The 43486-nt window shown below is 63.8% G+C and carries 36 protein-coding genes and 5 pseudogenes; 28 read left to right on the top strand and 13 right to left on the bottom strand.

The annotated features are described in order from the left end of the window. Positions 1-6: 6 nt before the first annotated feature. Positions 7-215 (top strand): annotated as a pseudogene (locus tag QN397_RS20685) (IS5/IS1182 family transposase); the annotation flags it as partial. A gap of 317 nt (positions 216-532) precedes the next feature. Here QN397_RS20685 and QN397_RS20680 read toward each other — a convergent pair. Both QN397_RS20680 and QN397_RS20675 read right to left on the bottom strand, forming a co-directional pair. Then, entirely contained in the window at positions 533-1732 is a 1200-nt protein-coding gene (locus tag QN397_RS20680) for an acyl-CoA dehydrogenase family protein (protein WP_323501799.1), read from the bottom strand. Between the two features lie 8 nt (positions 1733-1740). After that, on the bottom strand, positions 1741-2535 hold the full coding sequence (locus tag QN397_RS20675; RefSeq protein ID WP_323499097.1) for a VOC family protein: 795 nt from the start codon (positions 2533-2535) through the stop codon (positions 1741-1743). Between the two features lie 81 nt (positions 2536-2616). On the opposite strand from QN397_RS20675, the gene QN397_RS20670 reads away from it, so the two are divergent. From QN397_RS20670 to QN397_RS20645, 6 genes are all read left to right on the top strand, one after another. After that, positions 2617-3801 (top strand): CoA transferase, encoded by a 1185-nt coding sequence (locus tag QN397_RS20670; RefSeq protein WP_323501798.1) that lies wholly within the window; start codon positions 2617-2619, stop codon positions 3799-3801. A 26-nt stretch (positions 3802-3827) separates the two neighbouring features. Beyond that, complete coding sequence (locus QN397_RS20665) at positions 3828-4619, top strand: enoyl-CoA hydratase (RefSeq protein WP_323501797.1); 792 nt, start codon at positions 3828-3830, stop codon at positions 4617-4619. Positions 4620-4630: 11 nt separating this feature from the next. Further along, positions 4631-5398, top strand: coding sequence for an SDR family NAD(P)-dependent oxidoreductase (locus QN397_RS20660; RefSeq protein WP_323501796.1), 768 nt, complete (start codon positions 4631-4633; stop codon positions 5396-5398). Next, a complete protein-coding gene (locus QN397_RS20655; protein WP_323501795.1) occupies positions 5398-6216 on the top strand; it encodes an enoyl-CoA hydratase in 819 nt (272 codons plus the stop codon). The genes QN397_RS20660 and QN397_RS20655 overlap by 1 nt, the downstream gene beginning before the upstream one ends. Positions 6217-6286: 70 nt before the next feature. Further along, the gene (locus QN397_RS20650; protein ID WP_323501794.1) at positions 6287-6994 is read left to right on the top strand and encodes a GntR family transcriptional regulator; all 708 of its coding nucleotides are present in this window, start codon (positions 6287-6289) and stop codon (positions 6992-6994) included. Between the two features lie 181 nt (positions 6995-7175). Beyond that, positions 7176-8855 (top strand): AMP-binding protein, encoded by a 1680-nt coding sequence (locus QN397_RS20645; RefSeq protein WP_323501793.1) that lies wholly within the window; start codon positions 7176-7178, stop codon positions 8853-8855. Between the two features lie 26 nt (positions 8856-8881). Here QN397_RS20645 and QN397_RS20640 read toward each other — a convergent pair whose 3' ends face one another. Continuing rightward, positions 8882-10135: an acyl-CoA dehydrogenase family protein gene (locus QN397_RS20640; RefSeq protein WP_323501792.1), complete on the bottom strand. Its 1254-nt coding sequence runs from the start codon at positions 10133-10135 to the stop codon at positions 8882-8884. Between the two features lie 38 nt (positions 10136-10173). Further along, on the bottom strand, positions 10174-10764 hold the full coding sequence (locus tag QN397_RS20635) for a MaoC family dehydratase (RefSeq protein ID WP_323501791.1): 591 nt from the start codon (positions 10762-10764) through the stop codon (positions 10174-10176). Between the two features lie 29 nt (positions 10765-10793). On the opposite strand from QN397_RS20635, the pseudogene QN397_RS20630 reads away from it, so the two are divergent. Continuing rightward, positions 10794-12887 (top strand): annotated as a pseudogene (locus tag QN397_RS20630) (3-hydroxyacyl-CoA dehydrogenase NAD-binding domain-containing protein). On the opposite strand, the gene QN397_RS20625 reads toward QN397_RS20630, so the two are convergent. Together QN397_RS20625 and QN397_RS20620 are read right to left on the bottom strand one after the other, a co-directional pair. After that, the gene (locus QN397_RS20625; RefSeq protein WP_323501790.1) at positions 12884-13609 is read right to left on the bottom strand and encodes a hypothetical protein; all 726 of its coding nucleotides are present in this window, start codon (positions 13607-13609) and stop codon (positions 12884-12886) included. The pseudogene QN397_RS20630 and the gene QN397_RS20625 overlap by 4 nt on opposite strands. Positions 13610-13614: 5 nt before the next feature. Further along, positions 13615-14679, bottom strand: a complete 1065-nt coding sequence (locus QN397_RS20620) for a phosphotransferase (RefSeq protein WP_323501789.1) — start codon at positions 14677-14679, stop codon at positions 13615-13617. Between the two features lie 157 nt (positions 14680-14836). Between QN397_RS20620 and QN397_RS20615 the strand changes: the two genes are divergently transcribed. The 18 genes and pseudogenes from QN397_RS20615 to QN397_RS20530 form a co-directional block, all read left to right on the top strand. Continuing rightward, the gene (locus QN397_RS20615; RefSeq protein ID WP_323501788.1) at positions 14837-15739 is read left to right on the top strand and encodes a LysR family transcriptional regulator; all 903 of its coding nucleotides are present in this window, start codon (positions 14837-14839) and stop codon (positions 15737-15739) included. A 139-nt stretch (positions 15740-15878) separates the two neighbouring features. After that, positions 15879-17123: an ABC transporter substrate-binding protein gene (locus QN397_RS20610; protein ID WP_323501787.1), complete on the top strand. Its 1245-nt coding sequence runs from the start codon at positions 15879-15881 to the stop codon at positions 17121-17123. Between the two features lie 12 nt (positions 17124-17135). Beyond that, complete coding sequence (locus QN397_RS20605) at positions 17136-18389, top strand: ABC transporter substrate-binding protein (RefSeq protein WP_323501786.1); 1254 nt, start codon at positions 17136-17138, stop codon at positions 18387-18389. 2 nt (positions 18390-18391) lie between these two features. Then, positions 18392-20347 carry an ABC transporter permease gene (locus QN397_RS20600; RefSeq protein WP_323501785.1) on the top strand — a complete coding sequence of 652 codons (1956 nt, stop codon included), beginning with the start codon at positions 18392-18394 and terminating at the stop codon, positions 20345-20347. Beyond that, positions 20344-21123, top strand: coding sequence for an ABC transporter ATP-binding protein (locus QN397_RS20595; RefSeq protein ID WP_323499114.1), 780 nt, complete (start codon positions 20344-20346; stop codon positions 21121-21123). The genes QN397_RS20600 and QN397_RS20595 overlap by 4 nt, the downstream gene beginning before the upstream one ends. Further along, positions 21116-21820 carry an ABC transporter ATP-binding protein gene (locus tag QN397_RS20590; RefSeq protein ID WP_323499115.1) on the top strand — a complete coding sequence of 235 codons (705 nt, stop codon included), beginning with the start codon at positions 21116-21118 and terminating at the stop codon, positions 21818-21820. Before QN397_RS20595 ends, QN397_RS20590 begins: the two co-directional genes overlap by 8 nt. A gap of 42 nt (positions 21821-21862) precedes the next feature. Further along, complete coding sequence (locus tag QN397_RS20585) at positions 21863-22993, top strand: acyl-CoA dehydrogenase family protein (protein ID WP_323501784.1); 1131 nt, start codon at positions 21863-21865, stop codon at positions 22991-22993. Positions 22994-22999: 6 nt separating this feature from the next. Beyond that, a complete protein-coding gene (locus QN397_RS20580) occupies positions 23000-24199 on the top strand; it encodes an acyl-CoA dehydrogenase family protein (protein ID WP_323501783.1) in 1200 nt (399 codons plus the stop codon). Between the two features lie 3 nt (positions 24200-24202). Next, positions 24203-25813: an AMP-binding protein gene (locus tag QN397_RS20575; protein WP_323501782.1), complete on the top strand. Its 1611-nt coding sequence runs from the start codon at positions 24203-24205 to the stop codon at positions 25811-25813. A gap of 472 nt (positions 25814-26285) precedes the next feature. Next, positions 26286-27980, top strand: coding sequence for an AMP-binding protein (locus tag QN397_RS20570; protein ID WP_323501781.1), 1695 nt, complete (start codon positions 26286-26288; stop codon positions 27978-27980). 45 nt (positions 27981-28025) lie between these two features. Then, the gene (locus QN397_RS20565) at positions 28026-29255 is read left to right on the top strand and encodes a branched-chain amino acid ABC transporter substrate-binding protein (protein ID WP_323501780.1); all 1230 of its coding nucleotides are present in this window, start codon (positions 28026-28028) and stop codon (positions 29253-29255) included. A gap of 415 nt (positions 29256-29670) precedes the next feature. Continuing rightward, entirely contained in the window at positions 29671-30069 is a 399-nt protein-coding gene (gene tnpA, locus QN397_RS20560; protein ID WP_323501779.1) for an IS66-like element accessory protein TnpA, read from the top strand. Further along, entirely contained in the window at positions 30066-30404 is a 339-nt protein-coding gene (gene tnpB / locus QN397_RS20555) for an IS66 family insertion sequence element accessory protein TnpB (RefSeq protein ID WP_323501778.1), read from the top strand. Before tnpA ends, tnpB begins: the two co-directional genes overlap by 4 nt. A 79-nt stretch (positions 30405-30483) precedes the next feature. After that, positions 30484-32109 (top strand): IS66 family transposase, encoded by a 1626-nt coding sequence (gene tnpC / locus QN397_RS20550; RefSeq protein WP_323501777.1) that lies wholly within the window; start codon positions 30484-30486, stop codon positions 32107-32109. 165 nt (positions 32110-32274) lie between these two features. After that, a complete protein-coding gene (locus tag QN397_RS20545; RefSeq protein WP_323501776.1) occupies positions 32275-32472 on the top strand; it encodes a TetR/AcrR family transcriptional regulator in 198 nt (65 codons plus the stop codon). Positions 32473-32690: 218 nt separating this feature from the next. After that, positions 32691-33392: an IS6 family transposase gene (locus tag QN397_RS20540; protein ID WP_323501775.1), complete on the top strand. Its 702-nt coding sequence runs from the start codon at positions 32691-32693 to the stop codon at positions 33390-33392. Between the two features lie 26 nt (positions 33393-33418). Beyond that, positions 33419-33595, top strand: a complete 177-nt coding sequence (locus QN397_RS20535) for a hypothetical protein (RefSeq protein ID WP_416352347.1) — start codon at positions 33419-33421, stop codon at positions 33593-33595. Between the two features lie 12 nt (positions 33596-33607). Then, positions 33608-33799, top strand: a pseudogene (locus QN397_RS20530) (IS3 family transposase); the annotation flags it as partial. 243 nt (positions 33800-34042) lie between these two features. Here the strand turns inward: QN397_RS20530 and QN397_RS20525 are convergent. Continuing rightward, a pseudogene (locus tag QN397_RS20525) lies at positions 34043-34245 on the bottom strand (hypothetical protein); the annotation flags it as partial. Between the two features lie 380 nt (positions 34246-34625). On the opposite strand from QN397_RS20525, the gene QN397_RS20520 reads away from it, so the two are divergent. Continuing rightward, positions 34626-35750: a HAMP domain-containing sensor histidine kinase gene (locus QN397_RS20520; RefSeq protein WP_323501774.1), complete on the top strand. Its 1125-nt coding sequence runs from the start codon at positions 34626-34628 to the stop codon at positions 35748-35750. Between the two features lie 41 nt (positions 35751-35791). Here QN397_RS20520 and QN397_RS20515 read toward each other — a convergent pair. Continuing rightward, positions 35792-36346 (bottom strand): annotated as a pseudogene (locus QN397_RS20515) (IS3 family transposase); the annotation flags it as partial. 251 nt (positions 36347-36597) lie between these two features. Between QN397_RS20515 and QN397_RS20510 the strand changes: the two are divergent. Continuing rightward, positions 36598-37374, top strand: a complete 777-nt coding sequence (locus tag QN397_RS20510; protein ID WP_323501773.1) for a GNAT family N-acetyltransferase — start codon at positions 36598-36600, stop codon at positions 37372-37374. A gap of 204 nt (positions 37375-37578) precedes the next feature. Here the strand turns inward: QN397_RS20510 and QN397_RS20505 are convergent, their stop codons facing one another. The 5 genes from QN397_RS20505 to QN397_RS20485 all read right to left on the bottom strand — a co-directional run. Further along, entirely contained in the window at positions 37579-40215 is a 2637-nt protein-coding gene (locus tag QN397_RS20505; protein ID WP_323501772.1) for an HWE histidine kinase domain-containing protein, read from the bottom strand. 10 nt (positions 40216-40225) lie between these two features. Further along, the gene (locus QN397_RS20500; protein WP_323501771.1) at positions 40226-40978 is read right to left on the bottom strand and encodes a Crp/Fnr family transcriptional regulator; all 753 of its coding nucleotides are present in this window, start codon (positions 40976-40978) and stop codon (positions 40226-40228) included. Positions 40979-41011: 33 nt separating this feature from the next. Beyond that, positions 41012-41833, bottom strand: a complete 822-nt coding sequence (locus tag QN397_RS20495) for a response regulator (protein ID WP_323494650.1) — start codon at positions 41831-41833, stop codon at positions 41012-41014. Positions 41834-41835: 2 nt separating this feature from the next. Next, entirely contained in the window at positions 41836-42798 is a 963-nt protein-coding gene (locus tag QN397_RS20490; protein WP_323501770.1) for a HAMP domain-containing sensor histidine kinase, read from the bottom strand. A 518-nt stretch (positions 42799-43316) separates the two neighbouring features. Beyond that, on the bottom strand, positions 43317-43486 hold a 170-nt coding region (locus QN397_RS20485), incomplete at its 5' end, for a transposase (protein WP_416352348.1).

Raw genomic sequence — 43486 nt, 5'->3', positions numbered from 1 at the left:
CCCGACATGAACCAACGCAGCTTTGCCAGCGCCGAGTACGCATTGAAGAAGAAGCGAACGCGCCGCGAGAAGTTTCTGGCCGAGATGGAACGCGTCGTGCCCTGGGCCCGCCTGATCGCCGTGATCGAGCCGCTGTACCCCACCCGTGGGCATGTGGGCGTGTGGGCCGTCAGCCGATCGGAGTTGCCCGGATGCTGCGCATGTACTGCCTGCAGTAGTGGTATGGCCTGGCAGACGAGGCGCTGGGGGCAAAGAGCAGCTACGGCGGTACTTGCAGCCAAATGGCGCATTCAGCAGCTGTCCGTTTAGCCTAAAGGGTGGCATCGGCGAGTGCGATGCCTTCGTAGGGACCGATGCAATCGGTCGCACAACTGCGACATCACGATGTGACCTGGTAGTCCGTTCGTGTGAGCGGATTTGTTGGATTTATTTCTTACGGCTCCGCACACCCTAACAAAACGGGAGGCGCAGTTGAAGGGCAACTCGAAAACAATCGATGTTCAGATCGTCCGCGCCGGATCCAAGTTACTGCTCAAAGGCCAAGCACATGTTTGGCGATGATGTTTCGCTGGATCTCGTTGCTGCCGCCGTAGATCGACATCGCCCGGCGCCAAAAGTAATTGGCCGGCGCGCCGCGCACGCTGGCGTTAATACCTGTAAGGTCCCCGTCCCCCTGCATGAGCGCTGGGTCCAGCTGCTGACCCTCAGGCCCCGCCGCCTCGAGAAGCAGTTCTGTGATGCGTTGTCCGATTTCGGTTCCCCGTATCTTGAGCGACGACGCGATGCCCGCGCCCGGCGAGCTGCCGCCGCTGCCCATGCTGGACAGCGCTCGCAGCGTGTTCATCTCGAGCGCCTTGAGTTGCGCCTTGACTGTCGACACCTTCGCGCTGAACAGTGGGTCTTCGATGAGCGGCTTGCCGTGGCACATCACTTCAGACGCGATGCGGTGCAGCCTGCGCATCGCGAAGGTCGAGAAGCCGATGTTCGAGTTCTCGACCCGCTCGTGTTCGAGCAGGAACTTGGCGTAGTTCCAGCCGCGGCCTTCTTCGCCGACGAGGTTCGACTTGGGCACCTGCACGTCGGTCAGAAACACCGCGTTGAAGGAATGCGTTCCTTCCAGCATCGGGATTGGCTGCACCACGACGCCGGGCGACTTCATGTCGATGAGCAGAAAGGAAATGCCGCTTTGCGGGCGAGCTTCGCGGCCGGTGCGCACGAGGCAGAACATCCAGTCGGCGAAGTGCGCATACGAGGTCCAGATCTTCTGGCCGGTCACGACGTAGTGGTCGCCATGGTCCTCCGCACGCGTGGCGAGCGAGGCGAGATCGGAACCCGACTGCGGCTCCGAGTAGCCTTGGCACCACCATACGGTCGAGTCGCGGATGCCGGGCAGGTGCTGCGCTTTCTGGGCCTCGGTGCCGAAGTTGTAGATCACCGGGCCGACCATGCGCGGACCGAAGGGCTGGATGGTCGGGCAGTTCATCTCGCCGCTCACCACCTCGAAGATAAAGCGCTGCGTGGCGCTCCAGCCCGGGCCGCCTTGCGATACGGGCCAGGTGTAGGCGTGCCAGCCCTTCTGCGCCAGGATCTGCTGCCAGCGCATCGAGTCGTCGCGCTGCATGTGGAGGTCGTGTTCCACGCGTTCGGAGATGTCGCGCGGAAGGTTCTCTTCAATGAAGCTGCGCACCTCGTCGGCAAACGCGCGCTCCTCGGGGGAAAAAGCCAGTTCCATGGTGTGTGTCAGTTCGGTTGGGTGCGGGATGCGAGTTCGAAGCGCACGCCGCACACGGTCACGCTGTCGACGTCGGAAGGGAGGGCGCGCGCTTGCGCGGCACGGCGAATGGCATCGGCGTCGCGCACCTGCAACTTCACGGCGGTCAGGCCTTCGCCGCGCCCGTCGGTGGCCTTGACGAAGCGCAGCGTTGCGTTGTCGACGTCGAGCTCCCAGTCGGCCGCCTGTGCGACCGGACGCTGCAGGATGCGGCCCCATTGCCTCGCGAGGGCCGCAGGGTCGGCGCTCTGAAGCACGGCGCCGGCGATGCCTTCGGCGCGCTCGGTCGACACGTGGTCGCGCCAGTGCGGTCCGGCTGGCCAATACGTGCCTTGCTCAAGGTCGGCTCCACCGAGCGTGGTGTTGATCTCCAGCAACGCGCCGCCGGTGTCGCGCGGATGCAGCTGCATGCCTTCGTAGTCGCCGAGCGTGAGCGGCGCAGCGATGCGCACCCCGATCTCCGCGACGTGCGTGCGCCAGCGCGGCAGCTCCTCGCTGTCGAGGATGACCATGTAGCCGCCGTCGCCTTGCCGCCGCTCCAAGTAGCGGCCGGCGGTGGTGCCGTCCCGGGTCGGCGCGACCACTTCGATGAAGCTGGTGCCAAAGGGCATCAGGGCGTTATGCAGGCCGAACTGGCCCACCTCGGGATCGCGATGGCACACCTTGACGCCAAACACGGCGCACAGGTCATCGACCACCGGTTCCAGTTCACGGGCCACCAGACAGATCTGTCGCAGTCGCAGATAGCGTGAGGTTTCGGTCACCTTGTCTCCTTCGTTTTTCAGAGTCTCTATTTGGAATATGATATAACAAACTACACCAGCAAAGAGGTAAAGGCCGGAACAATGACATCGCTCGAGGGACTGCGCGTCCTGGACCTTTCGCGTTTCATCGCAGGACCGTACTGCGCCATGATGCTCGGCGACATGGGCGCCGAGGTGGTCAAGATCGAGCCGCCGGGCGAGGGCGAATACGCCCGTCGCGCGATGCCGGCCGTCGATGGGCAGAGCCTCTACACCTTCATCGTCAATCGCAACAAGAAGAGCCTGGCGATCGACCTGCGCAACCAGAGCGGTCTGGCTGTGTTGAAGGAACTCATTACGAAGGCCGACGTGCTGGTGGAAAACTTCCGCCCCGGCACCATGGAAAAGATGGGCCTCGGCTGGGACGCCATCCACAAGCTCAATCCGCGCTTGGTCATGGCGCGGATCTCGGGCTTCGGGCAGGACGGGCCACTCGCCGAAAAGCAGTGCTTCGACGGTGTCGCGCAAGCGATGAGCGGGCTCATGGACCTCACCGGCCAGATCGATGGCCCGCCGACCATGATCGGCTCGTTCATGTGCGACTACACGACCGGCATGTATGCGGCGCTGGGCATCCTCGCGGCGCTGCATGCGCGGCACGCGAGCGGCAAGGGCCAGATGGTCGACGTGTCGCTGCTCGAGAGCGCCGCCTCGATGCTGATGACTGCCATTCCGCAGCAAATGATGTTCGGCACGACCATGACGCGCGTCGGCAGCCGCGATCGCTTCGTTGCGCCATCCAATACCTTCGCGACCGGCGATGGCCGCCACGTACTCATCGTGGGCGGCGACGACAACATGTTCCCGCGCGTGCTGCGCGCCATGCAACGCCCGACGCTGATCGACGACCCGCGCTTCGCCACGATGGCGAGCCGGCTCGAGCACCGCGATGCGGTCGAAGGCATCGTGGCCGACTGGATGGCCGCCAATGAGGCTGACGACCTGGTCGCGAAGCTCGAGGCCGAGGGCGTGCCGTGCGCCAAGATCGCCCGCATCGACGAAGTGGTCGGGAACGAGCAACTTCACCACCGCAACGGCATCGTCGACATCCCGTTCGCCGGCACGTCTGTGCCGATGCAGGGCGTGACGATCCATCTTTCCGACACGCCGCTCACCATCCGCAAGCCGCTGCCGCGAGTAGGCGAGCACAACGCCGACGTGCTGACCGGCTGGCTCGGCTACGCCGCCGGCCAGGTCGAGACGCTCAAGGCCTGTGGCGCGATCTGATCGCAACAAACACCCAGGAGACACCATTGACAACTGAACTGATCGAACATCTCGAGTCCGGCGTGCTGACGCTGACGCTGAACCGGCCCGAGCGCCTGAACGCGCTCACGGTCCCGATGACGGACGCGCTGCTCGACGCATTGCGCCGCGCAGCCGTCGACACGAAGGTGCGCGCCGTGCTTCTGGCCGGTGCGGGACGCGGCTTCTGTGCGGGCGGTGACGTCAAGGCGATGGCCGACGACGAGGATGCGATCCGCACGCTCGAGTCGCGCACGCTGCAGCTGCGCGAGCACATGGAATGTTCGCGACTGCTGCGCGAGATGCCCAAGCCGACCATCGCGGTCGCGCGCGGTGCGGTGGCCGGCGCAGGCTTGTCGCTTGCGCTGGCGTGCGACCTTCTCATCGCGAGCGACACCGTCAAGCTCACATCGGCCTTCGTCAAGGTCGGCCTCTCGGGCGATTTCGGCAGCACATGGTTCCTGACCCAGCTCCTGGGGCCGCGGGCGCGCGCGTTCGCGTTGCTGTCGCCCGTCGTCAAGGCCGAAGAGGCGATGGCGATGGGACTGGTCACGCGGGTGGTGCCGGATGCGGAACTCGACGCCGAAGGCCTGGCGCTGGCGGTGCGACTCGCGGCGGGTCCCTCGATCACGCTCGGCCACATCAAGGCCAACCTCAACGTGGCCGAGCAGGGCGCCACGCTGGCCGAGGCACTCGACCACGAAGCCATCCGCCACATCCGTTGCGGCATGACCGAAGACCACCTTGAAGCGGCGCACGCCTTCGTCGAGAAGCGCGCACCGAAGTTCGTCAATCGCTGAAGGAATCACCAATGGACAGCCTCTCCCTCAAAGGTAGAACCGCCATCGTCACCGGCTCGTCGCGTGGCATCGGCCGCGCCATCGCCGTCGCCTACGCACGGGCCGGCGCAAACGTTGTCATCACCAGCCGCAAAGCCGACGCCTGCGCGGCCGTCGTCGAGCAGCTGCGCAGCGAGGGGCTCGAAGCGATGGCGGTCGCCTGCAACATCTCGCGCAAGGAAGAGATCGCGTCGCTGGTCGACCAGACCGAGAAGGCCTACGGCCCGGTCGACGTGCTGGTATGCAACGCGGCGGTCAACCCGTACTACGGCCCGCTCTCGGGCATCACCGACGAAGCCTTCAGCAAGGTGATGGACGTCAACATCCGCTCCAACCTCTGGCTGGTGAACCGAGTGGCGCCGGGCATGGTGGAAAAGGGCAAGGGCTCGATCGTCATCATCAGCTCGATCGCCGGCACGACCGGTTCGCGCACGCTTGGCGCCTATGGCATCTCCAAGGCGGCCGACATGTCGCTGGTGCGCAGCCTCGCGCTGGAATGGGGCAAGCAGGGCATTCGCGCCAACTGCATCGCGCCCGGCCTCATCAAGACGGACTTTGCGAAGGCGCTCTGGGACAACCCCGACACGCTGGCAGGCGCACTCAGGTCGAGTCCGCTGAACATGATCGGCGAGCCGGAAGACATTGCGGGCGCGGCGCTGCTGCTCGGCTCCGATGCCGGCCGCTTCATCACGGGCACGACGATCGTGATCGACGGCGGCGCCACCATCGGAGGCGAATGATGAGCTACCAGGACATCACCGTCGCAACGAACGAGCGTGTCTGTACGATCACGCTGAACCGCCCGGACCGGCTCAATGCGTGGACCGCGCGAATGGAAACGGAATTTCGCCAGGCCGTGGAGGCTGCCGAGGGCGACGACGCGGTGCGCGCCATCGTCGTGACGGGCGCCGGACGCGGCTTCTGCGCGGGTGCGGACATGGACATCCTCGAAGCCGGCGCGGCCTCGGGCGGCGAAGGCACGGCCGATGCGAGCGTGCTGAAGCCGACGGCGGAGGGCATCGAGCGCAACTATGCGTGGCGCTTCAGCTATCTGCTGCGCGTGCGCAAGCCCGTGTTCGCGGCCATCAACGGGCCGATCGCCGGCATCGGCCTGTGCATGGCCCTGTTTTGCGATTTCCGCTACATGGCCGAGGGGCAGAAGCTCACCACGGCCTTTGCCAAGCGCGGGCTCATCGCCGAACACGGCGCCTCGTGGATGCTGCCGCGCCTGGTGGGGCTCACGAACGCGCTCGACCTCCTGATGTCGGCGCGCACGCTTGTGACGGACGAGGCGGCGGCGCTCGGCCTCGTCAAGGCGCTGCCGGCCGATGGCTTCCTGGCAGCCGTGGAGCAGACGGCGCGCGAGCTGACCTTCCACGCATCGCCGCGCTCGATCGGCGTCATCAAGCGGCAGGTCTACGATAGCCTGTTCCAGAACCTCGACGAAGCATGGACGTGCGCCGACGAAGAAATGCAGGCGTCGTTCACGAGCGACGATTTTCGCGAAGGCGTGGCGCATTTCCTCGAAAAGCGCACACCGGCGTTCACTGGCCGTTGAGAAACCCTCACAACGCCATACGATATAAACAATAGCAAATCCGGGCTGTGCCACGCAGTCCATCCATGCCATGGACGACACTCCTCTCACCCGCGAAAGCCTGAACGGCCAGGCCTACAACCGCCTGTGCCGCGACCTCAAGGCCGGGCGTTTCGCGCCGGGCGAAAAGCTCAAGCTGCGCGACCTCGCGGCCGAGATGGGCATCAGCCCGACGCCGGTGCGCGAAGCGCTGGCGCGGCTGATCTCGGAGCAGGCGCTGGAGCAGGTGGGCCATCACTCGGTGCGTGTGCCGCTCATGAGCGAGGAGCGGTTCGCCGAAGTCCGTGCGCTGCGTCTGATGCTCGAAGGCCGCGCCGCCGCGCTGGCCGCCGAGCATGCCGAGCCAGCCGACATCCGCCGGCTCGAAGCGATTCATGAGCGCATGGCCGCGCGGCACGACGCGCGCGACACCGCCGGCGAGTTGCTGGAGGCAGAGCGCTTTCACATGGCGGTCTACGCGTTGGCGCGAATGCCCGTGTTGCAGCGCATGGTCGAAGGCCTCTGGCTGCAGTGCGGCCCGCTCATGAGGGCGCTGCAGACGCATCCGCTGGCCCAGCCGAGAAAGCAGCATCCTCACCACCTCGTGCTGCGCGGCCTGCGCAAGCATGACGGCGAGGTGGCACGTCGTGGCGTGGAAGAAGAGATCGAGCGCACCAGCGCGCCGATTCTGGCCTACCTGCGCGAACGCGGCGCAGCCGCGGCGAGCCCGGCGCGCAAGACGGCGCGGGTCGCGGCCTAGCGCCCGTTCCCAGCACGGCGCGGCACGCGCCCCATGCAGCAGGGCGATATACCTGCATGCCCAATATTCATCCGCCCCGGTTGCCGTTGACGGGGCTTGCCGTCATCATCGTGGACACAAGCGGGATGCCGACTGCCAAGGCAAACCCGCACCGGCACGACCGATACGGAGACAAGCCAGGATGATCGATTATCGCCACGGCCACAGGCCGCTGCACGACTACCTGCGCCATCACGCGCGCGAGACGCCCGACAAGACGGCTGTGGTCTGGTACGGCCGGCGCATCAGCTACGCCGAGCTCGACGACCTGAGCGACCGCTTCGCGCAAAGCCTGCGCGAGCGCGGCATCGGGCAGGGCGATGTGGTAGCCCTGTTTCTCGAGAACTGTCCGCACTACCTCATCGCGCATTTCGGCGCACAGAAGCTCGGCGCGATCGTCAGCCCGTGCAATCCGCATGCGCAGACCTATGAGCTCGAGCACCAGCTGGCCGATCTCGACGCGCGGGCGATCGTCGCAGGCGAGGAGCTGCTCAAGGTGGTACTCGCATCACGGGCGAGGGCCACCATCGACCATGTGTACGCGGTGCGCTCCGGCGACATGCTGCCCGGGGTGCTGGCGATCGACGTGCCGAGTTCGATGCGGCTGCCGCACGAGTCGGCGCCGCCATTGCCGGCGGGCGTCATCGACTTCACCGAGGCGCTGGCGCAAGCCGGCGACTTCCAGCCCCCTGAAACCATCGCCATGGACGACGTGGCCCTGATGGCCTATACCTCGGGCAGCACGGGCCTTCCCAAGGGCGCGATGATCAGCTACGACTGCGCGCTCTACAAGACCGCGATCAGTGCCGACGGCTTTCGCCTCGGAGCCGACGACGTCATGTTGGCCGACGTCGCCTTGTTCCATATCTCGGGGATGATGACCGGGCTCGCGCTGCCGATCTACTGCGGCGCGACCGTGGTGCTGCTGCAGCGTTTCGATGCCACAGCGGTTCTGCAGGCCATCGAGAGCTGCAAGGTGACATGGTGGTATTCGATGGCGCCCTCGCTGCCGTCGGCCATGGCTGCCGATGGTGCGGCCACCTACGATCTTTCATCCCTCAAGACGACGGTCGGCACCAGCTTCGGCGTCCGCCTGACCGAGAAGCTGGCCGGTCAGTGGAGCCGCTTCGCCAACGGCTGCCTGGTGTATGAAGCCGGCTACGGTCTCAGCGAAACGCACACCTGCGACACGCTCATGCCGGCCGACGCGATCAAGTGGGGCACCAATGGCAAGCCGGTGCCGGGGGTCGAGGTCCGCATCGTCGATCCGGCCACCGGAATCGACACACTCGCGGGCGTGCGCGGCGAGATCCTCCTGCGCAGCCCTGTCGCCTACAAGGGGTACTGGCTGCGGCCCGAGGCGACGCAAGCCCTCTTCGTCGATGGCTGGGTGCGCACCGGCGACGTCGGCGTTCTGGACGACGAGGGCTACCTCACGTTCCTCGGCCGCACAAAAGAAATGATCAAGGTGTGGAGCTACAGCGTCTTTCCGGAAGAGGTCGAGGCCATCCTCGCGACGCACCCGGACGTGCGCCAGGCCGCCGTGGTCGGTCTGCCCGACCCCGACCGGGGCGAGTCGCTGCAGGCCTACGTGGTGTTGAAGTCGGAGGCGGCGGCCCGACTGCACTTCGACCGCGCCGGTCAGGTGAGGGACCGCTCCGACCAGAAGATCATCGAGTGGTGCGTGAAGAACATGTCGCACTACAAGGTGCCGCGCACAGTGATCTTCCGCAGCGGCCTGCCGGCTTCAGAAAGCGGCAAGCTCCTGCGCCGCATGCTGCACGACCCGGTGGCTTCGCTGCCGTCGCTGTCGGCCTACTGATCGGCCGACCGAGTCGCGCTACGCGCTCAACGCGTGCTGGCTGCCACCGGTGCGCGGTAGTTCGCAAGCTCGTGCTTGGCGATCGCGTTGCGGTGCACCTCGTCCGGGCCGTCGGCCACGCGCAGATGTCGGGCATAGGCATAGAACGAGACGAGCAGGGTGTCCTGGCTCAGGCCCATGGCACCGAAGGCCTGCATCGCGTCGTCGATCACCTGCACACAGTTGTTCGGTGCCAGCACCTTGATCATCGCGATCTCCTTGGCCGCGACCTTGTTGCCGACCGTGTCCATGCGCCAGGCGGTGTGCAGCACCATCCATCGGGTCTGGTCGATGAGCATACGGGCCTTGGCGATGCGCTCGCGCCAGACGCCTTGTTCCGACAGCGGCTTATGGAAAGCGACGCGCGACACGACGCGCTGGCACATCAACTCAAGCGCAGCCTCGGTCATGCCGATCATGCGCATGCAGTGGTGGATGCGTCCGGGGCCGAGGCGGCCTTGCGCGATCTCGAAGCCGCGGCCTTCGCCCAGCAGGATGCTCGATGCCGGCACGCGCACGTTGTCGAAGCGCACTTCCGGGTGGCCGTACGGCGGGTCGTACACGCCCATGAGCGCCATGTCGCGCACCACCGTCACGCCGGGGGTGTCGCGCGGTATGACGATCATCGATTGCTGGCGATGGCGGTCGGCGTTGTCCGGGTCGGTCTTGCCCATCAGGATGAACACCTTGCAGCGCTCGTTCATCGCGCCGGTGATGTACCACTTGCGGCCGTTGATGACGTGGTCGTCGCCGTCACGCTGGATGGCGCACTCGATGTTGGTCGCGTCGGAAGAAGCCACGGCGGGTTCGGTCATCGCGAACGACGAGCGGATCTCGCCTGCGAGCAGTGGCTTGAGCCAGCGTTCCTGATGCTCCGGCGTGCCGTAACGCTCGAACACCTCCATGTTGCCGGTGTCGGGTGCGCTGCAGTTGAAGACCTCGGCGCTCCACAGGCGGCGTCCCATGATTTCGCAGAGCGGCGCGTATTCGAGGTTGGAAAGGCCGTCGGGCACATGCGTTGATTTCGGCAGGAACATGTTCCAGAGGCCCGCAGCGCGCGCCTTGTCCTTGAGGCCCTGCATCATCGGCAACGTGGTGTAGCTGCCGCCGCCTTCGGCATCGCGTGCCGACTTCTTCGCCTCGCGTTCGTGTTGCTCTTCGTTCGGGTAGATGTGCTCGTCCATGAAGGCGAGGAGACGCTTGCGCAGGTCGTGGACCTTGGGGGTGAATTCGAATTCCATGGGTGGTTTCGTGCTTTAGTCGAAGGGGTCGCGGACGATCAGTCCCAAGATAAGAGGCCGAGCGAGACGGCGACCAGCGCCGGCTTCTCCTGGCCCTCGATCTCGACGGAGTTTTCGGTTTTCACCAGCGTCCAGCCGTCGTCGCGCTGGTCGGCCGCAAGCAGCCTGATGTGGTTGCGCACGCGCGAGCCTGCGGGCACCGGCGACATGAAGCGCAGCTTGTCGAGGCCGTAATTGACCGACTTGGTGGCCTTGAGGCCGCCCAGCAGTTCGTAGGAACTGATCGGCAGCAGGGACAGGGTGAGGAAGCCGTGCGCGATGGGCGCGTGGAACGGACTTTCGCGCTTGGCGCGCTCGGCGTCGATGTGGATCCACTGGCGGTCTTCGGTGCACTCGGCGAAGGCATCGATGCGCGACTGCGGCACCTCGATCCACGACGACGTGCCGATCGGTTGGCCGACGGATTGCTGCAGGTTGTCTCGGGTCAGCATGGGCATGGCAATGAGGCGAAAAGTGACGATGCGGCAATGGTGCCTCGCCTCGTCGGCGTCCGACGCGCGTGGGCATGAAGCCTTTTCATCGGCCGCATGCGGGTTGTTGATGCGCTCGCACGGCGGCTGGCCGAACATGACCCGGCATTCACACTGAAAGGACACCCTTGACCGCGCGCTACGACGTACAGGACGGCATTGCCGTCGTCACCATGGACACCCCGCCCGTCAACAGCCTGGGCATTGCGAATCGGCGCTTCATCGCGGAATCGATCGTCCGCGCCAGCGACGACCCGGCGGTCAGGGCGATCGTGCTCACCGGCCACGGCCGAGCGTTTTGCGGCGGCGCCGACATCCGCGAATTCAACCTGCCGGAAGCCACCATGGCACCGGACCTGATCGACGTGATCAACATGGTCGAACGCTGCGACAAGCCCGTCGTCGCCGCGATCCATAGCATCGTGATGGGTGGCGGGCTCGAGCTCGCGATGGGGTGCCACTACCGCGCGGTTCAGCGCGGAACGATGGTGTCGTTGCCCGAAGTGCGCATCGGCATCCTGCCCGGTGCGAGCGGCACGCAGCGGCTGCCGCGGCTGCTGGGTCTGGAGATGGCGCTCAACATGATCGTCACCGGCGACACCGTGATGAGCGAAGTGCTCGCGGCGTTGCCCGGGCAGAAGCTGTTCGACAGGTTCGTGGAGCGCGACGTAGTCGCTTAGGCCGTGACCTTCGCGCGTGGCATCGCCGAACGCAGGCCACTGCCACGCGTGCGCGACCTTCGCGTCGAGCATCCGGACCCGGAGGCGTACTTGCAGTTCGCACGCAACATGGTGGCGGCGAGTTCGAAGAACTATCCGGCACCGCTGCGCTGCCTGGACTGCGTGGCGCAGTCGACGCGCATGGGCTTCGACGCTGCGCTCGCCTATGAACGCCAAGCCGTGACCGAACTGGTGTGGACGAAAGAGAGCGCGGCGCTGCGCCATGCATTCTTCGCGAAGCGCGCCGCCAGCAAGATCCCCGATGTCCCCGAAGACACCCCCAGGCGCGAGATCAAGCCGGTCGGTGTCATCGGTGCCGGCACCATGGGCGGCGGCATCTCGATGAACTTCTTGAACGCGGGCGTGCCGGTCAAGATCCTCGAAATGAAGCGGGACGCACTCGACCGCGGCATCGCCACCATCAAGAAGAACTACGAATCGCAGGTCAAGAAGGGCAAGCTCAAGCAAGACAAGTACGACCAGCGCATGGCGATGCTCAGCACCACCTTGAGCTACGACGACCTGAAAGACTGCGACCTCATCATCGAAGCCGTGTTCGAAGAACTCGGCGTGAAAGAGGCGGTGTTCAAGGAACTCGATCGCGTCGCCAAGCCTGGCGCCATTCTCGCGTCGAACACTTCCACGCTCGACGTCGACAAGATCGCAGCCTTCACCAAGCGCCCGCAGGACGTGGTCGGCATGCACTTCTTCAGCCCGGCCAACGTGATGAAGCTGCTCGAAGTCGTGCGCGGCAAGGACACTGCCAAAGACGTACTCGCTACGGTGATGGGCGTCGCCAAGAAGATCAAGAAGACCGCAGTGGTGTCCGGCGTCTGCGACGGCTTCATCGGCAACCGCATGATCGAGCAGTACAGCCGCCAGGCCGGCTTCCTGATCGACGAAGGCGCGACGCCGCAACAGGTCGACAAGGCGGTCGAGAAGTTCGGCTTTGCCATGGGCCCGTTCCGCATGGGCGATCTGGCCGGCAACGACATCGGCTGGGCGATCCGCAAGCGCCGCGCCACCGAGCGGGCCGACATGAAGTACAGCCGCACGGCCGACAAGCTGTGCGAGCTCGGCCGCTTCGGCCAGAAGACCGGGGCAGGGTGGTACGACTACCAGGCCGGCAAGCGCGATGCCATTCCGAGCAAGCTCGTGCTGGACATGATCGAGCAACACCGCAAGGACGAAGGCATCACACCTCGCAAGATCTCGGACGACGAGATCGTGCAGCGCCTGGTTTATGCGCTGGTGAATGAAGGTGCGCACATTCTCGAGGACGGCATCGCCAGCAAGTCCGGTGACATCGACATGGTCTACCTCACAGGCTATGGCTTCCCGATCTTCCGCGGTGGCCCGATGCACTACGCCGGCCAGGTCGGCCTGTTCAACGTGTCGGAATCGATGAAGCGTTTTGCCAAGAACCCGCTCGACGACGCGAGCTTCTGGCAGCCGGCGCCGTTGATCCAGAAGCTAGTGTCTGAAGGCAAGAGCTTCGACTAACGGGCGCTGGCCGGCGCGTTCGCCAGGCTGATCGTCAGCCCGGCGATCGCGATCGCGTCACCGTCGACAGTCGCGCCACTGGCGATCGCGCGGTCGCGCACGGCGCCCGCATCGTCCAGCGCGAGCGTGATGCGGCCGATTCCGCCCGCGCGCTCATCGGCGAAAACGAACTGCACGCTGAGGCGGTCGAGCACCAGACGCGGAACGCCGGTTGCGTGACGCTCGACGGACACCTGGAAGATCTGTGCCCAGTGCGCTGCCGCGCGTTCGGGCGCACGCGTGTGCAGGACGACGCCTGTGATGCCGGACGAAGAGGGCAGGTCGCCGCCGATGGGCGCCGCTTCGGCATCCCATTGCAATGCGCACGCGCCAGTTTCGGCAGCGACGACGCGGACCGGCGGCACGGGGTCCAGCTCCGACTCGTCCTGCGAATCGAATCCGAGCTGCGTAAGCAAGGTGCGCTGGCGTCGCAGGTCGCTGCATCGCCAGTGCAGCGTTGCCAGATGGTTCGACGACAGCGTGGGCAGGATCTCGGCGGATTGCCGCTCGAACGCGAGCCAGTGCGCGCCGAGGCGAAAGCGAGCGATGTCCTGCGTGTCCGCCGCTTCGGACGACGCGCGCTCCAGCCCCAGGACTTGACGGGCGAAACCGACGGCCGCAGCAAGATCCGGAACTGCCAGTCGAACCCCCTGGAAGGCAGACCTGTCGAGGGCTGGCCACATGCAATTCAGTCCTGCGCGACCTGTGCCCAACCGAGCTCGGCCAGTTCGCGCGCCTGCTGGCCGGCTTCGAGCGCATGGGCGTTGGACGCGTTGCCTGCGAGGGCGCGCCCCATGATTCCCTGCGCGATCGCTGCGGCGCGAAAGAGGTTGAATGCCATGTACGCGCGCCAGTGCACCGGGTCGACCGGCGGCAACCGGCGCCGTCGCGCATACGCTGCGACATACGCCTCTTCTGTCGGCAGGCCCAGCTCAGCCACCGCGCCGGCATCGAGATCGGCCAGGCCGCGAAACGGCGGCGCGAGGTGCCACGCCATGCAGTGGTACGCGAAGTCGGCCATCGGGTCGCCGAGCGTCGACAGTTCCCAGTCGAGCACGGCGACCACGCGCGGCGCATCGTGCGCGAACACGAGGTTGTCGAGCCGATAGTCACCGTGCACGATGGTCGTCGTCGCCTGGGGCGGCAGGTGCGCCGGCAGCCACTGGATCAGTCGCTCCATCGCGTCGATCGGCTCGGTCTCGCTGGCCCGGTACTGCTTGCTCCAGCGGTCGACCTGCCGACCCATGTAATTGCCGGGGCGCCCGTAATCGCTGAGACCCACTGCCTCCGGGTCGATATTGTGGAGTGCGGCGAGCACGCGGTTCATCTCGTCGCAGATCGCAGCGCGCTCATCGGCGCTCGCGCCGGGGAGGTGCGGGTCCCAGAGCACGCGGCCATCGACGAAGGCCATCACGTAGAAGGTTGTTCCGATGACCGAAGGGTCTTCGCACAGCGCGTGCACTTCGGGGACCGGTACATCGGTATCGCGCAGCGCCCTCATGACGCGGAACTCCCGCTCCACGGCATGCGCCGAAGGCAGCAGCACGCCGGCGGGTTTGCGCCTCACCACGTAGCGGGCCAGCGCCGTCTCTGCCAGGAAGGTCGGGTTGGATTGCCCGCCCTTGAATTGCGAGATGCGGAACGATCGCGCCGCGCTTTCATCGACCTGCTGTGTGAACCAGCGCCCGAGCGTCGCTTCGTCGAAGCGCTGGCGTTCCTGGACTTCGATGGTGCCGCTGAACCGCTCGCTCATGCGGAAACAGTCGGGTGGGATTCGGCCATGGCGGTTGTCTCCTCGGTGGATGCGCGTGCAGAAGTTATCGCGCATGATGTCGCGCCTTCGATGCACCAAGCCTAAGGGCGGCGCCCGGTGTGCCAATGAATGCTTGGAATGGATTTGGATACAGCACATGCATATCTCGCGAGTCGATCTGAACCTGCTGGTCGTGCTCGACACGATTTATACGGAAGGTGGCATCACCAAGGCCGCCGAGAAACTACATCTCACCCAGCCGGCTATCAGCCATGCGCTGGCGCGCCTTCGCGACCTCTTCAACGATCCGCTGTTTGAACGCCAGGGCCACAAGATGGTGCCGACGCCGCTCACCAAGCGGTTGATCGATCCGCTGCGCGGTTCGCTGCAGTCGATCGGCTCGTTGCTCAACGACACGCAGAGCTTCGAGCCGGCGACTGCCAAGAAGCGCTTCGTCATTGGTCTGCGCGACTTCATGGAATCGACCGTGATGCCACCGCTGATGCGCGCGCTCGCCACCGAATCGCCCGACATCGAAGTCTCCAGTGTGCGTGCCAACCGCGGCAGTCTGGAGAGCGAGCTCGCCGCCGGCACGCTTGACCTGGCGCTGGACGTGTTGCTGCCGCTCTCGGATGCGGTGAAGGTCAAGCGCATCAGCGTCGACGGGCTGGCCGTGGTCGCGCGCAAGGACCATCCGGCGATTCGCGGTGAAGTCGACCTCGAAACTTACCTGGCGCTGCGCCACGTGTTGGTGACATCGCGCCGGCAGGGGCCGGGCTTCGAGGACATCGAGCTCAGGCGGCTTGGCGTGCAACGGCAGATCGCGTTGCGTTGCCAGTTCTACTTCGCGGCCTGCCGCACGGTGTCGCAGACCGACCTGGTGCTGACGATGCCGGAGAGCTATGCGCACATGGCCAACAAGCAGTTTGGCAACCAGGTGCTGGCGATGCCGGCTCCGCTGTCGTCGCTGGACGCGTACCTCTATTGGCATGCCAGCACGGACAACGACCCGGCCAATCGCTGGCTGCGCTCGGTCATGTTGCGCTGCTGCGGGTACTGAGCCCGATCGCCCGCCGCGCTTTGGCCGTCGCGCATGCGGGTTTGTGCCAATGACAAGCGCAGCCTCGACTCCCAATATCGCAAATCTGTTATAACAAATACGGCCTTGCGAAAGCGATGCGCCCCAGGAGACGATGTCCATGAAAAGACGCACATTTCTTCGAGCCACCGCGGCGGCCGGCGTGATGGGCTTGCCTGGCGTGCGTTCCGCCTACGCGCAGACCGCGCCGATCCGTATCGGCGTCATGTTGCCGCTGAGCGGCATCGGCGCCGAAGCCGGCGCCGCCTGGCTGGCCGGTGCCAAGATCGGCGTTGCGCAGTGGAACGAGAAGGGCGGGGTGCTCAAGCGGCAAATCGAGCTCGTCGCGCGCGACGACAAGTTCAGCAGTGCCGGCGCCGTCGCTGCGGCGCGCGACCTGGCGGGCAGCGGAGTGAACCTGCTCATCGGTGGCTCGCAGTCGCCGATGGCGCTCGCCACCGCACCGCTCCTTCCCGAGCTCAAGGCCGTGATGGTCGCCCCGTGTCCGACGGTGATGACGCTTACGCACGAAAGCTTCCAACGCAACTTCTTCCGCCTCTCGTGGAACGCGTACATCGCATTCGCCGGCATCGGCAACATGCTAACGAGCCGGTTCAAGGATGTGGAGACCTGGTCTTGCATCGTGCCCGACAGCGAGAACGGGCGCGACATGGCGCGCTATTTCACGGTCGGCGTGCAGCGTGCCGCGGCCAAGGCCGGGCGCAAGGTCAAAGTGCTCGACCCGGTGTTCGCGAGCCTCAACAAGTCCGACTATAAGGTCGAGATCAACGGCCTGATGAATGCGCCGTCGCAAGGCCTCTTCGTCGGCCTGACCGCCGCCCCGTGCATCAGCCTCCTGCAGCAGGGCCGTGCAGTCGGCATGGACAAAAAGTTCAAGGTCATCGGCGATGCCGGCACCGAATTGATGATAGCCAAGGCAATGCAGAAATCGACGCCGGCCAATCTGTGGAGCATCAGCTACTGGGCGCCGGGCACGGAAGCCGGCAAGCGCAACGCGCTCAGCACGCCGCTCTACGACGCCTATGTGAAGCTCACCAACGACAAGAGCCCGCCGAGCATCGTGCAGTCGAGCCACCGCTGCGCGCTCGCGCTGTTCAACGCGATCCAGAAGGCGGGCGACACCGAGACCGATGCGGTCATCACCGCCCTCGAGGGGCTCGATTTCGACACGGCAGTCGGCAAGTACCACATCCGCAAGGAAGATCACCAGGGCCTCGGCACGGCCTACATCGCGAACGTGGGCGTGCGCGACGCGGACCCGGGCTACGGAATCATCGACGCGATTCCCTACAGCGAAGCGGAGGTCGCAGAACCCCCGTCCCCCGGCAAACCGATCGAACTCTAAGAGGACACGACCATGAACTTCAAACGACGCGATCTTCTGAAGGGTGCTGCGGGATCGGCCGCATTGGGTCTTGGCGCGACGCACATCGTGCGCGCACAGCCGGCCCCGATCAAAGTGGGCGTGATGCTGCCGATGAGCGGCATCGGTGCCGAGGTGGGGACCGCCTGGCTGTCCGGCATCAAGGCGGCACAGCTGCAATGGAACGAATCCGGCGGCGTACTCGGCCGGCAGATCGAGCTGGTGGTGCGTGACGACAAATTCACCAGCGCCGGTGCGGTGGCCGCAGCGCGAGAGCTGGCAGGCGAGGGCGTGACCGTGTCGATCGGTGCCGGGCAATCGCCGATGGGCCTGGCCATCGCGCCCATACTGGCGGAACTCAAGACGGTCGTGGTCGCGCCTGCGCCCACGGCGATGTCGCTTACGCACGAGAACTTCAGCAAGTATTTCTTTCGTGCGTCCTCGAACGCGCTGATCCTCTACGGCGGCATCGGCAACATCCTCGCCACACGCTTTTCGGACGTGAAGAGTTGGGCCGTGATCGCGCCCGACAGCGAGAACGGACGCGACGTCGTGCGCTACTTCAAGTTCGGCGTGGAGCGCGCGGCGGCCAAGACCGGCAAGCCGACCAAGGTGATCGAGCCGATCTATGCCTCGCTCAACAAGCCTGACTACAAAGTCGAGATCAACAACCTGATGAATTCGGGCGCCGAGGGCCTCTTCATCGGCCTCACCGCTGCACCATGCGTGAGCCTGTTGCAACAGGGTCGGGCGGTCGGGCTGGACAAGAAGTTCCAGGTGATCGGCGAGGCCGGAACCGAACTCCTGATCGCCAAGGCAATGCAGAAATCCACGCCCAGCAACCTCTGGGGTACCACCTTCTGGGCGCCGGAGCTCGAACCCTTCAAGAGCAAATATCCGGAGAGCGCCAAGCTCATGGAGAACATTGTGAAGGTGACGGGCGACAGGCACCCCGCCGGCATCGTGCAGGCCACGCATCGCTCCGCGCTCGCCATCTTCAATGCGTTGAAAACAGCGGGATCGCCGGACCCCGACGCGCTCATTGCGGCCCTCGAAGGCCTGCAGTTCGACACCGCCTCCGGCCCTTATCGCCTCCGCAAGGAAGATCACCAGGGCATCGGCACCGCGTACTTCGCCAAGATCGGCGCGCGCGATGCAGCGCCGGGCTACGGGCTGGAGGAGGTTGTGCTGATCAACGAATCCGAGATCGTCGAGCCGCCGACGCCGGGCAAGAAGTACGAGGGCTGAGTGTGGTCAATGAATTGATGTTCGCGGTGTTCAACGCCGCTGCATTCGGCATGGCGATCTTCGTGGTCGCCGCCGGCCTGACGCTGATCTTCGGGCTCATGCGCCTGCTCAACATGGCGCAGGGGGGCTTCTTCATGATCGGCGCCTACACGGCGTACTCGGTGATGGGACGCGACGTGCAGTCGCTGGGCATGTTTCTTTTCGCGTCGCTGGTGGGCGGCGTGGTGGTCGCGCTGCTCGGGCTCGTGACCGACCGGCTGGTGTTGAAGCGCCTGCGCAACGTCGATCCGCACTATGTGCTCATCGCGACCTTCGCGCTGATGATGGTGTGCACCGGCGTGACCAAGCTGATCTGGGGCGTCGACTTCTTCTCGGTGAATCCGCCGCCCGGCCTCGACCAGCCACTCAACCCTTTCGGTCTCTTCTTCTCGGCCTACCAGCTCTTCGTGATCGGCGCCGGCCTCGTGGTTTACCTCGTCCTCGAGGTGGCGATCCATCGCCTGTGGTTCGGCAAGCTGATGCAGGCACTTGCCGCCGACCCGTGGATGTCCGGCGTCCTGGGGCTTAACGTGTCGTTCGGCATTGCGTTGAGCGTGATGGCGAGCTTCTTCCTGGCCGGCCTCGCAGGCGGCATGCTGCTGCCCAACCAGAGCCTTTCTACCGGGCTGGGCGATTCCTATCTGATGTACGCCTTCTTCGCCGTCATCATCGGCGGCCTCGGCAACATCCGCGGTGCCTTCATCGGATCGCTGGTGCTCGGGCTCGTGCAGAGCCTGAACACGGTGCTCTTGCCGGCGGTGCCGGGCCTCGCGATCTACGTGGTGCTCGCGGGCTTCCTGCTCTGGAAGCCGAACGGGCTCTTCCCGGCGGTCGGGGTGCAAGCCGAATCGGGCGGGGAAGGCCATGGCTCGGGCGGTCTGCATCGCCCGCGCATTTCACGCCAGGCCTGGCAGTTGCTGGGCACGGCCACGGTCGTGCTGCTCGCCTCGCTGCCGCTGTGGGTCAACGCGGGTCCGCTCTACGTCGTCGGCACGGTGTTGATCCAGATCGTGTTCGCCCTGTCCTGGAACATCCTCTTCGGCTATACGGGCCTGGTGTCGTTCGGCCATGCCGGCTTCTTCGCGATCGGCGCCTATCTCACCGCGCTGGCGTTGCGCCACATTGCCGGCGTGCCGTTTCTCGGTGTGCTGGCCTGTGCCGCGCTCTTCGGTGCGCTGGCGGCCTGGGGCATAGGCGCGCTGGCGCTGCGCCGCATGACGGGCGTGTTCCTCGCGGTGCTCACGGTGGCGCTGGCCGAAGCGTTGCGGCTCGTGATCGGTTTCTCGACCTTCCTCGGGCGCGAAGACGGCATCACCGACATTCCGCGGCCCGCGCTCGACTTCGGTCTGTTTCGCATCGACCTCACGAGCTCCAACGCGTACTACTGGTTCCTGCTCGTGACGACGGTGCTGATCACCGGCTTCCTGTGGTGGCTGCTGCACAGTCGCTTCGGGCGCACCTTGCAGACGATCCGGCAGGACTCGGAGCGTGCCGCGTTCATGGGCACCAACGTCGCGCGCTACCGTTTGGCCGCCTTCGTCATCTCGGGCGCGGTGGCGGCGGTCGCCGGCGCGATGTATGCACCGTGGTCGCGCATCGTGACGGTGGAAGAGGTCAACTGGCTCGCCTCCGCACAGCCGATGCTCAACACCCTTCTGGGCGGCGTAAGTTCATTCTGGGGGCCGGTGGTCGGTGCCGGCCTGTTCGCCGCGATCACCTACGCCACGCGGACCATGATGGGCCTCTCGGAACTGATCGTCGGCACCGGCTTGCTGGCGATCATCCTGCTTGCGCCGAACGGGGCGGTCGGGGTCTGGCGCCACATCGAGGAGCGCATCTGGGGTCGACGTCCCCTGCCACCCGGCGCGAAACAGAGCGCGTCGCCGTTAGGCGGACTCGGGATCGGGGGGGCCCGATGAACGCCACCACCGACCTGCTGCGCGTCGACGCGGTCAAGAAAAGCTACGGCGCGATCCAGGTGCTACACGGCGTGAACATGTCGGTTGCACGCGGCGAGGTCTTCGCGATCATCGGGCCCAACGGCGCCGGCAAGACGACCATGTTCAAGGTCATGACCGGCGAGGTCGCCTCGAACGGCGGCAGCATCCATTTCGACGGCAGGGACGTGACCCGCATGCCAGCCTACGAGCGCGTGCGCCAGGGCTTCGGCCGCACCTTTCAGGTGGCGCGCGTGTTCCGCGACTTCACCGTACTGGACAACGTGATCGTCGCCGTGGAAGCACGCCGCCGTCACACCGGTGAGGCGGTGGGGTCGTGGCGGAACTGCGCCCCGTCGGCCGACATCCGCGACGAGGCGATGTCGCTGCTCGCAGACGTGAAGCTCGATGCGCTGGCAGACGGCGCCGCGCGCTTCCTGTCGCACGGCGACAAGAAGCGGCTCGAATTCGTCATCGCGCTGGCCGGCCGTCCAAGCATCCTGATGCTCGACGAGCCGACCGCAGGCATGTCGCCAAGCGACCGCTCGGACATTGCGAAGCTCGTGTCGCGTACCCGCAAGGAGCGCGGCATCACGGTCGTCATGACCGAACACGACATGGACGTGGTGTTCGGCTTGGCCGATCGCATCATGGTCATGAACTATGGCGAGGTCGTGTCGACGGGCACTGTCGACGAAGTGCGCAACGATCCGAAGGTGCGCGAGGTTTACCTCGGCAAGGAGATGGTCGGTGCTTGAAGTCCGCGAAGTCGACGCCTATTACGGCGACAGCCACATCCTGCTCGGCCTGCAGCTCTCGGTGAAGACCGGGCAACGCGTCGCGCTGCTGGGGCGCAACGGCGCCGGCAAGTCCACCTTGCTGAAAAGCGTGATGAACGCAGGCCCTCGGGTCCACGGGATCGTGCGCTTCAACGGCCAGGACCTGCGCGACCTGCCGACGCACAAACGCACGCGCCTGGGTCTTTCGCTGGTGCCGGAAGACCGGCGCATCTTTAGCCATATCACGGTGGCGGAGAACATCGCGATGGCGCGCTACGGTGCCGCGGCCGATCGGCCCGCAGTGCCGGTCGCAGACATCGTTGCACGGTTCCCGATGCTCGCGCCGCTGCAGGAGCGCTACGGTGGCCAGCTCAGCGGCGGTCAGCAACAGTTGCTCGCGGTTGCCCGCGCGATGGCGGCCAATCCGTCGCTCTTGCTGCTCGACGAACCGACCGAGGGGCTCGCGCCGATCATCGTGGAAGAGATGGCGCACGACGTGGTGCGCACCTGCTCCGACAAGAACGTCGCGCTGCTGCTGTGCGAGCAGAACATCTGGTTCGCCCGCCGCTGCACACACTACGTCTATGTGATCGACACCGGCCGCATCGTCTTCGAAGGCGACTGGGACGCCTTCGACCGCAACCCCCATGTCCAGCAGCGCTACCTCGCGCTCTGACACGTTTTCTCATTCTTTCAATTCAGTTTCAGGCCCCTCGCCATGGATTTGCAATACACCCCCGAACAGAACCAGTTGCGCGAAAGCGTGGAGCGCTTCGTGCGCGAGGAATACGACTTCAGCCGCCGCCGCAAGCTGGTGACCAGCGATGCCGGCCATGACGAAAGCTGCTGGCGGCAATATGCCGACTTCGGCTGGCTCGCGATTCCGTTCAGCGAAGCGGAAGGAGGCATCGGCGGCGACGCAACCGACACCGGCATCGTGATGGAAGGCGTCGGCCGCGGTCTCTTGCTGGAGCCTTATCTTGCCAACGTGGTGCTGGCCGGTGGCGTGCTGAGCGCGCTGGGCAACGCCGGCCAGAAAGCCGAATGGCTGCAGCCGATGATGCTTGGACAGCGCAAGCTCGCATTGGCCCACAGCGAGCCCGGCGCACGCTACGAGATCAGCACCTGCGCGACAACTGCGCGTCGCGAAGGCATGCGCTGGGTCATCGACGGGCGCAAGTCGCTGGTCTACGGCGGCAGCACGGCCGACACCTTCGTGGTGATCGCGCGCACCGCCGGCAGCGTCGATGACCGCGACGGTCTCTCCGCATTCGTCGTCGATGCCGCGACGCCCGGCGTGAGCGTGACGCCTTATGCGCTGCACGACGGCCAACGCGCCGCCGACGTGACGTTCAGCGGCGTCAAGGTGGACGCACAACGCCTCCTGGGCGCCGAAGGCCAGGCGCTCGCGCCGCTCGAACGGGTGATCGACCAGGCGATCGCGGCCGTCGCGTCGGAAGCCGTCGGCGCGATGGCGACGCTGGTCGACATGACGCTGGAATACCTCAAGACGCGCCAGCAGTTCGGCCGGCCCATCGGCACCAACCAGGCGTTGCAGCACCGCATGGTCGACATGTACATCGCGCTCGACGAAGCGCGCTCGATGGCGCTCTACGGCGCGCTGATGCTGGCCGAGCCCGACGCAGCCGCACGCCGCAAGGCGCTCTCCGCAACCAAGATCGAGATCGATCGCACGGCGTGCCTCGTCGGGCAGGAAGCCGTGCAGCTGCACGGCGCGATGGGCGTCACCGAGGAGCTCGCGGTCGGTCATTACTTCAAGCGCCTGTCGATGATCGGGGTGAGCTTCGGCGACCGCGACTGGCACCTGCGCCGCTACGCCGAGGCTTGAGCCCCCATGGAACTCACCCTTTCCCCTGAAGAGCAGCGCTTCGAAGGCGAGGTGCGCGCCTTCATCGCCGCCAACCTGCCGGACGACATCCGCGAGAAGGTGCGCCTGGACAGGCACCTGGGCCGCGAAGACTTCATGCGCTGGCAGCAGATCCTCGGCAAGCGGGGCTGGTTCACCGGCGCCTGGCCCCGGAAGTTTGGCGGTCAGGAGTGGTCGGCGATGCAGACCATCATCTTCAACCGCGTCGCTGGCGAGATGCGCTGCCCGGAGCTGCAGGTCTTCGGGCCTGCGATGGTCGGGCCGGTCCTCTACACCTTCGGCACGCCCGAGCAGCAGGCGCAGCATTTGCCGGCGATCCGCGATTCGTCGATCTGGTGGTGCCAGGGCTATTCGGAGCCCGGCGCCGGGTCCGACCTGGCGGCGTTGCAGACACAAGCGGAGAACGCCGGCGACCATTACCTGGTCAACGGCCAGAAGATCTGGACCTCCTTCGCGCACCATGCCGACTGGATGTTCGGCCTCGTGCGGACCAGCCGCGAAGGCCGGAAGCAAGAGGGCATTTCATTCCTGCTCATCGACATGAAGACCCCGGGCGTCGAGGTGCAGCCGATCCGCATGATGGACGGGCGGCACTACCTTAACGCGGTCTTCTTCAACAATGTGAAGGTGCCGCGTGCGAACCTGATCGGCGAAGAAGGCCGAGGCTGGACCTACGCCAAGTTCCTCCTGGAGCACGAGCGCGTGGAGAACGCCAATCTGCGCTTCATCACGCAGGAACTGCAGAAGCTGCGCAGTGTGGCGAGCGAGGTCATGAGCCATGGCCGACCGCTCATCGAAGACCCGGCCTTCGCGGCGGCGATGAGCGCGGTCGAGATCCAGTTCAAGACGCTGGAGATCGGCCTGCTGCGCACGCTGTCCGACATGCATGCCGGCGCCACCGTTGGCGCCGGCAAGTCGTCGTTCATCAAGATCCGCGGCACCGAGATTGCGCAGCGCATCACCGAGCTGCTGGTGCAGGCGAGCGGTGCCGATGCGCAGCGCTACCAGCCGGGTCCGCTGTTCGACCAGGGCCGGGCCGACGTCCTCGGCCCGGCGCATGCGCTCGGGCCGGTGGCGACCTATCTTTTCTGCCGCGCGATGACCATCTACGGCGGCAGCACCGAGGTTCAGAAAAACATCATGGCCAAGCATGCGCTCGGCCTCTAAGACATGACCGACGACGTCGACTACCTCCAGGGCGAAAAGCCACTCCACGAATACCTGCGCGAGCACGCGCGGCGCCATCCCGACAAGGCCGCCATCGTCTGGTACGGCCGCGAGATCAGCTACGGCGAGCTCGACCGCTTCAGCGACGCCTTCGCGCACGATCTCCATGCGCGCGGCGTACGCAAGGGCGACCGCGTCGCGCTCTTCATGCAGAACTGTCCGCAGTACCACGTGGCGCACTTCGGCATCCAGAAGCTCGGCGCGATCGTGAGCCCCTGCAGTCCGATGTTCAAGGCGCACGAATTTGCCTACCAGGTGGGCGACCTCGGCGCCAAGGCGCTGGTGGTGGCCGATCACTTGGTGCCCATCGTCCAATCGGTGCGGGACCGCGTCGATGTGCCGCACGTCTTCAGCGTGCGCTACGCCGACCTGCTGCCGCCGGAGCCGACGATCCGCGTGCCCGACGACGTCGCCGCGCGCCAACCCCTGCCCGAAGGCACGATCGATTTCCACGCCACCATTACCGCGCCCGATGCGCCCGCGCCGAAGATCGACCTCTCGATGGACGACGTCGCACTCATGACGTACACGTCCGGCACCACCGGCATGCCCAAGGGCGCGATGCTGAGTTACCGGAACGCGCTGTACAAGACGGCTGTCGGCGAAGAGATGTTCTGCATCCGCAACGAGGAAGTGATGCTCGCCGTGGCGCCGATCTATCACATCGCCGGCATGATCTGCGGCGTCACCATGCTCGCCTACACCGGCGCCACCGTGGTGCTGCTCAACCGCATGGACGCGCTCGCGGTGCTGCAGGCGATCGACCGCCACAAGGTCACCTGGTGGTACGCGATGGCGCCGATGCTCGTGGCCGCCATGAGCGAGCCCGACGCGAAGCGGTTCGACCTGTCGTCGCTCCAGACCACGATGGGCACGAGTTTTGGCATCAAGCTGACGGAAGAGCTGGCGGCCAATTGGAGCGAGTTCGCCAACGGTTGCCTGGTCTACGAAGCGGGCTACGGCCTCTCGGAGACGCACACAAACGACGTGCTGATGCCGCGCGACGGCGTGCGCTGGGGCACCAACGGAGTGCCGGGCAGGGGCGTGGACCTGAAGATCATCGACCTCGACGGGCAAGCGGTGCCGAACGGCCAGACCGGCGAAATTGTGGTTCGCAGCCGCGGCGTTTTCCATGGCTACTGGAACAAGCCCGAGGCCACCGCGGAGGTGCTGCGCGACGGCTGGGTGCACACCGGCGACATCGGCAAGATCGACGACGCGGGCTACCTGACCTTCATTGGGCGCATCAAGGAAATGATCAAGGTCTCCGGCTTCAGCGTGTTTCCGGAGGAGGTCGAGTCGATCCTGATCCTGCACCCTGATGTTGGACAAGTTGCGGTCATCGGCGTACCGGACGCGGACAAGGGCGAGGTGGTCAAGGCATTCGTCGTGCCGAGCCGCGACGCGGCCAAGCCGTTTGACTGCGCCACTTTGCTTGTGTGGGCACGCGCGAATATGTCGCACTACAAGGTGCCCCGGCAGTTGGAGCTTCGCGATTCGCTGCCTGCGACCGGTACTGGAAAGGTGCTGCGGAGGCTGTTGAAGGGAGCTTAAGCCGATCACGGACAGCAGACTCGACCTGAGAAAATCGGGGGACCGCAGCTCCCATCTGCACTGGCACAGGTGTTGAAGGATGCCCGCTGAATAACCCTGGGACGGATGCTGCAGTGACGGTCAAAAAAAGTTCTAGCCGCAGGCGCAAGTGTCCGATGGCGTTTTTTGCTTTCTTGGCTGATCCGGATGTCTCTGCAGTCAACGCACAAATGACGCGATCGCGCGGGCATCGTTGCGCCGGGCCAGATGCACGCGTGCCGCTTGGTCGCGAAGATCGTGGTTCCCCTAGAGAAAGTAGCCTGTCATCAGAGTACGTGAACGAAGAGGTATCGGGCGCGCTGACTGGTTGGGCAATGCGTCGATCGCTTACGGCCGGCGGCTGCGAGTCGCATGGTTGACTGCGCCGCGCGATGGCTAATGCTCCACTCCGCGTTGCCCAAGCCACCCTAGTGCAGAGACCAAGAGAAATTTGATGCTCAACAGCGACCATCCCTGGACCCATGTCTACGCACCCGGTGCCACCTGGAGCGCGCCGCTGCATGCGATGCCTGTGCCGCAACTGCTCACCAATACTGCCGCACGGTGGCCGGACCAGGCCGCGCTGCGCTTCGAGGGCCGCACCTTCAGCTATGCAGAGCTTGACGCGCTGACAGACCGCATGGCGCAGGGCCTGCGCCGCATCGGCGTGCACCAATGCACGCATGTCGGGCTCTATCTGCCCAATACGCCGCATTACTTCATAGCCTTCTTCGCCATCCTCAAGGCGGGCGCGGTGGTGGTGAACTACTCGCCGCTCGACGCGGCCGCGGTGCTGGCACACAAGATCGACGACAGCCGCACCGATGTGATCGTCACGCTCGATACGCCCGAGCTCTTCTCAAAGATAAACGGCTACCTCGACAGCATGCGACTGAAGACTCTGATCATCGGTTCGGCGGGCGAATTCGAGGTCGGCGCGAAATTGGCTGACCGCGGCATTTCCTGGGACCACCGGCGCGTGCGTTTCTCCGATGTGTCCGCGCAGCGCGACACGCCATTTCTGCCTGCCGCCACCGACCTGTCGGCCATTGCGGTGCTGCAATACACGGGCGGCACCACCGGCCACCCCAAGGGCGCGATGCTTACGCACTCGAACCTCAGCATGGCAGTGTCGCAAATCGAAGAGATGTTGATCGGCCCCGGAACGCTGCGGCGCGGGGCCGAGCGATTCCTGGTGGTGCTGCCGATGTTCCACGTCTACTCGATGGTGTTGAACATGATCTTCGGCTTTGCCATCGGCGCCGAGCTCGTGGTGCACCAGCGCTTCGACCTGGCGGCGGCGTTGCGGGAAATCGAAGAAAGCAAAATCACCGTCTTCCTTGGCGTGCCGACGATGTACGTCGGCTTCATCGGCCACCCCGACATCGAGCGCACCGACCTGTCGTCGCTCAAGTGGTGCAACTCCGGCGGCGCGCCAATCGCTGGCGAGGTCTTCAGTAATTTCGTACGCATGGCGCGCTGCCGACTGCTCGAAGGCTGGGGCATGACCGAGATCTGTGGGGTCGGTACCCTTACGACCGGCGCCGGCTCGCCTGCGCCCGGGACCTGCGGCGTGCCGGTGCCGGGTGCTGAGGTCAAGGTGATCGATCTCGCGACGCTCACCGATCTCCCGCTGGGCGAGTGCGGCGAAATCTGCATCCGCGGTCCGCAGGTCATGAAAGGCTACTGGAACAATCCTGTTGCCACCGCCGAGGTGATGACCGCCGACGGGTTCATGCGGACCGGCGATGTGGGCTACATGTCGGACGACGGCTTTGTCTACCTGGTCGACCGTACCAAGGACATGATCATCTGCAGCGGCTTCAATGTCTACCCACGCAACATCGAAGAAGCGATCTACCGCCATCCGTCGGTCGAGGAAGTGAGCGTGATCGGCGTGCCGGACGCCTACCGTGGCGAATCACCCAAGGCTTTCATCAAGTTCAGGCCGGGCATCGAGCCGCTCACGCTCGATGCACTGCGCAGCTTTCTGGAGGACTACCTCGGCAAGCACGAGATGCCGCAGGCGATAGGGCCGCGCGCCGAACTGCCGAAAAACCGCCGCTGCCAAGCTGTCAAAGAAAGAGCTATATGCGGAAGCCGCGGCCGAAATGGCGGGCAAGTCACCGAAGTGATCGTTACGCGTTGATAGTGCTCATCACACTCCCAGGCAATCAAAAAAGGAGACAACCGCATGAAGAAAACAGTTACGACTTTCGCGCTCGCTGCGCTGCTCGCAGGTCCTGCTTATGCCCAGAAGGATGAGACTGTTCGCATTGCATTCATCGACCCGCTCTCGGGCGCGTTTGCCAACGTCGGTGCCAACCAGCTCAAGAGCTGGCAGTACGTTGCCGAACAAATGAGCGGTGGCAAAAACCCGGCCGGCGTCAAGTTCGAGGTCGTCGGTTTCGACAATAAGGGGTCGCCGCAAGAAAGCGTGAACGCCCTGCGCGCAGCGATAGACCAGGGCTTTCGCTACGTGACGCAGGGCAACGGCTCGGGCGCAGCACTCGCTATTAGCGAGGCCGTGGCCAAGCACAACGAGCGCAACCCCGGCAAGGAGATCGTGTACCTCAGCTATTCGGCCAAGGACCCGTCGCTCACCAACGAGAAGTGCAATTACTGGCACTTCCGGCTAGACGCCGACACGACTGTGCGCATGGAAGCGGTCACCGCCTTCATGAAGGACCAGCCGAAGATCAAGAAGGTCTTTCTCATCAACCAGAACTACTCGCATGGCCAGCAAACCGTGCGCTTCTTTAAGGAAGGCATCGCGCGCCAGCGGCCCGACGTGCAGATCGTCGGCGAGGAGTTGATCCCGATCGGCACGGTGAAGGATTTCGCGCCTTACGTGGCGAAGATCAAGATGTCTGGCGCCGACACCATCGTCACCAGCAACTGGGGCAGCGACCTTACGCTGCTGGTCAAGGCTATGAACGATGCCGGTCTCAAGATCGGCATGTACACCAACGATGCCAACGTGTCGGGCACGCCCACCGCGCTGGCTGCGGGCGGCGACAGCGAGGTCTATATCGTCTCGCCGAACCACAACAACCATACCGGTGAACTCGGTGCTCTCTCGGCCGGCTTCAAGAAGAAGTACAACGACGATTACTACATGTACACGTCGTACAACGGCATCGTGCTGCTGAGCGATGCCATGGCCAAGACCCGATCGACCGACCCCGCGAAAGTGGCTGCGGCGATGGAAGGCATGACCATCAAGAGCTTCGCTGGCGAGGCGACGATGCGCAAGTCCGACCACCAGATGCAGCAGGCGATGTTTATCTCCAAGTGGCAGAAGGTCGACAAGACTAATCCTTACAGCGTGGAGAACACCGGCTACACCTTCGCGCCCGTCAAGCGACTCGAGCCCTACGTGGCGAGCACGCCGACCAGTTGCGTGATGAAGCGGCCGTCCTGATGCGGTAAAGCCTTGCAGGAACTGGCCTGGCGCCGGGCGGCTGGCGTTCGCACTGCAGCCGCAGCTGACCCACTCCCAAGTTTGAACGACTGACCTTTAGATTGTGGCTAACTTCTTGCGGTAGTCTGTCGCAGCGTTTGAGATTGTTGGCTCGGTAAGCACTGCGCCTTCGATCGGCTGGACTATCAGCCAATGGATGACTGGACGTTCTACGGAGAGGCCGAAAATCCTTGTCTCTAAGCCGGCGTTCATCGCACCGCCGCAGCCGTCAGCGGCTCAGCCCGCCTCTCAGTGCATGCAGCGCCCGAGTGTTTGATCGCATGCGAGGACGGGCGCACGGTAAGCGTCCAGTTTCCCCACCTTGATTGTAAAAAGGCGAAGAGCGATGGTGTCCACCTATTTTTAGTGGACACCTATGCACTCCAACACACTGCGACGGCGCCATAGCACCGAACTCAAGCAACAGGTACTGACTGCGTGCGCGCAACCGGATGCGTCGATCGCCGCGGTAGCTCGCGCGTTTGGCTTGAACGCCAATCTCGTGCACAAATGGCGCCGTGGACGCGAGGCAGGTCCAGTTGCGTCGGCCGCATCGACGGCGGTTGCCGAGTCGGCGCCGCAGTTCATCGCGTTGTCGTTGTCGTTGCCCTCGCCACCTCCGACCTCGGCCCCGGCACCTGCGCTGGAGGTTGCTGCTGTCGTGGCCGAGGCGATCCGTCTTGAGTTCAAGCGCGGCGCGCTCGGTATGAGCGTGACGTGGCCGGTCTCGGCAGCAGCCGACTGCGCAGCGTGGCTGCGTGAGGTGTTGCGATGATCCGCATCGACGCACTGTGGCTGTGCACGAAGCCAGTGGACATGCGCTCTGGCGCCGAGCGACTGCTCGCGCACGTGGTCCACGCCCTGGGCAGCGCCAACGCTCACCACGGCTACCTGTTCGCCAATGCGCGGGCCACGCGCATCAAGATGCTCGTGCATGACGGCTTCGGCGTGTGGTGCGCTGCGAGACGGTTGAACGTCGGGCGCTTCGTGTGGCCACGCGAGATCGATGCGACCCTGCCGATTGCGCTCACGCAAGCGCAGTTCGACGCGCTGGTGGTTGGGCTGCCCTGGCAGCGCTTGCCCGAGATGGGCGCGATCACGCGCCTCTAGAAGCCGAGCTCGCGAAGGCGGTGCGTTGACAGCGCATCCCCCAATGGTGGCGAGTCTGCGGGACCCGCATGATTCACCCATGCAAGACCTGCACGAGCTCAAGGATGATGACCTGCAAGGGCTGATGCCCGAGGCCGTCGCCGTGCTGGCGCAGCAGATGCTGCAGCGCATTCGTCAGCTGGATCGTGAGCTCGAGCGACGCGACAGCGAGATCAAGTTCAAGGATGCCAAGATCGAGAAGATCACCTTCCAGCTTGCGCGACTGAAGGCCTGGAAGTTCGGCGCGAAGACCGAAGCGATGAACGCCGAGCAGCGCCGGCTCTTCGAGGAGACGCTGGCCGAGGACGAGGCCAGTCTGCAGGCGCAACTGGAACAAGCCAGGGGCGAGACATCAACGCCGCGCGAAGACAGCGCCGCATCCAGTCGCGCGCCACGTCGTCGGCCCCTGCCCGACGATCTGCGTCGCGTGGAGCACCACCACGAACCCGAGAGCACGAACTGCCCGAACGCGGAGTGCGGCAAGCCGATGACGCGCGTGGGCGAAGACACCAGCGAGCGGCTGGACATCATTCCGGCAGAGTTCTTCGTGCACCGCCACATCTACGGCAAGTGGGCGTGCCGCTGCTGCCAGTGCCTGGTGCAGGAACCAGCTCTGCCGCAGATCATCAATGGCGGCATGCCTGCAGCCGGGCTGCTCGCGTACACATTGATCAGCCGCTTCGTCGATCACCTGCCGTATTACCGGCAGGAGGCGATCAACGCGCGCTCGAACGTGCACACGCCGCGCTCGACGCTGGCAAGCTGGTCCGGGCAAGCCGGCGCGGCGCTCGAGCCGCTGTACGACGCGCACAAACGCTTCGTGCTGTCTGCGCGCGTGCTGCACGCCGACGAGACACCGGTAGCTATGCTCGACCCGGGCGCGGGCAAGACCAGACGCGCCTACGTCTGGGCCTATGCCCGTGGCGCCTTCGATGCGGTGCCGGGTGTGATCTACGACTTCTGCGTCGGGCGAGGCGCGCGGTTCCCCATCGCGTTCCTCGGCCCGGCAAATGACGGGCGCGAGCGCCGAAGCTGGCGCGGCACGTTGGTGCGCGACGAATACAAGGCCTACGACAGCGTCATGAGCGCGGTGCCCGATCGCATGGCGGCCGGATGTCTGGCTCACGCGCGACGCAAGTTCGATGAGCTGTTGCGCGACGGCGGCCACAGCGCGGTCGCGACCGAGGCCTTGCAGCACATCGCCAGGATTTACAGGCTCGAGCGCGAGTTGGCCTCGATGACAGCCGAGGATCGGCTGGCTGGAAGGCTCAACGGCACGCGGCCGCTGTGGGAGCAACTGCATGCGTGGCTGCGGTTGGAGCGAAGCCGCGTGCCTGACGGCAGTGCGACGGCCAAGGCCTTGAACTACAGTTTGAATGCCTGGGAGGCGCTCACGCGCAACCTGCTCGATGGCGATGTCTCTATCGATAACAACCACTGCGAGAATCTGATCCGCCCCTGGGCCATGGGCAGGCGAGCATGGCTCTTCTGCGGCAGCGAGCTTGCAGGCCAACGTGCAGCGGTCGTCATGAGCCTCGTGCAATCGGCCAAGCTCAACGGGCACGATCCGTGGGCTTACCTCAAGGACGTTCTCACGCGCCTGCCAACGCAGTTGAACAGTCGCATCGACGAACTGCTTCCGCACAACTGGCAGCCCGCAGGCTGACCTGCCCGACAGGTCAGCGTCCCTTCGTCAAGGTGGGACGGCGAGCCGCTTACGGCGCACGGCCAACTGGCGAAGATAGCTATCGTGCAGACGACCGCGCCAGCATCGGCAGGTTGGACAGGGCGCGCAGCGCGAACGGTATGCAGGCGTGCAGCGCCGGATGCCGTGATCGAGTGCTTCTGGTCGCGGGGTTATGAAGCCAACTCGGTGCGGGATCCGGCCGACGCGATGGGCATCGCTGGCCCCAGTCTGTACAACACGTTCGGCGACAAGCGCACGCTCTACCGGCAAGCGCTCGAGCGCTATGTCGAACGAGGATTTTGCGATCGGATCAGGCGCTTCGAATCGCAACTGGCACCTTGAGCGGCCATCGGTGCCTTCTTCGACGAGGTCATCGAGCTGTCGCTGGCCGACAGGCAGCGCAAGGGATGCATGATCGTGAGCGCGGCCCTTGAGCTTGCGCCGCACGATGCAGAGATTCGGGCTGCGCTGAGCGGTGTCCAACGCGACATGGAGGCCTTCTTCCAGGTTCTGTCGCGGTAAGGCCGGCGCAGGTAAGCTGAGGTGAAACTGACGACTGGATGAAGGCGATGATCAAGGCGTTGCGCAAGGTAATCAAGCGGGCGCACTATCCGCTGGAAATCATGCTGACCTGTGTGCGCTGGTACGCGGCTTACCCGCTGAGCTTGCGCCACATTGAGGAGATCATGGCCGAACGCGGAGTCGTCGTTGATCACGCCACCGTGCACCGCTGGGCGATCAAAATCCTGCCCGTGCTGGCCGCCGTGTTCCGACGGCACAAACGCCCTGTTGGCACGAGCTGGCGGATGGATGAGACTTACATCAAGGTCGCCGGCCAATGGAAGTATCTGTACCGAGCTGTCGATCGCGATGGCAACACCATCGACTTCCTGCTTCGTGCCAACAGAAACCACGCAGCCGCACGAAGCTTCTTTGAGCAAGCCATCGGTCTGCACGGTGTGCCCGAGAAGATCACGATTGACAAGAGCGGCGCCAACACGGCTGCCATCCAAAGCATTCGAGCCGACTCCGGTGCGGACATCGAGATGCGCCAGTCGAAGTATCTCAACAACATCGTCGAACAAGACCATCGGGCCGTCAAACGCATCGTGCGGCCGATGCTCGGCTTCAAGTCTTTTCGCTGCGCACGAGCACTCATCGCCGGTATCGAGACCATGCACATGATCAAGAAGGGGCAGCTCGACGGCTCGCAGGGCCAAGCCTCGTCCGCAGCAGCGAAGTTCTACTCGCTGGCTTTCTGAGCGACACGCGCGCCGCACATTTGCTCGTGCAGGCGCTGTTATTGCGACAGAACCGCGATGCGCGCACCCTGAAATACGTCGCCAGACGCACCGCCGAGGGCCTATCGAAAAAGGAGATCCATCGCTGCCTCAAGCGCTACATCGTGCGCGAGTTGTACCCGCTGATTCTGGCTGACCTGGCCGACTCCGCACGTCCCGCTTGACATAGGAGCGTCAACGCGGCCATGGAGAGCTTCTTCAAGACGCTGAAAGTCGAGAGGATCTACCAGGTCCGCTATGACATCCGGGCACAGGCTCGGCTGGACATCGTGGACTGGATCGAGGGTTTCTACAACCGCGTGCGCATGCACACGGCTATCGGATACCTCGCACCGGTTACGAGGGAACGCAGCCTTCTGGCTGCGTGACTTGGTGTACGTGGAAACGAGGCAGGATCATTCTTGGCCTGAGGCGTGCCTGCGATCTCCCGCGTCCTATTAGCAATGGCCGCGGTCGGATCTGCCTTTCCCTCCATATCGACTTCACCACCGGCGCAGCCAAGGAAAGCCTTCAGCAGCCGGAGCGCCCGGCGCACGCGGGCAGCACGTGTCGTGGCTCCTTGCGCCGCCCATAGCTCGATAGCCGCTGCGTCGCTTGCTCGCGCGACTCTGGTAGCCCAGGTGGTGCGACATCTCCGCGCCCAGAGCGCGCTCGATGAGCGCCTTCTTGAACGCGGCCGTCGTCTCGTTGACGGCCTCGGCAGTTATGGTACCGGAAACGAACTGGTCAATCAGTCGTTCGGAATCGACGGCAGCGCCGTCACTTCGCGGCGATCGCCGCGTTCTTCAGCTTCGCTTTGCTCACCGGCATACATGCTGCTTGTAGTCATGCTGTGCGTCGAACACAAGATTTAGGACAGGCTCGTCTGCGCCAGACGCCACCTTGGCTCGATCGCGAGCAGTCTGGCCAAAACGTTGCTCGCCATTTATGTGCGGTATCGCACTGAACTTTGGTGGAAACTTTTCTACAGTGCGGGGCTGATTTCCAATTCGCGCGAGCGGAACGCAATTCACACGGGCCTGAAGCCAGCACACATCGGCTATGTTGCGTTGAGAAACTTGATCGATGAGCAATGCAAGCAGCAGCGCCAAAACACGCTCATTGCATTGTCATTCAGTGCGGGCGCTGAAAACTCTTAAGTAAGAGCAACTAAAGCGTGTTGAATCACGCTGCCGTTGCGCAAGAAAGTCTCCTATGTATCGTTTTCTTGCCAACAACCGTGATGAGTTAATTGCCCGGTGCAAACTCAAAGTGGCACAGCGTCCTTACCGCGCGGCGTCCGAAAAGCATCTGGTGCAAGGCGTGTCGATGTTCCTGGATCAGCTGATCCGAACACTTATCGCCGAGACACACAGCGACGGCGACGCAAGCGTCAAAATCTCCGGGTCGTCCGGCGGGGACTCTCTGGCCTTGTCGGAAATTGGTGTCAGCGCTACAGCACACGGCAAAGCACTGTTGAATCTGGGCTACACGGTAGATCAGGTGGTCCACGACTATGGCGATGTGTGTCAGGCAATCACCGATCTGGCTTTTGAGCGGGACGCGCCTTTTACCGTTGATCACTTCCGCACGCTGAATCGATGCTTGGATAACGCCATCGCTGATGCAGTCGCAGAATTTTGCTTTCAGCGTGACGCGCAGATTTCTGTGCATCAGATTGCCGGCGAGAAACAAAGGCTGGGCTTTTTGGTTCACGAGCTTCGCAATGCACTGGGAACAGCCAACCTTGCGTTTCGCGCGCTGGATGTGGGCAATATGACAGTCAAGGGCGCTACTGGTGCGGTTCTGTCGCGCAGCCTCGCGTCGTTGAATCTTCTGATCGGAGGTGCACTCGTCGAAGTGCGAGGCGAAAAGCCGCATGAACGTCAAACGTTTTCGTTGGCTTCGTTCATCGCGGATTCTGCGACTGCAGGACGATTCAGTGCCGATTCGCTAGGTCGGACTTTTGATGTGTGCGACGTAGACCCGTTGTTGGCGATATGTGCGAATCGAGAGCTTCTGCACGCTGCATTGGCGAACTTGCTGCAGAACGCTTTCAAGTTCACCCGCGCAAATACCGCCGTGACTTTGAATGCTCATGCCTTCGGAGAGTTTGTTCTGATCGACGTCGAAGACCATTGCGGCGGACTGCCGCCCAAGGGTGTCGAGAATATGTTCGTGCCCTTTAAGCACAGCGGTCACGAAAATGCTGGGTTGGGGCTGGGTCTGTCCATAGTCCGGCAGAGCATTGAAGCGGATCTTGGAACCTTGAGCGTGCGCGACGTGCCGGGAAGCGGCTGTGTCTTCACCATCAGTTTGCCGCGACACTCCCTTGCTTAGGGGCTCTGCGATCGACCGTCGAGAATCGCCCCGGAATTGAACTAACCCCCAGAAGTTGGATAGTTGAAAGCTAGCAACTCAACGCCTGAATACGGGTACTGAACCGGGCTCAGGCCATTCAGTTTGAGCTTCAGACGTTGATGGTTGTAGTAGTGGACGTAGCTGCGTAGGCCCGCCCGCAGCCCATCAATGTTAGCGAACTTGTTGAGATAGAAGAACTCCGACTTGAGCGTTCCGAAGAAGCTCTCCATCGCGGCGTTGTCCAGGCAATTGCCTTTGCCAGACATGCTCTGCGTCAGACCGCGGTCGCTGAGTTGCTTGCGATAGGCAGGTATCTCATAGTGCCATCGTTGATCGGAGTGCAGAAGTGGCACAGCGGCTCGTCCCTTTAGCTTGCATAGCGCCGTGCTGAGCATGTTCCCGACGAGAGAGTACAGAGGACGTGCTTGCATTTCGTAGGCCACGATTTCTCCGTTGCAAAGGTCCATGATCGGCGACAGGTAGAGCTTGTCGCCTCGGACGTTGAGCTCGGTCACATCAGTCACCCACTTCTCGTTCGGCCGCGCTGCATTGAATTGGCGATTGAGCACATTGGGCCAAACAATCGTGTAGCACCACCAAACGCATCGTCAAGAAGGAGGTCTGGATGGATAAAGACAACTTCAGCCTGAATGCCAAAGTGGAAGCTTGCTTTCGTACCCGTCTCACCGCTCTGACCTTGGCCGGATGCGGCGCCGTCGCAGCCGCCATGAGGAACCCTGCATGAGCCCAGACGTATGACTCTTGTTTCTGAGCCCGACCAGCTTGCCGAATCATGAGTCGGTGGGCTACACGGATTTGCAATCCGTTGCAGGGCCGCTTTGCTACGCGTGTCAACCTGCGGCGCAACAACAAAAACACGATGCTTAAAGAATGTGCAATCGGCTGGAAAGGCAAGCGGGCCGGGCGATGCGCATATTCAAAATTGCATCGTCCACAGCGTTGTCCACACAAACAAGGAACAAAAGTTTTCCAACGCTCGACCCTTGTAGAGTCGGCTCGCCGCTGGTCTCCCTTGGCCGGCGGCCGGATGTGTGACAACAATCGGTTCCGGCCGGGCGTTTTTTGTCAGCTTTCGCGCCAGCAGCCGACATTCGAGGTGCCGATGAAAGTCCAAGTCCAGCCCGCGGCCGAAGACGATGCAGCTGATGCTTGCAATGTCATTCGAAATTCAATCCTGGAATGTTGCGACGACGATCACCGCGGCGATGCCAAGGTGCTCGAAGCATGGTTGTGCAACAAAACTCCGAACTTCGTGCATGGACTTATCCGCGCACCCAACGCGTTTTCGGTGGTCGCCACAGTTGACGGTAAAACGGTCGGGTTCGGGTCTGCCTCGGCGACCGGTGAGATCACGCTCTGCTACGTCGCGCCCTCCGTCCGGTTCAGGGGGGTGGGCAAGGCGCTGCTTGCAGCTATTGAAGACCACGCGGCTCGGGCGGGCGTCGAGACACTGCGCCTAGAAAGTACCCGCACGGCTCGAACGTTCTACCTCCGCAACGGATTCGCATCTGAAGGACCCCCGGTTCTTTCATTCGGCATCGAGGGTCAGCCCATGCGAAAGCAGCTCTGGTCGAGAGGCTAAAACGCACCGGCCCCGGAAGGCAGAATGCGGGCCATGAGGCGCCCTTCCCGAACGACCGGTCTTGTGACTTCTAATCCAGATGGATCGCCACACTCCGCGTGGGTCGCTTCCAGCAGGTGGTGATGTTCTAGGCGTATGTGGAACTGGTCTTGCATCGCATCGACCGCGCGCAGCGTATTCAGCTGATTTCGGCGTACGGCAGCATCATTTCCCGGCGCGGCGTATGGCGATCGTCTCCCTGATCTTGTCTGCAACGTCACTGATTCGGAATGGCTTGCTGATGACGGCCGTACCCGAGAGATCCGCCGGCAGCACGGTCTTCATGTTGTAGCCCGTGCTGAAGACGAACGGCACACCGCGCTCGGCCAGCACACGCGCCACTTCCCACGACATTTCACCGTTGAGGTTCACGTCCAGCAGAGCGGCATCGAAGTCGCCCGTCCTGGCCAGATCCAGCGCATCGACGACGCGCGTGGCAGGGCCCACAAACAGCCACCCAAGGCCTTCAAAAATCTCTTCAAGCAACGTGACGACGAGAAACGAGTCTTCCACCACCAGGATTCGATAGGGACGCTCGCCGCTGCCAGCGTGAGGCGCTGGCTGGACCGCGAGCGTTGATGCGGACGTGATGATGTCGCGACTGAGCACCGACGAAGGCGGCAGGAACACGTCGCAGACGATGCCGGCGGGCTCGTATCGCAGCGTGGCGCTGCCGCCTGTTTCCATGGCCAGGGCACGCTCGATGAGGGTCGAGCCAAAACCGCGCCGCGACGGCGGTCGCACCCGCGGGCCACCGGCTTCGGTCCACGACAGGCTGATGCCGTTGTCATCGGCTAGTGTCCAACGCACGGCCACGGTGCCTCCAGGTGTGGAGAAGGCGCCGAATTTGGCGGCGTTCGTCACCAGCTCGTGGATTGCGAGCGACAGCGACAGCGCCGACTTGGGCGTCAACACCAAGTCATTGCCTTCAATCGTGACGACGTTTTGGCGCTGACCGAAAGGCTCGAGTTCTTCGCGCAAAAGGCGGGTGATCGACACACCCTCCCAGCGGGCTTCCGACAGCAGGCTATGCGCCTTGGCCATGGATTGGATGCGTCCGTCCAGGCCTTGAACAAAACCAGTAAGCGTTTCGGCGCTGCGGCTGGTCTGCACCACCAGTGCCTGGATGTTGGCGAGCGTGTTCTTGACGCGGTGGTCCAGTTCGGCCATCAGCAGGCGGTCACGATCCGCCGCTTTCTTGCGCTCCAGCGCGGCGGCGTTGATGCGGCGCAACACCACGTGCAGCAATGACAGTCGCAGATCAAAGGCCGCTTGGTTGTCGGCCGATGTCCAGGGCATGCTGCGGCCAACGATGGTTTCGCGCCAGACCTCGAAGGACTTGCGCGGAGTCAGCCGGTCGCCATGCGGGCCTGGCACTAGCTCCTTGCCTGGGGGACCCGCCCATTTGAAGCGTGCCACGATCTCGGGGCGGAACCAGATGATGTAGTCCGAGAGGTTGTCGGACACCGATATGACGAGCAGGCCGGCGGCCGAGGCGGCGAATTCCTTTGCCGGCGCCCAGACGTCACCCAGCCTGTCGGTGGCGTAGATCCCGGTGGTCTGCGGCATGTACCCGTCCAGCCAGCTCACCAGCTGCCTTATCTGCGCCTCGCCGGGCGTACTGCCCAAATAGGTAAGCTGACCTTTCACACAGACGGCGACCCCGCCCTTCTTTCCGGAGTCCATGCCACTGCCGCTGTAAATGTAGTCCAGCAGGTTGGGAGACTGCTGCGTCAGGCCGTCGGCGTAGTCGTCAGCGCCAGCCAGGTTGAGCATCAGGCTTTGCAGTACCGTGCGGCTGGCCAGCCGCAGCTCGAATTGATGCGCCTTTTCACGGACTTCCAGTTGCAAGGAAAACATCGAGCCGAACAGTTCGCACACCGCTCGCAGGTGTCGCGGAAGCCGCCGCGGGCTGTAATGGTGGCAGGCGATCAGGCCCCACAACTTGTCACCGTGAATGATGGAGATGGACATCGACGCGTCGATGCCCATGTTGCGCAGGTACTCGCGGTGAATGGGTGACACATCGCGCAGGATGGCTTGACTCATGTCGAGCGGCAGGCCGGTGCGAGGATTGAGCGACGGCGTCAGCGGCGCAGGGTCGTAGTTGACCTGGGTGATGAGCCGCAGCCAGTTCTTCAGGTACAACGCGCGAGCTTGCTGCGGGATGTCGGCCGCCGGGTAGTGCAAATCGAGAAAAGGCTCCAAATGCGGCTCGCGGCTTTCAGCAATCACCCAGCCCGAGCCGTCTTGCATGAATTGATAAACCAGAACGCGGTCATAGACGGCCACCTCACGCACGCGCTCGGCAGCCAGTTGGCACAGTGCCCGCAAAGAAGGCGCGGCGTCGAAGCCCTGGACCATGTCTTGCACGGCGGCCAACGGGTCAGAGGCAAAGGGGTCGCCGATGTTGGCGGCCTCGAACTCCAGCACCAATGTGTCGCCGCGGCGATGCAGGCTGGCGTCCAGCGGCATGTCGGCGTGCACACGCATCGCGGGGTCCAGCAGGTGACGCGGTGTGGTCAGCGCCTGCTCCGCGCTAAGGCGACGCAAGCGAGCGGTCTGCGCTGGGTTCAACACAGTGTCGGCACTTTTGCCCAGAAGATCGTGCAGCGATTTGCCCAGCAGGCCGGGCAGGTCGCCGGCGGCTTGAAGCACTTCCAGCGTGTCCCTGTCCAGCACCAGCAGCACGCCGTGCGGCAGGATCGCGCCGGGAATGTGAATGGGCTCGCGGTCGCAGTTGTTGATGTCGGAGGCTGTGATGGTGGTGGCGCCGGTGTTGGCGCTTGTGGCGATTGGCATGGCGTTGCTTTCAGACATGGTGGCCTTGCAAGTGTGCATTGCCAGCGACCGCCGGTGCGCGCTGTAGTAGACGCTGGATTTCCGCCCTCACCACGGCGTAGCACTCGCAGGCCCGTGCTTCCAGCCCTGCCGGGTCAAGAATGGAGATGTTGCCACGGCGGTAGCGGATGTAGCCGCCGTCCTGCAACTTGCTGGCAGCTTCGCTGATGCTTTCGCGGCGCACGCCCAGCAGGCCCGCCACCAGTTCCTGCGTCATCATCATCTCTCCTGGCGGCACACGGTCGGCGGTCGACAGCAGCCAACGGCTTAGCTGCTGCTCCACGGTATGGAAGCGGTAGCAAAACGCTGTCTGGCCGATTTGCGCGATCAACACCTGGGTGTAGCGAAGCAGTACGGGGCGCAGCGCCCCAGCGCTTGCAAAAGCTTGCGCCAGCGGCTCGCGAGCCATCCGGTAGCAGTAGCCGCCGTTTTGCACTACGGCCGAGTTCGGCATGGATTTGCCACCCAGAAACAGTGCAATACCGACTATCCCCTCGCGCCCCACGCCAGCACTTTCGGCCGTCTCCCCGCTTCTGCCCACGTAATGCAGCGAGACCACCGCCGTAGTGGGAAAGTACGCATGGCGCAAGACTTTGCCAGGCTCGAAAACCATTTCACCGGGCGGCATTGGTACGAGCTCGAGATTGGCTTCAATGGCGCGAAACTCCTCGGCGGGCAGGGCCGCCAGCAGAAGATTCTGGCGGGGGGTGTGGTCAAGTGACATGCATTGGATAAACGAGGCGCGGTGGAGCGCTTACTAGCTGCTCGGCATGAATTCAACGCCAGTGCCGCGGTAACCGACGAAGCGGCACCTGGAGTCGAACATCGGCCGGCCGCTCACGCGGAACTGCTGGCGCTGGCCACTGACCTGGGTACGGTGGACGACAAGGTCTACAAAGGGCAGGCGGGCGGTGACGCAGGTTTGCACCGCCGTGCGCTCGTTTTCGTCCCAACCGCCGGACCATCGCGCAGCATCGCCCCTGGCATCAGCCTGTGATTCAGCGCGCAGGCCCAGAATCTCCATCACCGGCCCCGAGACGCTCCTGAAGTTCCCGCGTTCGTCCTGCTCCCAATACCAGTCCGAAGCCATCTCGGTGAGGCTGCGATAGCGCGCTTCGCTCTCGCGCAGCTCTGTTGTCCGCTCCTGCACAGCCAGCTCCAGCTCAGCGTTGTAGCCTTCCAGCTTACGGTACAGAAGTCGCACTTCGAGCATGTTGTGAATGCGCGTCTTGACCTCCAAAAAGTCGAACGGCTTGCTGATGAAGTCTTTGGCTCCGGCCTGCAAAGCGCGCAGCTTGTGGCCAGGCTGGGCGGTAAGCACAATGACCGGCAGGTAGCTGTCCGGCACGTTGCGCTTCAGCTCCTGCATCACGCCAAAGCCGTCGAGACCGGGCATTTCGAGGTCCAACAGGATCAGGTCGTAGGAATGTCGGTGGTGCAGAGAGCAGACCTTCACCGGATCAAGCGTGGTGCTGACCTTTGTGTAGCCCGCGTCGCCCAATAAGAGGCGCAACACCTCCACATTGGCTGCCTGGTCATCCACGATGAGAATGCTGGCGGCGAGGATGTTTTGGTCCATTGTCATGGGGTGAGCCCTCCTGCGTTCAATTCGAGCCAGTAGGCGTTGACATTGCCGGTCGGGCTGGCAATGGTTTCAGTCGCGATCGCGCCGCCCATATACCCAGCCAGTTGCTGGCTGACGATCAGTTTGATGTGGTTGGCTGGGTCAGCGTGGGTCAACCACGCGACCGACCGGCCGCAGCTTGTATCCCGAAAATTCACACGAAGACGGCCATCTGCGCATTGGTGACAGCTCACATGCACGGTGCCAGCGGCGCCGCTGTGCGACAGCGCATGGCCAACGAGAGTCATGAGAATCCGCCGCAGCCGTGCGCGATCAGCCATGACGAAGAGGGTCGGCGCTGGCCATGCGAACACCATGTCGACATCGTTTTGGCGTGCCAAAGGTCTAGCCAGCGCTTCGCATTCGCGCAGCACCTCTTCAAGCGAGAGACGTTCCATCTGCAACTGCAGTTTGCCGGACTCGAGCAGCGATGCATCAAGAATCTCGTCGATCAAAGCCAGCAGAACCCAGCCTGCTTTGAGGATCTGTTCCAAGCCGTTCTTCTGGCGCGAAGTCGGCGCTGGCATCCCGGCGTCGATGAGTTCGGCGAAGCCGAGAATGGCAGTCAGAGGCGACCGCAGAGCATGGCCCATGGCCCACAAAAACTCTGAATGAGTGCGCAGGGCCTGTGCAAGCGCGTCTTCGGCGGTCCTGAGCTTCAGCGCCATTTCGCGCAAGGGCTCATCAACATGCGCCGGAGCCAACTCTTCGGATTCCATCAGCGCAGAGTCCAGAGTCGGCAGGTCTGCGTCGCGCTGTATCGGCCTTGCTGCGGCATGGCGGCCTTCTTTGGGTGAATCAAGCTTCATCGTACCGTTGACGCCGCGACGCGGATCGTCAGAGCTGTGTGTACGTAGATCACTGATGGGCAAAAGTGATGCTGACGCCGTCCAAGATGTCTTTACCTGCTCGGTGACCACGGCGTGCTGGTGCGGAGAGATCCACCCTGAGTACGGCGAGTTGCCACCTGGCGCGCTGCAACGGATTCATGGATCAGGTCGTACGCTTCAATCGCCGTGCTACTCGTCGAACATTACGATTCGTCCGAGGGCCGCCATGGGTGTGATGAGGTTTGTGTACATGGCAAAAGCGGATGCGCGGTTCAGGTCACCGAATGTAAGCACCGTGGAGTCAGCCGTCTGTGCGCCGGTTAACTTATGACGGCAGGTTTTCCCACACCGTATCCTCCAGTTGTCCGGGGCAAGCAGTGCGCTCGCGCTTCACCCGGAGCACATTGCGGTGTTGCGCATGCTGCGTATCTGTGGGGAACGCGGGTGCACGAGCGGCTGACGGGTGAGTGCATCGATTGAGAACCGCGCTAGTTGATCGGGATGGGGCGTTTCGTAATACGCAGCATCAGAGTGACGCGCTCACGCCGCGGACGACCACTATCTGCCGTCCGAATCAACGACATGAACGGCAACAATGGGCGGCGGATTCAACCGGTCGATGCAACACATTCGCTGAACATCTCAGCGGGCGTGTGGAAGCCGAGGTTTTTGCGCGGCCTCTCATTCAATTGTCTCGCAACCGCGTTGAGCTGAGCCTGTGAGTAGCCCGAGATGTCGATGCCCTTGGGCATGTACTGCCTGAGCAGCCCGTTCGTGT

This window comes from Variovorax sp. RTB1, from assembly GCF_035018765.1.
In the GTDB taxonomy this organism is placed as follows: domain Bacteria; phylum Pseudomonadota; class Gammaproteobacteria; order Burkholderiales; family Burkholderiaceae_C; genus Variovorax.
This window is presented reverse-complemented; position numbering and strand designations above follow the sequence as displayed.

Excerpts from the sequence above, each read along its gene's own strand:
- QN397_RS20680 (WP_323501799.1), bottom strand. The coding sequence starts at position 1,732 with ATGGAACTGGCTTTTTCCCCCGAGGAGCGCGCGTTTGCCGACGAGGTG.
- QN397_RS20670 (WP_323501798.1), top strand. The coding sequence starts at position 2,617 with ATGACATCGCTCGAGGGACTGCGCGTCCTGGACCTTTCGCGTTTCATC.
- QN397_RS20660 (WP_323501796.1), top strand. The coding sequence starts at position 4,631 with ATGGACAGCCTCTCCCTCAAAGGTAGAACCGCCATCGTCACCGGCTCG.
- QN397_RS20655 (WP_323501795.1), top strand. The coding sequence starts at position 5,398 with ATGAGCTACCAGGACATCACCGTCGCAACGAACGAGCGTGTCTGTACG.
- QN397_RS20650 (WP_323501794.1), top strand. The coding sequence starts at position 6,287 with ATGGACGACACTCCTCTCACCCGCGAAAGCCTGAACGGCCAGGCCTAC.
- QN397_RS20645 (WP_323501793.1), top strand. The coding sequence starts at position 7,176 with ATGATCGATTATCGCCACGGCCACAGGCCGCTGCACGACTACCTGCGC.
- QN397_RS20640 (WP_323501792.1), bottom strand. The coding sequence starts at position 10,135 with ATGGAATTCGAATTCACCCCCAAGGTCCACGACCTGCGCAAGCGTCTC.
- QN397_RS20635 (WP_323501791.1), bottom strand. The coding sequence starts at position 10,764 with ATGTTCGGCCAGCCGCCGTGCGAGCGCATCAACAACCCGCATGCGGCC.
- QN397_RS20625 (WP_323501790.1), bottom strand. The coding sequence starts at position 13,609 with ATGTGGCCAGCCCTCGACAGGTCTGCCTTCCAGGGGGTTCGACTGGCA.
- QN397_RS20620 (WP_323501789.1), bottom strand. The coding sequence starts at position 14,679 with ATGAGCGAGCGGTTCAGCGGCACCATCGAAGTCCAGGAACGCCAGCGC.
- QN397_RS20615 (WP_323501788.1), top strand. The coding sequence starts at position 14,837 with ATGCATATCTCGCGAGTCGATCTGAACCTGCTGGTCGTGCTCGACACG.
- QN397_RS20610 (WP_323501787.1), top strand. The coding sequence starts at position 15,879 with ATGAAAAGACGCACATTTCTTCGAGCCACCGCGGCGGCCGGCGTGATG.
- QN397_RS20605 (WP_323501786.1), top strand. The coding sequence starts at position 17,136 with ATGAACTTCAAACGACGCGATCTTCTGAAGGGTGCTGCGGGATCGGCC.
- QN397_RS20595 (WP_323499114.1), top strand. The coding sequence starts at position 20,344 with ATGAACGCCACCACCGACCTGCTGCGCGTCGACGCGGTCAAGAAAAGC.
- QN397_RS20585 (WP_323501784.1), top strand. The coding sequence starts at position 21,863 with ATGGATTTGCAATACACCCCCGAACAGAACCAGTTGCGCGAAAGCGTG.
- QN397_RS20580 (WP_323501783.1), top strand. The coding sequence starts at position 23,000 with ATGGAACTCACCCTTTCCCCTGAAGAGCAGCGCTTCGAAGGCGAGGTG.
- QN397_RS20575 (WP_323501782.1), top strand. The coding sequence starts at position 24,203 with ATGACCGACGACGTCGACTACCTCCAGGGCGAAAAGCCACTCCACGAA.
- QN397_RS20570 (WP_323501781.1), top strand. The coding sequence starts at position 26,286 with ATGCTCAACAGCGACCATCCCTGGACCCATGTCTACGCACCCGGTGCC.
- QN397_RS20565 (WP_323501780.1), top strand. The coding sequence starts at position 28,026 with ATGAAGAAAACAGTTACGACTTTCGCGCTCGCTGCGCTGCTCGCAGGT.
- tnpA (WP_323501779.1), top strand. The coding sequence starts at position 29,671 with ATGCACTCCAACACACTGCGACGGCGCCATAGCACCGAACTCAAGCAA.
- tnpB (WP_323501778.1), top strand. The coding sequence starts at position 30,066 with ATGATCCGCATCGACGCACTGTGGCTGTGCACGAAGCCAGTGGACATG.
- tnpC (WP_323501777.1), top strand. The coding sequence starts at position 30,484 with ATGCAAGACCTGCACGAGCTCAAGGATGATGACCTGCAAGGGCTGATG.
- QN397_RS20540 (WP_323501775.1), top strand. The coding sequence starts at position 32,691 with ATGAAGGCGATGATCAAGGCGTTGCGCAAGGTAATCAAGCGGGCGCAC.
- QN397_RS20520 (WP_323501774.1), top strand. The coding sequence starts at position 34,626 with ATGTATCGTTTTCTTGCCAACAACCGTGATGAGTTAATTGCCCGGTGC.
- QN397_RS20505 (WP_323501772.1), bottom strand. The coding sequence starts at position 40,215 with ATGCCAATCGCCACAAGCGCCAACACCGGCGCCACCACCATCACAGCC.
- QN397_RS20500 (WP_323501771.1), bottom strand. The coding sequence starts at position 40,978 with ATGTCACTTGACCACACCCCCCGCCAGAATCTTCTGCTGGCGGCCCTG.
- QN397_RS20495 (WP_323494650.1), bottom strand. The coding sequence starts at position 41,833 with ATGGACCAAAACATCCTCGCCGCCAGCATTCTCATCGTGGATGACCAG.